Annotated in this window: 38 protein-coding genes (1 of these 38 running past the window's edge); 23 read left to right on the top strand and 15 right to left on the bottom strand. The window is 71.0% G+C overall.

The features are described 5' to 3' along the window. On the top strand, positions 1-920 hold a 920-nt coding region (locus FL311_RS44895), incomplete at its 5' end, for a hypothetical protein (protein WP_228556639.1). Between the two features lie 10 nt (positions 921-930). Here the strand turns inward: FL311_RS44895 and FL311_RS03060 are convergent. Next, positions 931-2,808 (bottom strand): serine protease, encoded by a 1,878-nt coding sequence (locus tag FL311_RS03060; RefSeq protein WP_194869030.1) that lies wholly within the window; start codon positions 2,806-2,808, stop codon positions 931-933. A 349-nt stretch (positions 2,809-3,157) separates the two neighbouring features. On the opposite strand from FL311_RS03060, the gene FL311_RS03065 reads away from it, so the two are divergent. Both FL311_RS03065 and FL311_RS03070 read left to right on the top strand, forming a co-directional pair. Further along, complete coding sequence (locus FL311_RS03065) at positions 3,158-7,501, top strand: DEAD/DEAH box helicase (protein ID WP_194869031.1); 4,344 nt, start codon at positions 3,158-3,160, stop codon at positions 7,499-7,501. A 69-nt stretch (positions 7,502-7,570) separates the two neighbouring features. Next, positions 7,571-10,153 (top strand): S8 family peptidase, encoded by a 2,583-nt coding sequence (locus FL311_RS03070; protein WP_141323343.1) that lies wholly within the window; start codon positions 7,571-7,573, stop codon positions 10,151-10,153. 26 nt (positions 10,154-10,179) lie between these two features. Here the strand turns inward: FL311_RS03070 and FL311_RS03075 are convergent, their stop codons facing one another. Then, positions 10,180-11,025, bottom strand: coding sequence for a metallophosphoesterase (locus FL311_RS03075; RefSeq protein ID WP_228556640.1), 846 nt, complete (start codon positions 11,023-11,025; stop codon positions 10,180-10,182). Positions 11,026-11,038: 13 nt separating this feature from the next. Here FL311_RS03075 and FL311_RS03080 point away from each other — a divergent pair, with 13 nt between their 5' ends. Next, complete coding sequence (locus FL311_RS03080; RefSeq protein ID WP_228556641.1) at positions 11,039-11,716, top strand: biliverdin-producing heme oxygenase; 678 nt, start codon at positions 11,039-11,041, stop codon at positions 11,714-11,716. Positions 11,717-11,723: 7 nt separating this feature from the next. Here FL311_RS03080 and FL311_RS03085 read toward each other — a convergent pair whose 3' ends face one another. Continuing rightward, positions 11,724-12,287 (bottom strand): DUF420 domain-containing protein, encoded by a 564-nt coding sequence (locus tag FL311_RS03085; protein WP_141323345.1) that lies wholly within the window; start codon positions 12,285-12,287, stop codon positions 11,724-11,726. A gap of 171 nt (positions 12,288-12,458) precedes the next feature. Here FL311_RS03085 and FL311_RS03090 point away from each other — a divergent pair, with 171 nt between their 5' ends. The 6 genes from FL311_RS03090 (at position 12,459) to FL311_RS03115 (ending at position 22,393) form a co-directional block, all read left to right on the top strand. Beyond that, on the top strand, positions 12,459-14,498 hold the full coding sequence (locus FL311_RS03090) for a DUF1585 domain-containing protein (RefSeq protein ID WP_141323347.1): 2,040 nt from the start codon (positions 12,459-12,461) through the stop codon (positions 14,496-14,498). Beyond that, complete coding sequence (locus FL311_RS03095; RefSeq protein WP_141323349.1) at positions 14,498-15,175, top strand: hypothetical protein; 678 nt, start codon at positions 14,498-14,500, stop codon at positions 15,173-15,175. The genes FL311_RS03090 and FL311_RS03095 overlap by 1 nt, the downstream gene beginning before the upstream one ends. Positions 15,176-15,192: 17 nt before the next feature. Beyond that, positions 15,193-16,590, top strand: coding sequence for a DUF1501 domain-containing protein (locus FL311_RS03100; protein ID WP_141323350.1), 1,398 nt, complete (start codon positions 15,193-15,195; stop codon positions 16,588-16,590). A 7-nt stretch (positions 16,591-16,597) separates the two neighbouring features. Then, entirely contained in the window at positions 16,598-18,163 is a 1,566-nt protein-coding gene (locus FL311_RS03105; protein WP_141323352.1) for a hypothetical protein, read from the top strand. A gap of 30 nt (positions 18,164-18,193) precedes the next feature. Then, on the top strand, positions 18,194-21,913 hold the full coding sequence (locus tag FL311_RS03110; RefSeq protein WP_141323354.1) for a VCBS repeat-containing protein: 3,720 nt from the start codon (positions 18,194-18,196) through the stop codon (positions 21,911-21,913). A 66-nt stretch (positions 21,914-21,979) separates the two neighbouring features. After that, entirely contained in the window at positions 21,980-22,393 is a 414-nt protein-coding gene (locus FL311_RS03115) for a hypothetical protein (protein ID WP_046711169.1), read from the top strand. A 10-nt stretch (positions 22,394-22,403) separates the two neighbouring features. Here FL311_RS03115 and FL311_RS03120 read toward each other — a convergent pair whose 3' ends face one another. Together FL311_RS03120 and ligD are read right to left on the bottom strand one after the other, a co-directional pair. Next, positions 22,404-23,348 (bottom strand): DMT family transporter, encoded by a 945-nt coding sequence (locus FL311_RS03120; protein ID WP_141323355.1) that lies wholly within the window; start codon positions 23,346-23,348, stop codon positions 22,404-22,406. 78 nt (positions 23,349-23,426) lie between these two features. After that, positions 23,427-26,090, bottom strand: a complete 2,664-nt coding sequence (ligD, locus tag FL311_RS03125) for a DNA ligase D (protein WP_141323357.1) — start codon at positions 26,088-26,090, stop codon at positions 23,427-23,429. A 202-nt stretch (positions 26,091-26,292) separates the two neighbouring features. Between ligD and FL311_RS03130 the strand changes: the two genes are divergently transcribed. From FL311_RS03130 to FL311_RS03165, 8 genes are all read left to right on the top strand, one after another. Further along, positions 26,293-26,610 (top strand): PQ-loop domain-containing transporter, encoded by a 318-nt coding sequence (locus FL311_RS03130; RefSeq protein ID WP_141323359.1) that lies wholly within the window; start codon positions 26,293-26,295, stop codon positions 26,608-26,610. Between the two features lie 122 nt (positions 26,611-26,732). Next, entirely contained in the window at positions 26,733-27,218 is a 486-nt protein-coding gene (locus tag FL311_RS03135; protein ID WP_141323361.1) for a ferritin-like domain-containing protein, read from the top strand. Between the two features lie 95 nt (positions 27,219-27,313). Then, entirely contained in the window at positions 27,314-28,786 is a 1,473-nt protein-coding gene (locus tag FL311_RS03140) for an erythromycin esterase family protein (RefSeq protein WP_141323363.1), read from the top strand. 66 nt (positions 28,787-28,852) lie between these two features. After that, the gene (locus tag FL311_RS03145) at positions 28,853-30,361 is read left to right on the top strand and encodes an erythromycin esterase family protein (protein ID WP_141323366.1); all 1,509 of its coding nucleotides are present in this window, start codon (positions 28,853-28,855) and stop codon (positions 30,359-30,361) included. A 66-nt stretch (positions 30,362-30,427) separates the two neighbouring features. Then, positions 30,428-31,810 (top strand): formimidoylglutamate deiminase, encoded by a 1,383-nt coding sequence (gene hutF, locus FL311_RS03150; RefSeq protein ID WP_141323368.1) that lies wholly within the window; start codon positions 30,428-30,430, stop codon positions 31,808-31,810. Positions 31,811-31,867: 57 nt separating this feature from the next. Next, positions 31,868-33,001: an acetylornithine deacetylase gene (gene argE / locus FL311_RS03155; RefSeq protein WP_141323370.1), complete on the top strand. Its 1,134-nt coding sequence runs from the start codon at positions 31,868-31,870 to the stop codon at positions 32,999-33,001. Positions 33,002-33,255: 254 nt separating this feature from the next. Further along, on the top strand, positions 33,256-33,843 hold the full coding sequence (locus tag FL311_RS03160) for a flavodoxin family protein (protein WP_141323372.1): 588 nt from the start codon (positions 33,256-33,258) through the stop codon (positions 33,841-33,843). Positions 33,844-34,024: 181 nt separating this feature from the next. After that, the gene (locus tag FL311_RS03165; RefSeq protein WP_141323374.1) at positions 34,025-34,933 is read left to right on the top strand and encodes a DUF2167 domain-containing protein; all 909 of its coding nucleotides are present in this window, start codon (positions 34,025-34,027) and stop codon (positions 34,931-34,933) included. A gap of 58 nt (positions 34,934-34,991) precedes the next feature. On the opposite strand, the gene mfd is transcribed toward FL311_RS03165, so the two are convergent. Then, positions 34,992-38,585 carry a transcription-repair coupling factor gene (gene mfd / locus FL311_RS03170; RefSeq protein ID WP_141323376.1) on the bottom strand — a complete coding sequence of 1,198 codons (3,594 nt, stop codon included), beginning with the start codon at positions 38,583-38,585 and terminating at the stop codon, positions 34,992-34,994. A 235-nt stretch (positions 38,586-38,820) separates the two neighbouring features. On the opposite strand from mfd, the gene FL311_RS03175 reads away from it, so the two are divergent. Next, positions 38,821-40,293, top strand: a complete 1,473-nt coding sequence (locus FL311_RS03175) for a PAS domain-containing sensor histidine kinase (protein ID WP_228556642.1) — start codon at positions 38,821-38,823, stop codon at positions 40,291-40,293. A 38-nt stretch (positions 40,294-40,331) separates the two neighbouring features. Here the strand turns inward: FL311_RS03175 and FL311_RS03180 are convergent, their stop codons facing one another. The 9 genes from FL311_RS03180 to FL311_RS03220 form a co-directional block, all read right to left on the bottom strand. Beyond that, complete coding sequence (locus FL311_RS03180) at positions 40,332-40,643, bottom strand: hypothetical protein (protein WP_141323377.1); 312 nt, start codon at positions 40,641-40,643, stop codon at positions 40,332-40,334. 67 nt (positions 40,644-40,710) lie between these two features. Further along, on the bottom strand, positions 40,711-41,034 hold the full coding sequence (locus FL311_RS03185; RefSeq protein ID WP_141323378.1) for a c-type cytochrome: 324 nt from the start codon (positions 41,032-41,034) through the stop codon (positions 40,711-40,713). A gap of 48 nt (positions 41,035-41,082) precedes the next feature. Beyond that, complete coding sequence (locus FL311_RS03190; protein ID WP_141323379.1) at positions 41,083-41,721, bottom strand: type II secretion system protein; 639 nt, start codon at positions 41,719-41,721, stop codon at positions 41,083-41,085. A gap of 7 nt (positions 41,722-41,728) precedes the next feature. Next, complete coding sequence (locus FL311_RS03195) at positions 41,729-42,940, bottom strand: PilW family protein (protein ID WP_141323380.1); 1,212 nt, start codon at positions 42,938-42,940, stop codon at positions 41,729-41,731. Next, entirely contained in the window at positions 42,937-43,452 is a 516-nt protein-coding gene (locus FL311_RS03200) for a hypothetical protein (RefSeq protein WP_228556643.1), read from the bottom strand. The genes FL311_RS03195 and FL311_RS03200 overlap by 4 nt, the downstream gene beginning before the upstream one ends. Further along, on the bottom strand, positions 43,449-47,861 hold the full coding sequence (locus FL311_RS03205; RefSeq protein WP_141323381.1) for a pilus assembly protein PilY: 4,413 nt from the start codon (positions 47,859-47,861) through the stop codon (positions 43,449-43,451). Before FL311_RS03205 ends, FL311_RS03200 begins: the two co-directional genes overlap by 4 nt. A 41-nt stretch (positions 47,862-47,902) precedes the next feature. Beyond that, on the bottom strand, positions 47,903-48,637 hold the full coding sequence (locus tag FL311_RS03210; protein WP_194869034.1) for a hypothetical protein: 735 nt from the start codon (positions 48,635-48,637) through the stop codon (positions 47,903-47,905). A gap of 247 nt (positions 48,638-48,884) precedes the next feature. Then, positions 48,885-50,531 carry a hypothetical protein gene (locus FL311_RS03215; RefSeq protein ID WP_228556645.1) on the bottom strand — a complete coding sequence of 549 codons (1,647 nt, stop codon included), beginning with the start codon at positions 50,529-50,531 and terminating at the stop codon, positions 48,885-48,887. A 121-nt stretch (positions 50,532-50,652) separates the two neighbouring features. Further along, positions 50,653-52,002, bottom strand: a complete 1,350-nt coding sequence (locus FL311_RS03220) for a bifunctional glycosyltransferase/class I SAM-dependent methyltransferase (protein WP_141323383.1) — start codon at positions 52,000-52,002, stop codon at positions 50,653-50,655. 217 nt (positions 52,003-52,219) lie between these two features. On the opposite strand from FL311_RS03220, the gene FL311_RS03225 reads away from it, so the two are divergent. The 4 genes in view from FL311_RS03225 to FL311_RS03240 are tightly spaced (at most 9 nt apart) and all read left to right on the top strand, a layout consistent with a single transcriptional unit that may run on beyond the window. Beyond that, positions 52,220-54,412 carry a polysaccharide biosynthesis tyrosine autokinase gene (locus tag FL311_RS03225; RefSeq protein ID WP_141323384.1) on the top strand — a complete coding sequence of 731 codons (2,193 nt, stop codon included), beginning with the start codon at positions 52,220-52,222 and terminating at the stop codon, positions 54,410-54,412. Then, a complete protein-coding gene (locus tag FL311_RS03230; RefSeq protein WP_228556644.1) occupies positions 54,409-55,668 on the top strand; it encodes a glycosyltransferase in 1,260 nt (419 codons plus the stop codon). The genes FL311_RS03225 and FL311_RS03230 overlap by 4 nt, the downstream gene beginning before the upstream one ends. 9 nt (positions 55,669-55,677) lie before the next feature. Next, positions 55,678-56,802 (top strand): glycosyltransferase, encoded by a 1,125-nt coding sequence (locus FL311_RS03235; RefSeq protein ID WP_141323385.1) that lies wholly within the window; start codon positions 55,678-55,680, stop codon positions 56,800-56,802. Beyond that, positions 56,799-57,671 carry the 5' portion of an O-antigen ligase gene (locus FL311_RS03240; protein WP_141323386.1) on the top strand. It continues 609 nt past the right edge of the window, so only the first 873 of its 1,482 coding nucleotides appear in the window; the start codon lies at positions 56,799-56,801; its stop codon lies off the right edge, out of view. Before FL311_RS03235 ends, FL311_RS03240 begins: the two co-directional genes overlap by 4 nt.

Consider the following 57,671-nt stretch of genomic DNA (forward strand, 5'->3'; position numbering starts at 1 on the left):
GGCAGAGGTCGGTGGCGTCCGCCGAGGCGCGTTCGCTGACGGAGGGGGATGGGGTCCCGCTCGGAGTTCCGCGAGGCGACGAGGCGGCGCGTACGCGTCCAGCCACCCAACTGGACTGCTCGAGCAAGGGAGGGACGTTCCAATGCGGTGAGTGCGCGACGGACGGTGACTGTCCCGAGCGCGAGGGCTGCGTCATCAACTACGACACGCGGCGCTTCGAGTGTGCCCCCAGTGAGTGCGAGGAGGACGCGCACTGCTTTCCCGGCTCCGTCTGTCGGGTCGCGGCGGGGGAGCTGCCGGGGCCGGTCGTGCGGCGCTGCCTGCGGTCGGGGACACGTCAGGCGGGGCAGTCCTGCAGCCGGCTCCCCACGTCACCCGACGAAGCGTGCTCGGAGGGACTGCTCTGCATCAATCATCACTGCGGCGCGCCGTGTGAGCCAGGGGTGGAGGGCAGCTGCCCGGAGGGGACCGCGTGCGAGCAGAGTTCGATGGGCGCCGCGTGCCTGCCCGACTGTCGCCAGACGGGATGCACCGAGGGGCGGACGTGCGCGGCGCTCAACGGTGGCTCCTTCCTGTGTCTCGAGCTCGTGGTGGACGCGTGCTCGGACGAGCGTCCTTGCGATGCGGGGGAGCACTGCATGGTTCGTGGAGGACGTGGCGGGCGCGCGGGGCGCTTCTGCTCTTCGGTGTGCGAGTCCTGGAAGAGCGAGGGCTGCGGTGAGGGGCGTGTCTGCGGTATCGGTGGCCCGACGGGGAGCACGTGCTACCAGCGGTGCGACCCGGACCGGTTGGACAGCTGCCCGAATCAATGGATCTGCTCCACGGTGACGGAGGACCTCCAATCCTGGGGCTGTGTGCCCGACCTCCAGATGGGCGCGAGCGCGTTGGCGCGACAGCGGGACACCTCCCCGGGTCGTTGATGCGCGGGGGCTATGGGGTCGGTGAGCCCTGGACGACCCCGGTGGGTGGGCTGTCCTGGATGGTCCCGGGCTTGATGGCCTGGATGGCGAACTCCGGCAGCGAGCCGAGCAGGTCCGCCATGGCGTGGGCGTGAGCGAACTTGCCCTGACCCTCCTCCCACTTCCCGGCGAAGTGCAGGCCCACCACCTTGCCGCCGCGCAGGTCGACGAGCGGGGCTCCGGCCACACCTGTCGTGGTGCTGACGTCGCTGACCAGGGACCGGACCACGTGGGTGGCGGGGGGCTGGGGCGGGGTGAAGGACACGACCCGGCCGGGCATCAGCCGCTTGGTGTCGAGCTCGTCGCCCAGCAGGGCGTTCAGGAAGCGGCGGGGCAGGTTCCCTCCGAACGAGGGATAGCCGATGACGTAGACGTACTGCCCGACCTGGGCGCCCACCAGGTCGCGGTTCCACTCGAGGGCGAGCGGGGGATGGGTCTTCGTGTCGTGTCCCTCGATTTCGAGCAGGGCCACGGAGGGGGAGCCGTCGGTCTTGTCGTCGCGAGCGTAGATGACGCTCCGGATGGTGTACGTCTGCCGTCCCCCGAGCCGCGCGTCGTCGTCGAAGCTGAACTCCCACGTCTCCGTCGTGAGCGGTTGAGGGCGGTCCTTCGCGAGCAGCTCCTGCGGCACATTGTGGCCCACGGTCATGAGGACGCCGGGCGCCACGGCGAACGCCGTCAGCCGGGTCTCGCTCTGGTCCGCGCGGCGGATGAGGATGGAGCCCGTGGAGTGACTCGCGGGGAAGGTGGTCGTCCTGCTCGACGCCAGGACCTGCTGCCAGCTCTCCGGGAGAGGGTCGGCCAGGGTGCCTCCCCGGAGGCGGAGCGCGGGGCGCACCTGGGCCATGACCTCGAACGCGTCCTGGGTGGACTTGCGCGCGGCGAGGGACACGCCCTGCTGCTCAGCGGGAGGTGGGGCGTGGCGCGCCATCAGGATGGCGTACTTCAAGCGGTCGGTCTGCGCCTGGGCCAGGTCCGTCTGGTTCTTCTGGTCCGAGGGCAGCAGGTCCAGGAGGTCGGCCCGCAGACGGTAGACCTCCGCGTGGGGCGTGGAGCCGGCGACCTGTCGGTCGAGGAACGCCCGGGTCTTCTTCACGCTCTCCAGGCTCTCGGGGCTCAGCCCCGTCAAGGTCGCGCTGCGCTCGCGCAAGTCGACGTAGTGCTTCCAGGCCTCGGCCCAGGCACAGAACTCGGCGCGAGGCACCTTGGACAGTGCCTCGTCGCCTCCTGCGAGCTGGGCCCAGATGAGGCCACAGGCGACGTGGAACGCGGCTTTCTCCACGTCGGGATGGCCAGCGGTGTCCAGGGATTGTCCGTCGACATGCTGGCCGGTGAGGCGCAGGGGACCCCGAGGCCAGTTCACCAGGACGTTGACCCCATGGGGGTGCTTCTCCACGGTCCCCGTGAGCTCATTGGGCGTGCTCACCCTGTCTCGAAGCCAGGAGAGCAGCTCCTTGACGTTGATGCCCTGGACCGTGAGCTCGACGGTGGAGAGCGCGCTCGTGGTGGAGAGCAGGGAGTCGAACTTCCTGTTCCAGAACGTGGAGTCGGGCATGGGCGCGCCGCCTCCGGATGGAGCGCCGGAGGGGACCTCGCTCTTTCGTTGCTGGTTCTCCTGCTCGAGCATCCGCTGGAGCGTCCGGTGATGGTAGGCAATCAAGCGCGCGAAGGTCTTGCCGTCCGTGGCCTTGGCCTCGCCCGTGTCGAAGAATTCGAACCGGCCGATGTACAGGCGCTTGTCGCACCAGACCCGCTGTATCTCGGCGACGAGCAGCGTGCCGAGACCCACACAGGCCACCGACAGCGCCACGGTGTAGAGGGCCTTCGTCACGAAATCCGAAAATGCCATGCCTGAAACCTCTGTCGACCGCGCGGCCTGGCGGCTGAAACCCATCCCGAGGAGCCTGAAATGCTAGCGAAGGCGAGGAATCGCTGACAAGGCAGCGCTCCGAGGGAACAGGGCTCCTGTGTCTGTCTTTCCTCGGGAGCTCGGGCCGGATGAGAGTCATTGGGTTGGATGAGGGTTGCAGGACGTATTGGGTCGTCCGGTGCATGAGGCCTGACACGTCGGCGCGGGCAGCCTGTCCGCCCTCCTGGCGACTACCCGGGCGGAGGGTGTGGGCGTGGGTCCTCCCACGCGGCGCGCGCGTTGACGCCCGCCTGTACCTGTGTTCAGGCTGCCACCTGGAGAGGTGTGCATGGCCCCGCAAATCAGCCTCGACTTCGCCGCCGAGTGCGCGGCCCATCCGGCCCTCGCGAGCTTCCACCCCGTGGTGCGTCGTTGGTTCGCCGAGCGACTGGGCGAGCCCACGCGTCCCCAAATCGAGGGCTGGCCCCTCATCCAGGCCGGGCACGACGTGCTCATCGCCGCGCCCACCGGCTCCGGCAAGACGCTCACCGCGTTCCTCGCCGCGCTCGACTCGCTGTTCCGGCTGGCGCTGGAGGGAGGCCTGGAGGACCGCACCCAGGTGCTCTACGTGTCGCCGCTCAAGGCCCTGGGCAACGACGTGCAGAAGAACCTCCTCCAACCCCTGGAGGAGCTGCTCTCGCGCGCCCGCGGCGAGGGCTACACCCCGCGCGAGCTGCGCGTGCAGGTGCGCAGCGGCGACACGCCCGCGTCCGAGCGCGCGCAGATGGTGCGCCGTCCTCCGCACATCCTCATCACCACGCCGGAGTCGCTCTACCTCTACCTCACCGCCGAGCGCGCCCGCGCCACGCTCAAGGGCGTGCGCACCGTCATCGTGGACGAAATCCACGCGCTCGCCCGCGACAAGCGCGGCAGCCACTTCACGCTGTCCATGGAGCGGCTCAAGGCGCTCACCGAGGTGCGCCCGCAGCTCATCGGCCTGTCCGCCACCCAGAAGCCGCTGGACGCCATCGCCGGCTTCCTCACCGGCGCGAGCCACCGCCCGTGCCGCAAGGTCGAGGTGGGCCACCTGCGCCCGTGGGACTTGACGCTCGAGATTCCGGACGCCGAGCTGTCCTCGCTGGCGACCCACGAGATGTGGGGCCAGGTCTATGACCGGCTCATCGAGCTCACCGGCTCGCACCGCACGACGCTCATCTTCGTCAACACGCGCAAGATGGCCGAGCGCGTGGCGCATGATTTGGGCGAGCGGCTGGGTGAAGGGCTCGTCGCGGCCCACCACGGCAGCATGTCGCGCGAAATCCGGCTGGCCGCCGAGGAGAAGCTCAAGGACGGCCGCCTGCGGGTGATGGTGGCCACCGCGTCGCTGGAGCTCGGTATCGACGTGGGCAACGTGGACCTGGTCGTGCAACTGGGCACCACGAAGGCCATCTCCGTGCTGCTCCAGCGCGTGGGCCGCGCGGGCCACCACAAGGCCGCCATCTCCAAGGGCATCCTGTTCGCGATGACGCGCGACGAGCTGGTGGAGTGCGCCGCGCTGCTCAACGCCGTGCGCGAGGGCGACCTGGACCGGGTCATCATGCCGGAGAAGCCGCTCGACGTACTGGCCCAGCAGGTGGTGGCCGCGTGCGCGTGCGAGGAGTGGGACGAGCGCGCCCTCTTCAGCCTCTTCCAGCGCGCGTACCCGTACCGCGACCTCACCTGGGAGGAGTATCAGGGCGTGCTCGAGGTGCTGTCGGAGGGCATCAGCGACCGCCGCGGCCGCGCGGGCATCCACCTGCACCGCGACCGGGTGAACCAGCGCCTCAAGGGCCGCCGGGGCGTGCGCATCACCGCGCTCACCAACGGCGGCGCCATCCCGGACACCTTCACCTTCAGCGTCACCGCCCAGCCCGAGGGCAAGGTGGTGGGCACGCTGGACGAGGACTTCGCGGTGGAGTCCTCGCCCGGGGACGTGTTCCTGCTGGGCAGCACCGCGTGGCGCATCCAGCGCGTGATGGGCAGCACGGTGATGGTGGAGGACGCGCGAGGCGCCGCGCCCAACGTGCCCTTCTGGCGCGGCGAGGCGCCGGGGCGCACCGACGAGCTGTCGCTCCAGGTGGGGCGGCTGCGCGAGGACCTGCTCGCGCGCGAGGACGCGCAGGCCTTCCTGGAGAAGGAGCTGCGCATGTCCCCGCCCGCGGTGGACGCGCTGCTCGGCTACCTGAGGCTGGGGCGCAAGATGCTGGACGCGCTGCCCAGCCACAACCTCATCGTCGCCGAGCGCTTCTTCGACGAGGCGGGCGGCATGCAGCTCATCATCCACGCGCCCTTCGGCAGCCGCATCAACCGGGCCTGGGGCCTGGCGCTGCGCAAGCGCTTCTGCCGCTCGTTCGACTTCGAGCTCCAGGCGGCGGCGACGGAGGACGGCATCCTCCTGTCGCTGGGCGAGCAGCACTCGTTCCCGCTGTCGGACATCTTCGACTTCCTCCACCCCGAGCACGTGGAGGAGGTGCTGGTGCAGGCGGTGCTCCAGTCGCCGCTGTTCGGCACGCGCTTCCGCTGGGTGGCCACGCGGGCGCTCGCGCTCCACCGGATGATGGGCGGCAAGCGCGTGGCGCCCAACCTCCAGCGCGCGCGCAGCGAGGACCTGCTCGCCGCCGTGTTCCCCGCGCAGGTGGGCTGCCAGGACAACCACGGCGGCGCGGACGTCGAGCTGCCGAACCACCCGCTGGTGAAGCAGACGATGGATGACTGTCTGCACGAGGCCATGGACGTGGAGGGGCTGCGTGAGGTGCTCCGGCGCATGCGCGACGGTCGCATCCGCCTGGAGGCCCGCGACGTGCCGGAGCCGAGCGTCTTCGCGCACGCGATGATTCACAGCCAGCCCTACACCTTCCTGGACGACGCCCCGGCGGAGGAGCGCCGCGTGCGCAACGTGGCCCTGCGCCGCGCCATGCCAGCCGAGGACGCGGCCGCCTTCGGCGCGCTGGACGCCACCGCCATCGCCACGGTGGTGGAGGACGCCGCGCCGCCCATGCGCGACGAGGACGAGCTGCACGACCTGCTCCTCCAGTGGGTGCTGGTGCGGGACACGGAGGTGCCCCGGGGGCTCGCCGAGCCGCTCTTCCAGCAGGGGCGCGTGTCGTGGCTGACGCTCCCCGGCGGGCGCTTCCTGGTCGCGGCCGAGCGGGGCAGCGCGGTGCGAGCGCTTTTCCCGGACGCCATGACCCAGCCGCCGCTCCCGGTGCTGGACCACGACCGTCCGGTGGAGCGCGAGGCCGCGGTGCTCCAGGTGGTGCGCGGGCGGATGGAGAACGTGGGCCCCGTCACGGTGGCGGAGCTGTCGCGCCTGTGCGAGCTGAGCGAGGACGAGGTCAACGCGGCCATGCATCAGCTGGAGATGCAGGGCACCGTGCTGCGAGGCCGCTTCCGTCCGCTGGAGCAGCCGCTGGCGCCGGGCGAGACGCCGCCGTTGGAGTGGTGCGACCGGCGCCTGCTCCAGCGCATCCACCGGATGACGGTGGGCCGGCTGCGCCGCGAAATCGAGCCGCTGAGCGCGCGCGACTTCATGCGCTTCCTCTTCCGGTGGCACCACCTCGAGGATGTGGACTCGCTGCGCGGCTCCACGGGCCTGCTCAAGGCGGTGCGGCTGCTCCAGGGCTACGAGGCGCCGGCCTCCGCGTGGGAGCGCTTCCTGTTGCCCGCGCGCATGCGCGGCTACACGCCCGACCTGCTGGAGCGCGCGTGCTACGGCGGCGAGGTGGCGTGGGGCCGGCTGACGATGAAGGAGCCCAAGCCCGTGGCGGGGCCGCGTCGCGGCGCGCCCGTGACGCCGGAGCCGGAGCCCGCCCCCACGCGCTCCAGGGCCTCGCCCACGCGCAACGCGCCGCTCACCTTCGCCCTGCGCGAGGACTTGGAGTGGATGCTCGTCGCGGCCCGGCCGCACGCGGTGCTCGCGGACGGGGACGTGTGGACGCCGCCGGACCTCAGCGTCGCCGCGAAGGACGTGGTGTCGGTGCTGGAGCGCCGGGGCGCGTGCTTCTTCCAGGACCTGGTGTCGCGCGCGCGCCGGCTGCCGGCGGAAATCGAGGACGCGCTGTGGGAGCTGGTGGCGCGCGGCCTGGTGACGGCGGACGCGGTGCAGAACCTGCGCGTGCTCCAGAGCCCCGCGCACCGCAAACGCCAGAAGCTGCTCCAGCGCGGAGGCCCGGGACGCTGGAGCCTCCTGGCGCCCGCGGAGCCGAAGACGTCGGACGAGGTGCTGGACTCGCTGGCGCGCCTGTTCCTCCAGCGCTACGGCATCGTCTGGAGGGATTTGGTGATGCGCGAGGCGCTGGCGCCCACGTGGCGCGAGCTGCTCTTCGTGTACCGGCGCATGGAAGCGCGGGGCGAGGTGCGGGGCGGCCGCTTCGTGGCGGGCTTCGTCGGTGAACAGTTCGCGCTGCCAGAGGCGGTGGACACGGCGCGCGCGGTGCGCCGTCAGCCGCCGTCCGGGGTGCGAATCCAGATTTCGGGAGTGGACCCCCTGAACCTGACGGGTGTGGTGACGCCGGGGCCTCGCGTGCCCGCGCTGCCGGGGAACGTCGTGACGTACATCGACGGTGTCCCCGGAGATGTGAACGCCCTGGCGGATGAGGCCGATGCGAACGTTCGGGAGGACACGGACGACGACGAGGTGGCGCAGGCGAGCTGAGAATGCACGTCCGCGCGAAGGCGCGATGTTAGGGTGCCCCCTTCTGTCCGCGGTGAGGGGGCATCCTGAATGCGTCGTGCATGGCTCGTGGGGTTGTGGCTGCTGCTGTCCGTCAGTGGGTGTGACGAGAGCAAGGGGGGCGGAGGTGCCGACGGTGGCACGGACCCCAACAAGGGCGCCGTCACGGGGACGTTGACGCCCTTTCGCAGCAACGAGCAGTCCACGGAGGGCGGCGTCTCGCGCGAGCTGAAGCTGCCCTTCGGCAGGTCGGTGGCGAACCGGCTGGCGGAGCAGATTCAGAGCGCCCGGGCCCAGTCCTCGCGCCGCGCGGCGCTGGAGCAGACGGACCCGGAGCTGCCCATCATCCCCGCGCCGCTGGGGCCGCCGCCGCTCTCGCGCGTTCCGGACGAGGACCCGACCATTCCTGGTGACGTCGTCGTGCGCTTCGAGGAGTCCTCCGTCTCCCCCGAGCGCGTGCTCGCCGCCGCGAAGGTCCCCGGCTATCGCGCCGTGCACAAGGGGCACGCCAGCGAGCACCTGCACCTGGTGGGCTTCGAGGCCGAGGATGGCCACGGGGTGACGGCGGACGAGACGCGGGAGCTGGTGTCGCGGCTCGCGGCGCTGCCCGGGGTGCGCTTCACGGACCGCAACCTGCGGATGCACAAGCTCGCGGTGCCGAACGACAAGGGCTACAGCCTCCAGTGGCACTACGCCGCGCTCAACCTGCCGGCGGCGTGGGACGTGGAGTCGGACGCCACGGGCGTGGTGGTGGCGGTCATCGACACCGGCATCGTCGCGCACCCCGACCTCGACGGCCACGTGGTGCCCGGCTACGACATGATTTCGGACCCGGCCAACGCGGGGGATGGCAACGGGCGTGACGCCAATCCCCAGGACGAGGGCGGCGACATGCCGTCCGGGGGCTCGTCGTGGCACGGCTCGCACGTGGCGGGCACGGTGGCCGCGCTGACGAACAACGGCTTCGGCGTGGCGGGCGTGGCCTGGAACGCGCGCATCCTCCCGGTGCGCGTGCTGGGCCGGCAGGGTGGCAGCAGCTTCGACATCGCGGCGGCCATCACCTGGGCCACGGGCGGCTCGGTGCCGGGCGTCTCCCAGTCGCCCGCGGTGGCCGCGAAGGTGGTGAACCTGAGCCTGGGTGGCACCGCGCCGCCGCAGCGGCTCTACCAGGACGCCATCGACGCCGCCGTCGCGCGGGGCGCCACCATCGTCGTGGCCGCGGGCAACGAGAACATGGCCGCCGCCGACAGCACGCCCTGCAACCAGCAGCAGGTCATCTGCGTGGGCGCCACGGGCCTGTCCGGCCGTCGCAGCAGCTACTCCAACTACGGCTCGGGCGTGGACGTGGTGGCCGCGGGCGGAGAGATGGTCGAGGACCTCAATGGCGACGGCTACGCGGACGGCGTGCTCTCCACCGTGCTGGATGACAACCGTCAGCCCGCGTACTCCTTCTCGCAGGGCACCAGCATGGCGTCGCCGCACGTGGCGGGCATCGTGGCGCTGATGCACGCGCACTCGGGCGGGACGCTCTCGCCCGGACAGGCGGAGAGCATCCTGAAGAGCACCGCCACGCCCGTCGCCGGCTCGCAGTGTCCGGGAGGTTGCGGCGCGGGCCTGGTCAACGCGCAGGCGGCGCTCCGACAGGTCGCCAACACGGACCCGGGCACCGTGCCTCCGAAGCTGAGCGTGTCCACCTCCACGCTGTTCTTCCAGGGGACGGAGACGCAGCACCTCACCCTGAGCAACATCGGCGGGCGTCAGGGCGGCGAGCTGGTGGTGACGGCCTCCGTGGACGGCGCGGCCCGCGCGACGGTGTCGTTCCCCGGAGGCACCACGAAGACGGTGCCGGCGTTCGGCTCGACGTCGTTCGACGTGGCGGTGAACACGGCGGGGCTGGCGGATGGGGACTACCTGGCCACGCTGAACCTGGTGGGCTCTGGCGCGGCGGGCTCGGCCACGGTGGCGCTGAAAATCGCGGTGGGCGCCGCCGCGGGCCGCGACGCCATCATCGCGTTCCTCTGGCAGGACGACCTGACCGGCGAGTGGGAGACGGACCGCGACTCGCTCACCGGCGTCTCGGCCGCGCGGGGCTACGCGTACTCCATCTCGCTGGTGCCCCGGACGTACTACACGCTGGCGACCATCGACGAGGACGACGACGGCAACCTCTTCGAGGACGGGGAGCTCACCGGCTTCTGGCGCAACGTCGACTCGTTGGAGCCCATCGACGTGACGGCCCGCTCGACGACGCGCGACATCGACTTCGCGCTGCTCCCGCTGGCGCCCATCGACGATGACCCCTCGCTCCAGGTGGGCGCGCCGTGCTCGCTCGACTCGGAGTGCGGCGAGGGCCTCTGCAACACGAACTTCCCCGGCGGCTACTGCACGCTCCAGTGCAACTCGACGGCGTGCCCCGCGGGCTCGAAGTGCTACGTCGTGAACTCGGTGACGGGCCTGAAGAGCTGCCTGGACAGCTGCTCGCGGGAGATTGGCACGGGGCAGGGGGACTGCCGCTCGCAGTACCGCTGCTACAGCGACGGCACCGGCATCGGCGCGTGTCAGCCGAGCTGCCTCGGGACGGGGCTCAGCTGCGCGGCTCCGGCGACCTGCCGCTCCGACGGCTTCTGCCGCTAAAGCCGTGAGGCGGCGGTGGAGAGGGCTCAGCTCTTCGCCGCCGCGTGCTCCAGCAGGACCGCCCGGCTGTCCACGTTGAGGACCTGCGTGCCGCTCGGCAGCGTGGCGAGCGGCTCGTCCCAGTGGGCGTGGCCACAGATGACCAGCGAGCCCGGGGCCCTCTCCACGGCCTCGCGGATGACGGGGCTGCCGCGCAGTCGCGTGCCCTCGATGTCCGGCCCCTGATGCAGCACCAGGACGTCCGGCCCGGTGCGCAGCACGTCGACGAGATGGCCCAGGAACTGGGACTCCTCGCGGCGGCCCGGCTTGCCCGCGTGGCCGATGATGCCGCCCACGCCGCCCACCTTCAGTCCGTCGAGCTCCACCACCTCCCCGTCGAGCAGGTTGACGCCGGGGCGCTGCTGGAAGCGCGTCTGCTCCCTCGCGCCGCCGAAGGTGTCGTGGTTGCCGGCCACGCCCACCACCCAGCGGAAGTGGGACGCGAAGGCGAGCCACACCGAGCGCACGTCGCCGGAGGCTCCGCGCACGTTCGCGCCCGGCTCGGAGAAGAGGTCACCGGCCAGCACCACGCCGATGGTGCTCGGAGGCGGCAGCTCGCCCAGCTCCCCCAGGAGCGCCAGCTCGTCGGCGAGCACCTCGCCGAGCAGCGCCACCGCGCCGTCGCGCAGCGCATGGGGCGCGACGCCCTGGAGGTCGGAGAGCACGAGCAGCGCCGAGACGTCCTCGGGCAGCACGTCCACGGTGCCCCGCAGCAGCGGGAAGAACACCGTCTCGGAGCCTCCCCGGGGCGCGGCGGATTGATAAGGCCAGCTTTGACACGGCGTCGGCTGAAGCGTCTGGATTCGCATGGCGCCCAGGTCGCCCGTCTCCACGTGTTCCTGACAGGTGCCCCCGGCCGCTGCCCGTGCGGGCGGGCCCGCGCCGTGGATTTCGTCGTTCCTTCGGCGCGCCCGTGACGGCATCTTCCCCGCCGTGTCCCTGCCGCAGCGACTGAAGACGGAGACCCGCCCCCACCACGAGCGCGCCGAGTCCGCGGTGCGCCTCCTGGAGCCGGGGCTGACGCTCGACGGCTACCGCCGTCACCTGGAGGCGCTGTACGGCTTCCACCAGCCAGTGGAGGCGCGCCTTCACGAGGTGCTCGCGGAAGAGCTGCCCGCGCTGCACCTGCGCGAGCGCCTGAAGCTGCCATGGCTGGAGGCGGACCTGCGTGCGCTCGGCCATGACGCGGCGTCGCTCACGCGGCTGCCCCGGTGTCCCGAGCCGCCGTCGCTCCGCTCGCTGCCCGAGGCGCTCGGGGGCTGCTACGTGCTGGAGGGGGCCACGCTCGGCGGCCAGCTCATCCTGCGCCACCTGCGGCGCCACTTCGAGGGGACCCCGGCGGGCGACTTCGTCTTCTTCCGGGCCTACGGCGACGACGTGGGCCCGAAGTGGCGCGGCTTCGCGGAGGTGCTCACGCGCGCGGCCGAGGACACGTCGGAGCCGTACTTCGGGGACCGCGTGGTGAGGGGCGCCCAGGACACCTTCGACGCCTTCGAGCGCTGGCTCCGGCGTGCCCTGGGCTGACCGTGCCTCAGGGCATGGACGGCACGCTGCCGCGCAGCATGAAGAACACCACCACGCCCGTCACCGACACGTACACCCAGATGGGCGCCAGCCACCGCGTCACCTTGCGGTGCCGCGTGAAGTCCTTGCGCCACACGAAGTAGAAGGCCGCGAGCGCCATCGGCACCACGCCCATGGACAGGAGCACGTGGCTGGCCAGGATGCTCAGGTACAGCCCGCGGAAGTCGCCCACGTAGCGCGTGTCGCCGTGCACGTAGTGGTACGCGAGGTAGCACACCAGGAACAGCGCGGACGCCGCGAAGGCCGACACCATGAGGTACTGGTGCACCCGCCGCGCGCCCTGCTTGATGGCCACCCACCCGGCGATGAGCAGCGCCGCCGCCGTCGCGTTGAGGCTCGCGTTGACCGCCGGCAGGAAGCGCAGGTCCACGCCCTCCACCGTGGCGCCGCGTCGGCCCATCAGAATCCAGCCGATGAACGCCAGGGCCGCCACGGACACGACACCGGTGAAGACATAGAAGGCCCGGTCACTCACCCGGGGCGGAAGCGGAGCGGAGCTGACGTTCGACATGCGCCCTATGTCTCGCGCCCCGTCGAGAGATTCAACCGCCACCCGCGTGTGTCACAGGTTTGTGCCACCTTGTGGGATGAAGGAATCTGCTAGGTCGACTGGATCTCTTATCTGTAATTCTTGCATACTAGGAGACAGTCGCCCCCGACTCCCCCTCCACGGAGGTTCCCCGTGCTCCGCGAGCGTTGCCTTGCCATCCTGGCCGGCGCCGCCTTGTTCCTGGCCCTGCCAGCCTCCGCCGATGAGGCCGCTGTCTGCGCGCCCGTCGCGAAGGTGCGCCCCGAAAGACACCTGCGGCAACTGACGCTCGACCTGCTTGGCCGCCCTCCCACCTGGGACGAATACAAGGCCGTGCAGGAGAAGGGCGCCGTCACGCAGGAGGACATCCGGAAGATGATGGACAGCGAGGGCTTCTACACTCGCATCCGCAACTTCCACCGCGCGTTGATCCGCTCGAACATCAGCGGCAGCGTCAACAACAACGGCAACTCGCGCCTGGGCGGCAACGGCACCACCACCGCCTTCGGCTTCGCGAACAACCCGTCCACGGCGCTGCGCGGTGCGAACGGGCAGTCGTGCAACTCCGACATCGAGCAGAGCGCGTGTCTGACCCAGACGCAGGACCCGCACGCCGCCCCACTGACGGCCGCGACGCGCACCTCCTGCAATGACGCCATGGGCGTGCCCATGCCGGTCAGCTTCGACTACGACACCAACTTCTACCGCTGCACGGACCTGGCGACGGCGACCGCCAACGCGGTGACGGACTGCTCGCAGCTGACGGCCGCGCCCTCCAGCAACACCTGGGCGAAGTACCGCTACTTCTGTGACAACCGCGGCTCCGGCACGGGCATCAAGCCGTTCCTGTGCCTGCCGGACCCGGCCAAGAACACCACCTCCGCGCTGACGGTGGAGACGACGGACGCCAACGGCTACGTCATCTCCTTCGACCACCCGAACCCCGACTCCAGGCCCAGCCTGACGACGCTCAAGCGCTGCACGCTGGACCTGAACCTCAACAACAACATCAAGGGCGCGTACGCCCCCGTGCGCGGCTGCATCCAGCGCGAGGGCTTCGTGAACCGGCCCGCCGGCTACTGGGCCCCGGAGGGCGCGCCCGCGACGGTGAAGGTGTGCGCCATCGAGGCGCAGGAGCGCGTGGAGAACCCCTGGACGCGCGAGTCCTGCGAGGCGGCCCGCTTCGCCAATGACCGCAGCTGCGGGTGCGGCGTGGGCATGCGCCGCTGCGAGGTGCCGGCCATCGGCGCCACGACGGACCCCCTGTACGTGCGCAACGTCTACGACTCGCGCGTGGCCGCCTTCAACGAGGAGCCGCTGCGCATCGCCGACTCGGTCATCCGCAACGACGAGCCCTACTACAACATCCTCACCACCCGCCGCTCGTTCGTGAACGGCCCCATGTCGGAGCTGTACCGCCAGCGCCAGGGCGTGGGCGTGTTCAACGTCACCGCGCCCGCGCCGCTGGAGGCCATCCCCGCCGTCGCCTACACGGACTCGGCCACGTGGCAGCCCTACACGCGCGATGCGTCGCACTCCGGCATCCTGACGACGCCCGCGTTCCTGTACCGCTTCCCCACGCACCGCGCCCGCGTGTCGGAGTTCTACGAGGCCTTCCTCTGCAAGACCTTCGTGCCCGCCTCGGACGGCAACCTGCCGGCGCCCGAGGACGCGTGCAACCGCGAGAACAACCTGGCCAAGCGCTGCGGCTGCAACTACTGCCACGCCACCATCGAGCCCACCGGCGCCCACTGGGGGCGCTACGGCGAGCGCACCGCGCAGTTCCTCTCCCCGGACCAGTTCCCGCGGCTCGACCCGAAGTGCCGCGACTGCGCCATCGCCGGTGACACCAACTGCGGCGGCGAGTGCTCGCAGTACGTGATGCAGGCCTACGACGGCGACGGCGCCAGCAGCCTGGGCATGCTCAAGACGTACCTGTACCGCACCGCGGACGAGGAGCAGAACATCGAGGCGGGCCCGCGCCTGCTGGTGGAGCGGATGTTCCAGTCGGGTGAGCTGGAGCGCTGCACGGTGAAGCGCGTGTGGAACGAGTTCCTGGGCCGGCCGATGTCGGCGGAGGAGCAGCGGATGTACCTGGCGCCGCTGGCCAGCGAGTTCGCGAAGAATGGCCACCGCTTCAAGGCGCTCATCGAGCGCGTGGTGACGACCGACGCCTACCGGAGGATCGACTGATGCGCCGCTGGCTCCTGACCGCCGCGCTGCTCGCGCTGAGCGCGGGCTGCACCAAGTCCCCCGACGAGAAGTCCGGTCCCACCGAGGACGGGACGCTCGAGCCCATCGCCAACCCCCACCAGCCCGGGGACTTCGACCCGCTGCCGGACCCGGAGGCCCAGGGCGGCAGCGTGGGCCGCGCCCCGCGCCGGCTCACCGTCGCCCAGTTGGACGCCGCCATCCTGGAGGCCGTGGGCCGCCGCTGGGTGAACGGCGGAGACGGCATCGACGCGCGCGCCTCGTCGCTGGGCCGCGCCGACTACGCGCTCGTCAACAGCGAGAACACCGAGCCCAACCTGGTGTTCGCCAAGTTCCTGGAGGACGGCGCGCGCTTCGTGTGCATCGGCCAGGCGAACGACGAGCTGAAGCTGGCGGACGCCTCCAAGCGCACGCTGTCGCGCACGCTGCCCGACGTCTGGGGGGATTTGCGCAAGCTGACGGACGCCCAGGTGCGTGAGTTCCTCGTCTACAACTCCCTGCGCTTCTGGGGCGCGCCCCTGGAGGGCGAGGAGCTGGACAAGTGGGCCACGTTCTTCACCCAGGCCGCGGCCCGGGCGGAGACGGCCAAGCGGCGCTCGGACGTGCTGGCGGTGATGTGCATCGCCATGCTGACCGACACGCGGTTCATCACCTACTGAAGCGCGGAGTGACTTCGATGAAGAAGAATCGCCTCGACGAGAACCACCGTCCCGAGCGCCGCACCTTCCTCAAGGCCGCCGCCGGCTTCATGGGCTCCACCCTGCTGGGCGGACTGCCCTTCCGCTCCTTCGCCCAGGCCGCCGCGCTGGCCCCGGCGGACCGCTGCTTCGTCTTCGTGTACTTCAACGGCGGCTGGGACCAGTTGCTCGCCTTCGACCCGAAGGACCCGGAGGAGTTCACCGCGGACCGCGCCGCGGAGACGCGCATCCTCCCCGGCTACAACCTCATCAACGACTCGCGCTTCTCCTCCATCCCCCTGCGGCCGGACATCGCCGGCAAGGGCCGCTCGAACATCGACTTCGGGCCGGCGGTGGGGCGGCTGGCGGACCACTACGATTTGATGACGGTGGTGCGCGGCATCAACATGAACACGCTGGGCCACGAGGTGGGCTACCGCTACTTCCTCACCGGGAAGATGCCCATCGGCAGCGCGGCGCGCGGCTCCTCCACCGCGACGGAAATCGTGGGGCAGATGAAGCCCCGCGTGCCCATCTCCAACATCGCGTTCAACGTGGAGTCGTACAACGACCGCTACCCCGGCTACGCCAACGCGCTGCGCGTCAGCCGCAAGGACGACCTGCTGCTCACGCTCAAGCCCAGCTCGCAGCTGCTGGACAGCGAAATCGAGAAGCAGCTGGTGGACTTCCGGGGCCAGCCCATCAACTGCGAGCAGGCCGCCTACGGCGCGCGCGGCGTGGGCACCACGTACCAGAACAGCCGCGACCAGATGCAGCAGGTGATGACGCAGCAGCTGGAGTCGTCGTTCCGCTTCGAGCTGAACAACGACGACATGGCCGCGGTGCGCCAGCGCTACGGCCTGGACCAGAGCGGCCGCTACGACAACGAGGCGGGCCGCGCCGCCATGGTGGGCACCGCGCTCAAGAAGGGCATCGCCCAGTGCGTCACCATCAACCTGACCGGCGGCCTGGACACGCACTTCGGCACCCAGCTCACCCACGCGAACAACCAGCGCCGCGGCTTCGACGCGCTGGCCAGCCTGGTGGATGACCTGCGCGCGTCCCAGCACCCCTCGGGCGGGACGTTCATGGACCACACCACCATCATGGTGTTCTCCGAGTTCTCCCGCACGCCGCTCATCAACAGCTCCGGCGGCCGCGACCACCACATCTCGAACTCGTGCATGGTCATGGGCGCCGGCGTGAAGCACAACTACGTCTTCGGCAAGAGCGGCGACATCGGCATGGCCCCGGGCACGTTCGACTTGCGCACTGGCGCCGCCAACCCCAACGGCGAGAACATCCTGCCCGAGCACGTCATCGCCACGGTGCTGGCCTCGGCGGGCCTGGACTACAGCATCACCCGTGTGGAGCCCCTCCGTCCCATCCTCGCCTGAAAGCCGCATGCGCACCCATCCCCGAGCCCCCCGGGACCTGGCCCAGGGGCGGTCCTCCGCCCCCGGCCTCCTTCGCCTCCTCCCCCTCTGCGCCGCCGTCCTCGTCACCGCGTGCGGCGAGGACTCACTCCCGCTGGACAGGCCCCGGCCCGTCTCGTTCCGGCCCACCGAGGTCCGGGCGAAGACGGCGTTGGCGTCCGCCCCGGGCTTCGCGGACCAGTCCGGTGGCGGCATCTTCGCCAACACCAGCGGCAAGGTGGTGCGCCTGCGGCTGGACGGCTCGCTCGGCGCGCTGGAGCCCCACCCGGGCAACAGCGCCCAGCCGGGCACGGTGAACGCCGTGTTCCGGATGGGGCCGCACAGCGCGCTCGTCGAGGCGCAGAACGGCCTGTTCCTCGCCGAGTCGGGCTGGCTCATCTCCCCGCCGTGGCGTGACGCGCTGGGGCTGGGCATCAGCGCGACGACGCAGGCCGCCGACGGCGCGGTGTGGCTGGCGCATCCCACCGGCCTGTTCCAACTGCGCGACGGCACGCTGTCCGCCCTGAAGGTGAAGGGCGAGGCGCTCACCGGCATCACCGCGCTGGCGGCGGCGCCGACGGCCGAGGGCTCCGCGGGCGTGTGGTTCCTGCGCGGCGGCAAGCTGTACGTCGCCGTGGCCACCAGCCTGGTGCACTTCGACGTGCGCGAGGAGGGCGCGCCGCTGGCGGAGGGTGAAGAGGTGCAGTCGCTCGCCGGCCTGGGGCCGGGGCTGGGCACGGCCGGTGAGCTGTGGCTGCTCACCAACCAGGGCCTCCTGCGCCGCCCGAAGGAGGGCTGGCGTCGGGTGACGCTGCCGCAGCGGCCCGCGCAGCTGCTCGCGTCGGGGCGCTTCCTGTGGGTCAAGTCGAGCGACGCGCTGCTGCTGTACGACGCGGACGCGAACGAGTGGGGCCTGGCGCAGGGCATCGACACGCGCGAGTTCCGCTTCCTGTCCGCGGACGAGAGCGGCTGCGCGTGGGTGCAACTGGGCGGCGAGACGGTGGCGGTGAGCAGGTCTCCGGCGCCGCGCGTGACGGGGCTGCACCAGGGCATGCAGGTGGTGGAGGACGGCCTGGTGGTGCGCGCGGTGATGCCCGCGGGCGTGGACCCGGAGGAGATTGTCTTCCAGCTCGGCGGCACCGAGTTCCGCGCCCAGGGCGAGGGCCCGGTGTACAGCCTGGGCGGCACCGAGGACGACGGCACGCCCAAGGCGTACTCGTTCGCGGGCCTGCCCGCGGGCCGTCTGGCCTTGGGCGTGGTGGCGCGCTTCCTGGATGGCACGGAGGCGAAGCGGCTGGTGCCCTTCGACTACCAGCCGGTGAGCACCGCGGTGCTGAGCTGGGCGACGGACATCCAGCCCATCCACGTGTCGCGCTGCGAGAAGTGCCACATCACCGGCCCCGGCCGGGCGCTCAACACGTACGAGCTGTGGAAGGAGAACGCGGCGCTGATTACGGCCGCGGTGAGAGACCAGCGCATGCCCGCCGACGGGCCGCTGGACCCGCAGCTCATCTCCCTCATCCAGCGCTGGGCCGCGTCCGGCGCGAAGCCCTAGTCGTCCCGCCTTACCCCCCGAGGCACCCCCATGATTCGATTCCCTCGCGCGGCCCCCCTGCTCGCGCTCCTCGTGACGGCCTGCTCCGACGACCTGGACCCCGCGCGTGAGACCGAGCCGCCTCCGGAGGTGGACACGTGCACGGGGCTGTCGCCCGTGAGCCTGCGCGCCGAGCCCGCGCGGGTGCGCGTGGGGGCCCCCGTGTCGCTGGTGGCCACCGGCGGCAGCGGCCAGTACCGCTACACGCTGCAGGACGGAGGCTCGTCGGGTGAGCTGCGCGGCAACCGCTTCATCGCGGGGCACACGCCGGGCAGCGACACGCTGGTGGTGGAGGACGCGCGCTGCCCCGGCGACGCGCGCGCCACGGTGGACGTCATCGCCGCGTTCGACATCGCGCCCGGGCGCGCGGACGTGCGGCCGGGCGTGTCCTTCCAGGTGGCGACGCAGGGCCTGCTGGGCACGGCCACCTACAGCCTGAAGCAGAACCGCTCTGGCGCCACGCTGACGCCGGAGGGCCGCTACACCGCGGGCGCGAACGAGGGTCTGGACCTGGTCTCCGTGCGCGACTCGCAGACGGGCGACGAGGTGGAGCTGCAGTACACCGTGAGCAGGACGGCGCGGCTGGCCGGCGCGCCCGCGTACCTGGCGGTGCCCTCGGGCTCGTCCGTGCCGCTGTTCACGCGGGGCGGCAGTGACAGGGTGGTGTGGAGCAAGGTGTCCGGGCCGGGGACGCTCGCGGCCGGGCGCATCGGCTTCCTCTCGGGCGACACGGGCGCGGCGCTGCTGGAGGCCTCCGACCCGTTCACCGGTGACAAGGCGTCCGTCACGGTGGTGGTGCTGGACGAGCTGACGCGGCCGGGCCTGGCGCACGGACGGCTCACCGACGCGGCCACGATGGTGACCGCGGACTTCGACGGCGACGGCGTGCTGGACCTCGCCGTGGGCCGGCGTGAGAGTGATTTGGGCCGGCCCACCGGCGGCGCCGTCTTCATCTACAAGGGCGGCAACGGCGGGCTGGAGGCGCAGCCCTTGTGGGTGCTGACGGGCGACACGGACACGGCGCAGTTCGGTGACGCGCTGGCCGCGGGTGATTTGGACGGCGACGGACGCGCGGAGCTGGTGGTGTCCTCGCCGGGCGCGGACGTGGCGGTGAGCAACGCGGGCGCGGTGTACCTCTACACCTTCAAGGGCGGAGCCCCGGCGCCGCTGCGCCTGCAACTGGCGGGGCTGCTGCGCGACGCGGCCTTCGGCGCGGGCATGGCCGTGGCGGACATGGATGGGGACGGCAAGGTGGACCTGGTGGTGGGCTCGCCCGTCGGAGACCTGGCGCCCACCAGCGCCATCCGCGCGCGTGGCACCGTGGACATCTACCTCTCCTCGGCGAGCGCCCCGGTGCCGGACCTGCCCTCGATTCGCCTGGGGGGCTCGGACCTGACGAGGGACGGAGCGCCCATGGCGCGCACGGGCTCGGACCTGGGCCGCGCGCTGGTGACGGCGGACTTCAACAAGGACGGGCGGCTGGACCTCGCCGCGCTGAGCAAGGTGTCTCGCTACAACGCGGAGGGCGCGGTCTCCGGCACGCAGGTGGCCATCTCCGTGTTCTTCGCGCGCTCGGAGGGCATCCGCTTCCGGGCGACCCCGGACGTGTACGTGCTGCCCGCCAACCTCGCGGACTCGAACGAGGGCACGTGGCGGCTGGGCGCCATCCCCGGTGATGACACGCGCCCGCCGCTGCTGATGGCGGTGGCGGACCGCGCGGACTCGCCGGACCTGAGCGCCAGTGGCGGCAACCGCGCGGCCAGCGACGCGGGCGGCGCGCTGCTGTTCGACCTGAGCACCCACGCGCCCACCGGAGACCCCGCGGCCACGCCGCCGCAGGTGAAGCGCGAGGAGGCCTTCGCGCGCATCTACGGCGAGTCGGGCGGCATCGTCGCGGGGCGCAGCTTCGCGGTGCTCGACGTGGACGGCGTGCCGGGGCCGGAGCTGCTCCTGGGCGCCCCCTACGCACAGCCCGGCACGGGCGCCACCGCGCTGCGCTTCGGCGGCAAGGTGCTGGCGTACCCGCTGGCCACGCTGACGAAGGGCGCGGTCATCAACAAGCCGCTGCTGTCGCTCAACGGCACGGCCCGGTCCGACACGCTGGGCGCGGGCCTGGCGGTGTGGAAGCTGCCAGAGGGGGACTCGCTGGCGGCCTTCGCCGGACGCGCGTCGTCGGAGGCGGGCGCGTACACCGGCCGCGTGGAGCTGTTCCGCCGGGGCGGCGCGTCGCTGACGGAGTGGGCGCGCACACATTCCTATGTCCCCGCGCGGCCCAGCGTGGAGCGCGTGGGTGAGCAGGTGGCGGTGACGACGGGCGCCTCGGGCGCGCTGGCGCTCCTGGGCGCGCCGGGGTGGTCCGGCGCGGGCGCCAATGGAGATGGTGACGCGCTCTCCATCGGCCGCGCGTATGTGCGGCCGGTGGCGCGTACGGGGGATGCGACGGTGGCCGCGGAGGGCGCGCCGTCCCCGCATACGGCGGGCCGCTCGGTGGGCGCGGACGTGGCCTTCACCGACTTCAACAAGGATGGCCGCCCGGACCTGGTGGTGGGCGCCACGGGCCTCATCGTCCCGGCGAGCACCAGCGCGGAGCACGCGGCGCAGTACCACACGACGCGCGCCGAGTGCCTCACCACGGGCAGCCAGTCCGTGGGCGGCGTGCTGGTGTCGCTCGGGCAGGCGGATGGCAGCTACAAGCCCGCGTACCGCATGTGGGCGCCGCTGCAGATTGCCGGCTGCACGCCGGAGACGGACGCGAAGTGCAAGCGCTCGGCGCTGGGGCGTGGGCTGGTGGGCGGCTTCGACTTCAACAACGACGGGTTCGAGGACGTGGGCGTGCTGCGCGACCGCGGCATGGAGGTGTTCCTGGGCCGCGCGCCGGACGACACCGGGCTGAGCAAGCTCACCATGGTCTGCGACCCCGTCTACACCTGGCCCTCCATGGCGCTGCAGACCAGCGCGCTCACGTCGCTGGGCGACATCGACGGCGACACGTGTGACGACCTGGCGTGGCGCTACGCGGAGGGCACCCGCTCGGGCGTGGCCATCCTCCTGGGCTACGGCGCGAAGTGCTCGCGCACCACGGCCACGGTGTGGCGCATCGCCGCGGACAGCGAGGTGCAGCTCAACAACCAGGGCCTGGGGCTCGCCATCGCTCGCGCGGGCAAGGTCCTGGGCAACGCGGGCGGTGGTGGAGACGCGCGCGACTTCCTGGCCATCAGCGCCACGTCCGTGCCCTTCAACGGCACCACCCAGCCGGTGGTGCTGCTCGTCGACATCGCCACGCTCCGGGCGGAGATGGCCAAGCCCGCGCGGGTGACTTCGGGTGTGGTGGGCCTCTTCGGCGACGGGCTCAGCCCCATCGTCCTGGTGCACAAGTCGCGCGCGGTGGGCTTCGGCACGTCGCTGGCGGGCAACGTGGACCTGTCGGGCGACAAGGTGCCGGACCTCGTCGTGGGCGCGCCGGGCGCCTCCGAGGCCTCGGATGGCGGTGGCGCCGTGTTCATCTACGCGGGCGGCCCCGGCCTGCAGGGCCCGCTGTCGCCCTTCCTGCTCGTCGCCGGGGATGGCTCCGAGCGAAGCCAGATTGGCCAGGATGTCGCGCTGACGCCGGGCAACCAGACTACGCCGCCTACGCTGGTCATCGGCGCGCCGCGCAGCTTCCGGACGGGCACGCAGAACGGGACGGCGTTCTCGCTGCCGCTGCGCTTCTAGCGGCGGGCCAGTGGGAAGCGGAGGCCGTCGGTCCTATCCTGGGCCCGGCCTCTTCGCGGGAGTCGCATGGCAAGGGATTGGGAGCAGGAGTGGAGCCACGGCGCGCAGCGTGCGTGGTTGGAAGCGCCGGACATCCTGTGGGCGCGCTTCCGGGGCGCCATCACCGAGGACACGTCGCGCTGGTCCTGTGGCCTGTACCAGTCGCTGTCCGCCGAGGGGCGCTTCTACCTGGCGGCGGACATCGCCGACTCGCAGCTGAGCCCGGAGTCGCGCCGCTACCTGGTGGAGCACGCGAAGGCGGACTGGTTCCTGGGCATCGTCTACGTGGGCGCGGCGCTGGAGCAGAAGGCCACCACCAAGAGCCTGATGGTGGGCTCCATGCTCACCGGTGGTCGTCCGCTGGACGTGCGCTACGTGGACACGCTCGACGAGGCGCGCGCGTGGATTCAGGAGCACCGCGCGCTGAACGCGTCGCGGTGAGCGAGTGGCTTCAGCCCCGGGCCTGTTCGTCGGGCCGGGGCGGGGACTGCTGGGGCAGCGCGTTGGCCAGGGCCGCGCTCCCGAGGATGAGCGCGCCGCCCACGACCAGGGACAGCGTGAGCGGCTCGCCGAGGAACGCGACGCCCAGCACCACCGCCATCAGCGTGTCGAGCAGCGCCATGATGCCCAGCGCGGTGAGGGAGATGCGCGGCAGGAGCCAGTAGAGGCACAGGTAGGTGAACGCGGTGCCGAAGATGGCCAGGTAGAGCACCGCTCCCACGGCGCGCGGTGTCCACGTCACGGCGGCGTTCGACTCCAGCAGGAACGAGAGCGCGAGCAGGGGCGCGGCGCTGCTGAGCGCCTGTCCGAAGACGAGCACGCGCGGAGGCACGTGCGCCATGTGGCGACGCACGAGCACGTTGGCCACGGCGATGAGGACCACGGAGAAGAGCGTCATCCCCACGCCCAGCAGCATCTTGCCGGACAGCGCCATCCCCTGGATGTCGGAGGACTGGAGCAGCACCACGCCCGCCACGCCCAGGCCCGCGGCCAGGAGCTTGCCGGGGGTGAGGGGTTGGTCCGGCAGGAGGACGCGGCCGACGAACAGCAGCCACACCGGGAAGGTGGAGAACAGCAGCGCGGCCCAGCTGGACGGAATCCACTGCTGCGCGAAGAAGAGCAGGGTGAAGGGCGCCGCGAGCTGGAGCATGCCCAGCGCGGCGATGCGTCCTCCGGTGCGCGCGTCCACCTGTCCCGCGGCGCGGGCGAAGGGCAGCAGGACGAGCCCCGCCACCAGCATGCGCGTGCCGAGGAAGCGCAGGGGCGGCAGGTCCTCCAGGCCCACCTTCACCACGGACCAGGTGGAGCCCCAGAGGAGGAAGCAGGTGCAGTAGGCGAGGGCGACCTTCAGACGGCTCGCGGGCTTCACGGGGCCGGAGGCGACAGCGGAGTCCATGGTGGCGTCGCCCCATAACACCCGCCCCGACGTCATGCACGGTGTGTCGCGAGGGGAAGCGGCGAGCCGCCAGGCGTGTCAGTCCGGCAGCCGCTGCGGATGCTTCAACGCGGGAGCGAACAGGTCTCCCACCTGGTCCAGGCGCTTCTCGAGCGTGCGGAGGTTGAAGCGCGCGGGGTCGAGGCGCCGGGTGACCTCGCTCCACTTCAGGGGCGCGGAGAAGGGCGCGCCCTCCTTGGCCCGGAGGGAGTAGGGCGCGACGACCGTCTTGCCGCGCGCGTTCTGTCCCGCGTCCAGGTAGAGCCGGCCCTTGCGCGCGCGGATGCCGCGCACCGTGGTGGCCAGCTCACCCAGCCGCGCTTCCAGTGCATGGGCCAGCGCGTCCGCGTGCGCCTGGACCTTCGCGTACGTGTGTCCGGGGGCCAGGGGAATCATGACGTGCAGGCCGCGCTTGCCGGAGGTCTTGGGGTAGCTGTCGAGGCCCTGCTCCTCGAGCAGTCCGCGCAGCGCGAGCGCCACCGTCACCACGTCGGACCAGCCGCCCTTGCCCGGGTCCAGGTCCATGGCCAGGAAGTCGGGCTGCGAGAGCCTGGGCGCGCGGCTCAGCCACATGTGGAGCGTGAGCGCGGATTGGTTGGCGAGCCACAGCAGGGGCTCCTCGCCGTTCACGTTCACGTGGCGCAGCGTCTTGTCCAGGTGGCGCACGCGCTGGGTGGGCACCCACGCGGGGATGCCCGACAGCTCGTGTCGGAAGAAGCCCGGCGCCTGGATTCCCGCGGGCCACTGCTGCACGGAGATGGGGCGGTCCTCGAGGACGGGGACCATCAAGGGCGCGACCTCTCGGTAGTACTCGAAGACATCCGCCTTCGTCAGGCCGGCCTCCGGGAAGAGCACGCGGTCCCCGTGCGTCAGCGTGGCGTGCCCGTCGCGCGACGAGGGAGGAGAGGTGCGCGCGGCCTGGGCGCGCGGTGCTCTGAGCGAGCCCGTCGAGTGACGTTGTCGTGAGCCGCCAGCGGAGGCCGTGCGCCGCGAAACGCCACGCACGGGCGCGGTGGCGCGGCGCTGTCTTGTGCCAGCCGCCGTGGAGGTCTCATCCGAGGTCTTCCGTGCCCCTCGCGAGGCAGGCGCGGGACGCTCACGGACCACCTCCGTCGGAGCCTTGTCGATGCGCAGCCCCTGGTACACGGGTTGGCGCAGCCGTCCGTCCTCGGTCCACTCGCTGAAGTTCACCTGCGCCACGTGCCGGGGCTTCACCCACACCGCGCCCTTGCGCGGCTTCGCGTCCACGGCCGCGGGCTTGCGCGCCACGTCCTCGTCGAGCAGCCGCCGCAGCTCGCGCCGGTCCTTCGACGTGAAGCCCGTGCCGACCTTGCCCACGTCGTGGAAGCCGTCCTCTCGATGCACCCCGACGAGCAGCGCGCCGAGCTCCGTCCTGGAGCGCTCGTTCTGGATGGGCAGGTACCCGAGGATGACCACCTCCTGTCCCGCCACCACCTTGAGCTTGAGCCAGTCGCCCGAGCGCGTGTCCACGTACGTGGAGCCTCGCCGCTTCGCGATGAGCCCCTCCCAGCCCTTCCTGCGCGCCTGGTCCAGCGCGCGCTTCATCGGCAGCTCGATGCGCTCCGAGAGCTGAAGCGGGAGCTTCACGTGCTTCATCACCCGCTCCAGCCGCGCCCGTCGCTCCTCCAGCGGCAGGCCGCGCAGGTCCTCACCGTCGAGCCACGGGATGTCGAACACCACGAAGCGCTGCTCCACGCCCTCCAAGCCCTGCTGGAGCAACTGGAAGCGCGAGCGGCCCTTCGCATCCAGCGCGACGATTTCGCCGTCCAGCACCACGTCCTTCACGCGCAGCCCGCGCAGGGCCTCGGCGAGCGCGGGGAAGCGCTTCGACAGGTCATTGCCCCGCCGGCTCCGCAGCGCGAGCTTGCCGCCCACGAGCGCCGCCAGCGCCCGGAAGCCGTCGTACTTCACCTCGTAGACGTGCGTCGCGTCGGTGACCTCCTCCGGCACCGACAGGCGCGCCAGCATGGGCGCGCCCAATCGCTCCAGCAGCTTCGCCGGCGTGCGAGGTGTCGCCAGCGCACGAGGCTTGCGCTGCTTCGTGGACGTGGTCGTGACCTCCCGCGCGCGCGACGCGGGCCGCTTCCTCGCGCCCCGCTTCACCGGGCCCCGCGTCTGGACCTGTCCGCTCTTCACCGACTCGGGCCGCTCCGTGGTGATGTCGAGCGAGGGGTCCGCCGTCTCGTCCTTCGCCTTGAAGAGCAGCCACTGCGGCTTCTTCGCGCTCCCCCGGAGCCGGGTGCGGATGAGGTGCCAGCGCCCCCGCAGCTTCTCGCCCTGCAACTCGACGTGGAGCCGCCCGTGCTCGCGCTGCGCGTGGGCCTGTCCCGGAGGGACCGTGTCGAACGTGCCCCGGTCCCAGAGCAGGGAGTCCCCCCCGCCGTAGGCATCGTCGGGGATGTGTCCCTCGAAGTCGGCGTACGCGAGGGGATGGTCCTCGGTCTCCACCGCGAGCCGCTTGTCACCCGGGTCGTAGCTGGGCCCCTTGGGCACGGCCCAGCTCGCCAGCGCGCCATCGACCTGCAGGCGCAAGTCGTAGTGGAGGCTGGTGGCATCGTGCTTGTGCACCACGAAGACAGGCGCGCCGTCCGAGGAGGCCGGCGCCTCCGGAGCGGGCTCCGGGGTGCGGCGGAAGTCCCGCTTGCGGCGGTAGGTCTGGAGTCGTGTGCGTGCGCGGTTCACGACTCAACGGTCGGCATCCAGGAAGCCCATCGCAATGTCGACCGCGCCGTCCCGCGCCGAGCGCCCGCGTCACCTGCATCCGAGCGGACGACCCGACAAGCCCCGGCCATGTCGCCTGGACAGCGGGGTCTCCGTGAGCCTCTGAGGAATGCGCAGCTGTCGCCGCGCCCGCACATGCGCATCTGTACGCGGGAGGCGCTGCATGGGCATCGAGGCGGTGGGGTGGTTCAGTTCCTTCATCTTGTTGCTGACGTTGGGGACGCAGATCCACAAGCAGTGGAAGACCGGCTCCAGTGAGGGCGTCTCGCAGTGGCTCTTCCTGGGGCAGATCACCGCCTCCGTGGGCTTCACCACCTACAGCGTGCTGGTGGGCAACTGGGTCTTCGTGGTGACCAACGCGCTGATTCTGCTGAGCGCCCTGGTCGGCGAGCTCATCGTCCTCAAGCACCGCCGCGCCGAGCGTCGGGGCGCCCGCGGCGAGGGCTCGCTGCCGCTGCGCCCCGCGCATCCCCGCTCCTGAACCCACCTCCAGGCCGCCTGCCCGGTGTCAGAGCGGCCGGGCCGAGGCACCGGGGGACGGGTTGGCTCGTGGGAAGAGGCTTCTCACATTGCCTGCGGTCCCTAGGCTTGGAGGATGTCGACATGGCCGAGAAGTCCGAGGTGGCACGCCTGCGCAGCCTTGCGCAGCTCGACGCGGACGCGGTGGGCGCCTATGACGCGGCGCTCGCGCGCATCCCGGAGCCGCTGGTGCGTGAGCGGCTCGCCGAGTTCCGTGCCGACCACGTGCGACATGTCCGGGAGCTCAACGGCTTCATCCACCACTTCGGGGGCGCGCCGTTAGACTTGAGGCCCGACTTGAAGGGCGCGGCGATGAAGGGCCTGACGGCCATGTCCAGCCTGATGGGCACCGAGGCCGCGCTGGTGGCGATGCTCGGCAATGAGGAGTACTCGAACCGCTCCTACGACGTCGCCCTGCGCTTCGACTGGAGCCCCGATGTGCGCCTGCTCATCGAGCGACACCGCGAGGACGAGCGCCGTCACATCCTGTGGATCCGCGAGGCCGTCCGGACCCGCCCCTGGGAGAAGGAGCGCGCTCCGCTGCACGAGGGCTCCGAGGTCCAGGCCTGACCCGGGGCCCGCACAGGGGGCGGACTTCCCCCGGGCGATATGCCAGACGTGTGCCGCCGTTCTAGGCTCCCGGACAAGGACTCCCAGGAGGCGGCATGGTGCGCTCCGCAGTCGTCGCGGTGTTGGCAGGTCTGTTCGTCATGGGCTGCGCGGCCCATCGCAGTGATTTGGACTATCCGGACCGGGAGGCCATCTACGACCGGCCGCTCGAGGAGATGTGGCCGGAGGTCCAGGGCTTCTTCACCCGCAACCAGCTGCCCTTCCGCGAGGACAAGGGCAGCCGGGTGCTGGAGACGGAGTGGCGCCAGGAGTTCGGAGGCTCGAAGATCTCCGGCTTCTTCCACCGCTACCTGGTGGTGGGCCGGCGCGAGACGCCCACGACGAGCAAGCTTCAAATCTTCCGTATCACCAAGAGCCGGAACAAGACGCTGCAGAACCCGGCCGTGCAGATCGACTGGGGGGTCAACCGCAACCTGAACGGCGGGGCCGACTCGGAGACGCCCGGCCTGAGCGCGGAGGACTTCGAGGACCGGCTGGCGGAGCCTCGGGGTGAGAACGCCTTCTTCGCGGAGTCCGCGCAGGGCCAGCGCGACATGGTGATGGAGTGGCGGGTGTTCCGCGAGGTGGCGCCGCTCTTGTCGAAGGAGGAGAACGCGCCCAAGCAGGTGCAGGTGGCCAAGGCGCCCAAGGCCAAGGAAGCGCCGTCGCAGATGGCCATCGAGTGCGGCCTGCCCATCATCGGCCTGGGCAAGAAGGCGAAGCCGGGCACGGTGATGCTGCTGGGCGAGATGCACGGCACGCAGGAGGTGCCGCGCTTCGTGGCGCAGATGGCGTGTCAGGCGGTGGTCGCGGGGCTGCCGGTGACGGTGGGACTGGAGCTGCCGCTGGAGAACCAGGGACGGGTGGACACGTTCCTGGACAGCCCGGGCGGCGAGGACGACTGGCTCAAGCTGATGGAGGCGCCGTTCTGGCGCAGCCCGTATCCGGATGGGCGCGGCAGCGCGGCCGTGGCGAACATGCTGGAGCACCTGCGTCAGCTGCGCTCGCAGGGCCTGGACGTGGATGTCTTCGTGTTCGACCACCCGAAGGCGAACGGGCAGCAGCGTGAGGACGCGATGGCGGCCACGGTGGCGCTCCAGGTGGAGGCGGGGCCGAAGCGCTTCCATGTGGTGCTGTCGGGCAACATCCACTCGCGCACGAAGAAGGGCCTGCCGTGGAACAAGGACCACCGGCCCATGGGCTATCTCTTGAAGGAGAAGCTGGACGACGTGGTGGCGCTGGACATGGCGTACGACAGCGGCACGGCGTGGATCTGCTCGGTGGACAGCAAGGGCGTGCGAGACCGCCTGGACTGCGGCGTGCGCGACGCGAAGGGCAAGAACAACGGCGAGCGCTACTTCGTGCACACGTGGGACTCGGCGAACGCGGAGGGCTACCACGGGGTGTTCTACGTGGGCGCGGTGAATGCCTCCGCGCCGGCCATCCGCGTGGGTGACAGCGGCCCTGGCAAGGAGGGCAGCAAGAACCCCTTCACGCCCGAGGCAGGGAAGGTCGCGTCGTCGAGGTAGTTCCGGGCGATATGTCCGCCCTCCCGCTCGCGTTTCCCGCTCTGGAACGTGATGTCGGGAGGGTGGATGCGCTCGGTTCTTTACGCGGTGTTGTTGTTGTCGACGTGGGTGGGGCTGGGGTGCGCGGCCCACCGCAGTGACCTGGAGATTCCGGACCGGGAGGCCATCTACGACCGTCCACTGGACGAGATGTGGCCGGAGGTCCGGGAGTTCTTCACCCGCAACGAGCTGCCCTTCCGCGAGGACAAGGGCAGCCGGGTGCTGGAGACGGAGTGGCGGCAGGAATTCGGAGGCTCGAAGGTCGCGGGCTTCTTCCACCGCTACCTGGTCGTGGGTCGGCGCGAGACGCCCACGACGAGCAAGCTTCAAATCTTCCGCATCACCAAGAGCCGGAACAAGGCGCTGCAGAACCCGGCGGTGCAGCTCGACTGGGGCGTCGGGCGTGGCGTGGGGCTCAAGGGCGGGGACGGTGACATGGGGGCCACGGACGGAGAGAGCTCGGTGCTGACCAGCACCGAGGACTGGGAGGAGGTCATCGCGGAGCCGCGTGGTGAGAACGCCTTCTTCGCCGAGTCAGGGCAGGCGCAGCGCGACCTGGTGATGGAGTGGCGGGTGTTCCGGGAGGTGGCGCCGAAGCTGGCGAAGGAAGAGAACGCGCCCAAGCCGGTGCAGGTGGCCAAGGCACCCAAGGCCAAGGAAGCGCCGTCGCAGATGGCCATCGAGTGCGGCCTGCCCATCATCGGCCTGGGCAAGCAGGCCAGGCCCGGCACGGTGATGATGCTGGGGGAGCTGCACGGCACACAGGAGGTGCCGCGCTTCGTGGCCCAGACGTCCTGCCAGGTGACGGTGGCGGGGACGCCGGTGACGGTGGGATTGGAGCTGCCGCTGGAGAACCAGGGGCGCGTGGATGCGTTCCTCGACAGCCCGGGCGAGGAGGGTGACTGGCTCAAGCTGATGGAGGCGCCGTTCTGGCGCAGCCCGTATCCGGACGGGCGCGGCAGTGAGGCGATGGCGAACATGCTGGAGCAGCTGCGTCAGCTGCGCTCGCAGGGGCTGGACGTGGACGTCGTCGTGTTCGACCACCCGAAGGCGAACGGGCAGCAGCGCGAGGACGCGATGGCGGCCACGCTCATCCACCAGGTGGAGTCGGCGCCCAAGCGCTTCTATGTGGTGCTGTCGGGCAACATCCACTCGCGCACGAAGAAGGGCCTGCCGTGGAACAAGGACCACCGGCCCATGGGCTATCTCCTGAAGGAGAAGCTGGACGACGTGGTGGCGCTGGACATGGCGTACGACAGCGGCACGGCGTGGATCTGCTCGGTGGACAGCCAGGGCAAGCGGGACCGGTTGGACTGCGGCGTGCGTGAGACGAAGGGCAAGAACAACGGTGAGCGCTACTTCGTGCACACGTGGGACTCGGTGAACGCGGAGGGCTACCATGGCGTGTTCTACGTGGGCTCGGTGAACGCCTCCGCGCCCGCCGTGCACCGGGGGCTGGGGCGCCCGGGCGCGGATGACAACTCGAATCATCCGGCTCCCGACGAAGGCTGGAAGCTGGCGGAGTTCGGGCGCTGACAGCGACGCGGGCGGACCGCGTCACGGCTGCTGCGTGGCCCGGTCCGCTGACGTACGCTCGGCGGGGTGAGCGACATCACTGTCTACCAGCCGGACTTCCTGTACGTGGGAGGCCGGCTCATCGAAGGGGGCGCCCTGGCCGTGGGCGCCGATGGCCGCATCCTCGATTCGACCGCCGTGCCCGCCGGGGCGAGCGTCGTGCGGCTGCGAGGCCGCGCGTTGTTGCCGGGGCTCGTCAATGGCCACTCCCACGCGTTCCAGCGGCTCATCCGCGGGCGCACCGAGTATGTGGTCGCCGGTCACGAGGCGGATGACTTCTGGAGCTGGCGCGAGGCCATGTATCGCGCCGCCGAGTCCCTGGGGCCCGACGACGTCTACGTGGCCTCCCGACAGGTCTTCGTGGAGATGGCGCTCGCCGGCATCACCACCGTGGGCGAGTTCCACTACATCCACCACCAGCAGGATGGCACCCCGTACGCGGACCGGAACGTGCTGGCCAAGGCCGTCATCCGCGCCGCGCGGGACGCGGGCCTGCGCATCTGCCTGCTGCGCGTGGGCTATGCGCGCGCGGGCTTCCAGGTGGCGCCCAATCCCCGGCAGCGGCGCTTCATCGACCCGGACGTGGACACGTTCCTCGCGTCGGCGGAGTCGCTCGCGAGCGAGGTGAAGGGTGACGCGGCGGTGAGCGTGGGGCTCGCGCCCCACAGCGTGCGCGCGGTGCCGAAGGGCTGGCTGGCCGCCGTCGCCAAGGCGCGAGGCTTCCCCGTGCACATGCACGTCGCCGAGCAGCCCAAGGAGATTGAAGCGAGCCTCGCGGAGTACGGCCGCCGGCCCGTGGAGCTGCTGTCGGACCTGGGGCTGTTGGGGGCGGGCTTCACCGCCGTGCACGGCGTGCACCTGACGGACGAAGAGGTGTCCATGCTGGGCGCCGCTCGCGCGACGGTGTGCGCGTGTCCCTCCACGGAGCGCAACCTGGGGGACGGCATCGTCCCCGCGGACGCGCTGGTGAAGGCGGGAGCGCACATCAGCCTGGGCTCGGACAGCCAGGCGCACGTGGACCTGCTGGACGAGGCTCGTCAGCTCGAGGGGCACCTGCGACTCTCCCGGCTGCGGCGCTCGGTCCTGGACCCGGGAGGTGGAGAGGTCTCCGGCCTGGGCGCGCGGCTGCTGGACATGGCCACCGTGGACGGCGCGCGCTGCCTGGGGCTGTCCACGGGGGCGCTGACGCCGGGTGCGCTGGCGGACTTCTTCACGGTGGACCTGGGTCATCCGTCGCTCGTGGGCGCGGGGCCGGAGTCGCTGCTCGTCTCCATCGTCCTGGGCGCGGAGAAGGCGGCGGTGCGCGACGTGGCGGTGGCCGGACGGCTGGTGGTCCGGGACGGCGTGCATCCGCTGGCGGAGGAGAGTGGACGCGCCTTCCAGACGCTCGCGCATTCGCTGTATCGCTGACGGGGGCTGGCGCCTGATGCCGGGCGATGGCATGACGCTTCGACGGAGGAAGTCTTCATGAGCGACACGCTGCCCGCGCTGCGGGCCACCCTGGCGGAGCTGGTGGCGATGGACACCACGTCCGCTCGCCCCAACGCCCCGCTCATCGACTACGCGCAGGCGCGGCTGGAGAAGGCCGGGTTCAGCGCCGAGCGTCAGCGCTACACGGATGACGCGGGCGTGGAGAAGGTGAACCTGGTCGCGGTGAAGGGCGGCACGGGCCGTGCGGCGCTCGCGTTGGTGGGGCACTCCGACTGCGTGCCGTATGACGCGGCGTGGACGGACGCGCTGAAGCTGACGGAGAAGGACGGCAAGCTCTACGCGCGTGGCGCCTGTGACACGAAGGGCTTCATCGCGTGCGCGCTGCACGCCGCCGAGCGGGCCGAGAAGCCCTCCGCGCCGCTGATGGTGGTGCTCACCGCGGACGAGGAGATTGGCCTCATCGGCGCGAAGAAGCTGGTGGCCGCGGGGCTGGGCCGCGCGCGACACGCCATCGTCGGAGAGCCCACGAAGCTCACGCCGGTGCGCGCGAACAAGGGCTACTGCCTGGCGGAGGTGGAGGTGCTCGGCAAGGAGGGGCACAGCGCGTATCCGGACACGGGCGCGTCGGCCATCTTCCGCGCGGGTCGTTTCCTGAACCGGCTGGAGCAGTTGGCCACCACGGTGTTGCGCGAGGAACTCGACGAGGGCTTCCAGCCGCCCTTCACCACGGTGAACGTGGGCGTCATCCAGGGCGGCAAGGCGAAGAACATCCTGCCGGGCTCGTGCCGCTTCACGGTGGAGTGGCGGCCGATTCCAGGGCAGCCCACCGAGCGCGTGTCCGAGCTGCTGGAGTCCATCCGCCAGGAGCTGGTGCGCGACGAGCCCGCGTACGAGGCGCGCATCCGCGTGCTGCGCACGGACCGGGGTGTGAACACGCGAGCGGACGCGGAGGTGGTGCGCTTCCTGGCCGAGGCCAGCGGCAACGCGTCCACCACGGTGCCCTTCGGCACGGAGGCACCGCAGATGACAGAGCTGGGCGCGGAGGCCGTGGTGTTCGGCCCCGGCGACATCCGGGTGGCCCACCAGACGGGCGAGCATGTGCCCGTCGACGACCTGATTCGCTGCGAGGCCGTGCTGGCCCGCGCCGTCGCGCACTTCTGCGGCAAGTGAGTCGGCGGGCCGGCCCTGGTGGAGACGCGCGGTGCGCGAGCCCTCATGCCTGGGCCGGGTGAGTCCGAACGCCGACGGCGAAGCCCTATCGGCCGGACCCTCGTGGAGGCGCGAGGTGCGCGAGCCCTCGGGTCCTGCTCCTTGTCGTGCCTTTGCCGTCCGAAGGGGGCGCCTGGAGGCGCGGGCTCGACTCGTGCGCGACGCGACCGCCTTCGTTATGAAGGCCCGGTCGCTCCTTCTCCCGGACCTCCGTCATGCACTCCCGTCGACTCCTCTTCCTGCTCTCCAGTGCCCGTGAGAACGGCAACGCGGAGCAGCTCGCCCGCAAGGCCGCGGAGTCCCTGCCGACCGGCACGGTGGCGGAGTGGGTGAACCTGGAGCGTTACCGGAGCGAAATCTTCAAGGACCTGCGTCACTCCCCCGGCGGCTACACGCAGCCCCTGAGCCCCGAGCTGTGGGACCTCGCTCAGCGCACGGTGTCCGCCGACGAGCTCGTGTTCGTCGCGCCCGTCTACTGGTACGGCCTGCCCGCCAACGCGGTGTCCTACCTGGAGCACTGGTCCCACTGGCTGAGAATCACCGAGCTGCGCTTCCGCGAGCGCATGCGCGGCAAGGTGCTCTCGCTGGTGACCTCGCACTCCTCCGAGGAGGACGACGCCGTCGCCCAGCCCTTGTTGAAGAGCCTCCAGCTCAGCGCGGACTACATGGAGATGCACTGGCGCGGCGCGCTCATCGGTCACGGCAACATGCCCGGTCAGGTGCTCCAGGACCCACGCGCCGTCACGACCGCGCGCGACTTTCTCGTGCGTCCCGTGGTTGTCCCGAAAACCGAAGCTGCCTGAGTCCGTCCCCACACCAGCGCTGATTTGACGCGTGCTCCGACGCGTCGCTAGGGTGCCGCGCCTTTCGGCCCCGGGGGGCCCGCCGCGCATGTGCGTCGAGCCGCGCGCGGCATCGTCAGCCTCGCTGACGCTTCACGTCCCTCCGGCCGATTGTGTCTGGAATCCCTGGAGGGGGAGCTCAATGCAGTGTCGACGTGGGTGGTTCGCGGTGTTGTTGCTGGTGGGAGTGAGCGCGTGGGCCCAGGCGCCCGAGCAGCAGGAGGCCGCCGAGGCGGCGGAGGTGGCGGCCCCGGCATTGCCCGAGCTGCACCTGCGCACCGGCGTGGTGGTGCTGGGCAACGGCCTGGCGAAGATGAACGTCCCCGCCAACTTCGGCTACCTGTCGCCCGAGGACGCGGAGAAGGTGCTCGTGGAGGTGTGGGGCAATCCTCCGGGCACGAAGACGCTGGGCATGCTGGTCCCCTCGGACGTGAGCGTGGACGCGCCGGAGGGCTGGGGCGTCGTCATCCAGTACGACGATGACGGCCACGTGGAGGACAAGGACGCGGCCAGCATCGACTACGCTGAGCTGCTCGAGGAGATGCAGGAGGGCACGCGCGAGGAGAACAAGGAGCGCACCCGCGCGGGCTTCGAGGCCGTGGACCTGGTCGGCTGGGCCGCTACCCCGCACTACGACGCCAGCACGCGCAAGCTGTACTGGGCGCAGGAGCTGGCCTTCGGTGGCTCCAAGGAGCACACGCTGAACTACGCCGTCCGCGTGCTGGGCAAGGAGGGCGTGCTGGTCCTCAACGCCGTCTCCAGCATGGGGGCGCTGCCCCAGGTGGAGAAGGACATGCAGCAGGTGCTCGCCTTCACCGAGTTCCAGGAGGGCAACCGCTACGAGGACTTCGACCCCAGCACGGGCCGCGTCGCCGCGTATGGTGTCGCGGGCCTGGTGGCGGGCAAGGTCGCCGCCAAGGCGGGGCTCTTCAAGGGCCTGCTCGCGGTGCTGCTGGCCGGCAAGAAGGTCGTCATCGCCGGTGTGGTGATGCTGTTCGTCGCGCTGGGCAAGCTGTTCAAGCGCGGCGGCAACAGCGACGGCACGCCGTAGTCAGCTCCGCGTGTGAATCCAGGAGGCTCGGGACTTCGTGTCCCGAGCCTCTTCGCGTTCAGTTCCTCGGCAGCGAGCAGTGGTCCAGGTCTCGGAGCACCTTGCGCGCCTCGGCGATGAGGTCGTGCCCCTGGGTGCCCTGCGCCACGCGGGCGATGAGCTTCATGTCCGGCGTGAGGCGGTAGTAGCCCTTCGAGCGCTGCACCAGCCCCGCGACCTTCGGTCCGTCGAGCAGCGCGTCCGCGCCCAGCGTCACCACCAGCCGCTGCGGCCCCACCTCCAGGCCGCGCAGCCGGAGGTCGCGCATGTCGATCTTCAGCAGCGTCAGCTCGGACAGGTGGTCCACCTCGTCCGGGGCCTCGCCGTAGCGGTCCACCAGCTCCGCGCGCAGGTCCGTCACCTCGTCCGGGTGGCTGGCCTGGCTGAAGCGCTTGTAGAAGACGAGCCGCTGGTGCACGTCCGCCACGTAGTCGTCCGGGATGAGCGCGGGCATGGGCAGCGTGACGTCCGGTTCAATCTGCACCTTGGGCGGCTGGCCCTGCAGCTCCGCGACGGCCTCCTCCAGGAGCTGCGCGTACATGTCGAAGCCAATCTCGGCGATGGCGCCGGACTGCTTCTCGCCCAGCAGGTTGCCCGCGCCGCGAATCTCCAAATCATGACTGGCGATGGAGAAGCCCGCGCCCAGCTCGGTGAAGTTCTGGAGCACCTCCAGCCGGCGCTGCGCGTCGCGCGTCACCGCCCGGCGCGTGGGCACCAGCAGGTACGCGTACGCGCGCTCCTTGGAGCGGCCCACGCGGCCTCGCAGCTGGTAGAGCTGCGCCAGGCCGAACTGGTCCGCCCGATTGACAATCATCGTGTTGGCGCTGGAGATGTCGATGCCGCTCTCGATGATGGCCGTGCACAGCAGCACCTGGTGCTTGCGCTCGGTGAACTCCAGCATGACCTTCTCGAGCTGCCCCTCGCCCATCTGTCCGTGCGCCACGCCGATGGACAGCTGCGGCACCAGCTCGCGCAGCTGCTGCTCCATGGAGGGCAGCGACTCGACGCGGTTGTGCACGAAGAACACCTGCCCGCCGCGGGCAATCTCGCGTTCAATCGCCTCCTTCACCACCATCGGGTCGTACTTCATCACGAAGGTGCGGATGGCGCGCCGGTCCTGCGGCGGCGTGGCGATGATGCTCATGTCGCGCACGCCCGACATGCTCATGTGCAGCGTGCGGGGGATGGGCGTCGCCGTCAGCGTCAGCACGTCGATCTGGGAGCGCCACTTCTTCAGCGACTCCTTCTGCTTCACGCCGAAGCGCTGCTCCTCGTCGACGATCATCAGCCCCAAATCCTTGAAGGCCACCTCGCCGCCCAACAGCTTGTGCGTGCCGATGAGGATGTCGACCTTGCCCTCCTTGGCGCGCTTGAGGATTTCGCGCACCTCCGGCGGCTTCTTCAGGCCGGAGATGACCTCCACCGTGACGGGGTAGTCCTTGAAGCGCTTCTTGAAGGAGAGGAAGTGCTGCTGCGCCAGCACGGTGGTGGGCACCAGCACCGCCACCTGCTTGCGGTCCAGCGTCGCCTTGAAGGCCGCGCGCATGGCGACCTCCGTCTTGCCGTAGCCCACGTCGCCGCAGACCAGCCGGTCCATGGGCTCCGGCTTCTGCATGTCGGAGAGCACGTCCTCAATCGCCTTGGCCTGGTCCGGCGTCTCCTCGAACTCGAAGTCCGCCTCGAACTGGGCGAAGTAGCGGTCCGGCGCGCTGAAGGCGTGTCCCGGGTGCGCGCGGCGCGAGGCGGCGATTTGCAGGAGCTCCGCCGCCATCTTGAGCAGCTGCTCCTTGACGCGCTTCTTCGTCTTCTCCCAGCTCGTCGTGCCCAGCTTGTCGAGCTGGACCGTCTCCGGGTTGCCGCCGGTGAACTTCTGGATGAGCCGCATGCGGCCCACCGGCAGATAGATTTTGTCCCGGCCCGCGTACTCCAGGACGAGGAAGTCCCCGGGCACGCCGTTCACCTGCATCTTCGTAAGGCCCGAGTAGCGGCCGATGCCGAAGTCGGTGTGGACGATGAGGTCGCCTTCCTTCAGGTCCTTGAAGCCCGCGGCGAACGCGTCCAGCTTCTTGCCGCGCTTGACGCGCCGACGCGCGCGGACGCCGAAGATCTCCTCGTCTGACAGGAGCGCCAGCCCGCCCCCGCCGTCCACGAAGCCCTGGCTCACCTCGCCGGTGAAGAGGTGCGCCCAGACGGACGGCTCGTACAGCGCCGACGCGTCCTTCATGGGCTCGGTGTGCACCTTCACCATGACGTTGCGGTCGAGCAAGAGCCGCTTGAGCCGGTCCGCCTGGCTCAGCGTGCCGCACGCCACCGCGCACGCCACGCGCGAGTCGCGCCAGCGCTGCAGCCGCTCGACCAGGGGTTGCAGCGCGCCCTCCTCGCCATGGTGCGCGAGGATGGCCTCCCGCAGGTCCTGCGTGCCGCCGAACTGGAACAACACCGGCGGCTTCTCCGACTGCGTCAGCGACAGCCCACCGCCCTCGACGACGCGATAGGCGGACAGCTGCTGTTCCACCGCGTCGCGCGACAGGAAGTGCTCGGCTGGCGGGCACACCAGGTCCTTGCGCTCCTCGGCCTGGGCGAAGGTGCGCTCCAGCTCCTCCCACAGCGCGTCCGCCGCGCGCGACAGCTCCAGCGGGTCGTCCAGGTAGAAGACGGGCCCCTCGGGGCTCCACGCGCGCAGGAAGTCGAACACCGTGGCCAGCCCGCCCTCGAACAGCCCGGGGAGCAGCCCCTCCAGCCCGAAGCCGGGCAGGCCCTCGCGCAGCGCGTCCAGCCGCTCGCGCAGCTGGATGGTGGGCAGGTTGATGCGGTCGGCGACGGCGCGCGCGGCGGCCTCCGCGCGGGGACGGGTGTCCTCGGTGAGCAGGAGCTCCCGCGCGGGCACCAGGTCCACTTCCTTCAGCGCGTCCACCGTGCGCTGCGACTCCGGGTCGAAGGCGCGGATGGAGTCGATGGTGTCACCGAAGAACTCCAGGCGCACCGGCTTGTCGTAGAGCGGGCTGAAGACGTCGAGCAGCCCTCCGCGCACGGAGAACGTCCCCACGTCCTCCACCATGGGGCTGTTCTGGTAGCCCATGCGCGAGAGCTTCCGCGCCAGCGCGTCGCGGTCGTACTCCTGGCCCACCGTGACCCGGTCCGTGAGCCGGGCCATGACGTCCGGGCGCAGCATGCGGCGGTACAGCGCGCGCAGCGACAGCACCAGCACCGGGAAGCGCGTGCCCCGGGCCAGGTGGTACAGCGCGCCGATGCGCTCGGTGACCACGGCCGCGTCCGGGGACAGCTCGTCGTAGGGGAGCACCTCGTCCGCGGGCAGCCGCAGCACCCCCGGCTCTCGCAGCGTGCCCGTCCCGCCCAGGAAGAAGGCCAGGTCGGAGGCCAGGCTGTCGGCCGCCTCCTCGTCCGCCGCCACGCACACCAGCGGCGCCTTCGCCTCGCGATGCAGCCGGGCGAGCACGTGGCCCCGGGCCGCGCCCTTCAGGCCCTGGGTGCGTGTGCGCTGGCCTGCGCGCAGCTCCCCGAGCAGCCGGGAGAAGGTGTCCGCCGCCACGAGAGGCACGCCACCGTCCCGCGCCGCCTCGCCATCCAACCTCTGTGTGTAAGGACTGTCCATGAGTGGACCCCTGAGGGCCCCGGGGTAATTAGGGGCGCGCCCCTGACAGGTCAACGACAGAGCGCGTCGCCTGTCGTGTGTCGGAGCCGACGCGGCCCGGAGTGCTGTGTCCGCCACGAATCAGCCGTACCGGGGCTGGGTTGGCCGCATGCCTGGGGCAGGGCCTACTCTTCCTCAAGGCATCGCTGGGGGGTGCCACACGCCAGCCATGCAATCCGGCCGTTGGAACAGGGTGATGAGCGGGGCGGGCGCGCCCCCCTCCGAAGCCGTGGTGGTGCTGCGCAGCGTCCGTTCCGCTGAGCAGGGCATCCTGGACTTCGAATGCGTCTCCGCGAACGTGCACGCGGAGCGCTGGTTGGGGCGCGAGGAGCGCTCCCTGGTGCGCCAGCGCCTGCTCGAGGAGGCCGCGTGGGTGGGCGAATGTGGCCTGTTCGCCGCGTGTGTCCGGGTGGCCGTGCGACGCGAGCCCGAAATCATCCGCGTCTCGCGTCAGTCCTCCGTGGGGCCGGTGTGGCTGCTCGCCCGCGTGTCCCCGTGGGAGGACGGCGTCGTCGTCTTCCTGGAGGATTTGACGGAGCGGATGGCCGCCGAGGAGACGCTGAGACGCGACCATGACCTGCTGCACGCGGTCATCGAGAGCGCCACCGACGCCATCTACGTGAAGGACGTGGACGCGCGCTACGTGCTCATCAACCCGGCCACGGCGCGCGCCTTCAACCGGGCGCCGCAGGACATCCTGGGGCGCACGGACCTGGAGCTCCTGGGCCAGGACATCGCCGGGCCCACGCTGGCGCACGACCGCGCGGTGATGGAGTCGGGCGTCACCGCCACGTACGAGGACTCCGAGGGCGGCCCGGGCAGCGACCGCATCTGGCAGACGACCAAGGGCGTGCTGCGCCGGGGCGACGGCACCGTCTACGGCCTGTTCGGCATCAGCCGGGACGTCACCGCGCGGCGCCGCCAGGAGCTGGAGCGGGACGAGGAGGCGCGCTTCCAGGAGCGCTTCATCGGCGTGCTGGGGCACGATTTGGGCAACCCGCTGGCGGCGGTGCGCCTGTCCGCGGCGGCGCTGCTCGCCCAGCCGACGCTGACGCCGGACGTGCGGCGGGTGGCGACGCGCATCGACGGGAGCGCCGAGCGCATGGCGCGACTGGTGAAACAACTGCTCGACTTCACCCGCGCGCGCATGGCGGGTGGCATCCCCTTGCGTCCGCGCGAGGTGTGCATGGAGTCGGTGTGCCGGCGCATCATCTCCGAGCTGGAGCCGGCCCATCCGGACCAGCGCGTGGACCTGGAGGTGGTGGGGGACTCGCGCGGCGTCTGGGACGAGGAGCGGCTGGGGCAGGTGCTCTCCAACCTGGTGGGCAACGCCCTGCAGCACAGCCCCGCGGGCACGTCCGTGCGCGTGCGGCTGGCGGCGAGCGAGCCGCTCTTCCAGCGGGTGGAGGTGCACAACGTGGGGCCGCCGATTCCGGAGTCGCTGCGCCCGCGCCTGTTCGCGCCCTTCCACCGCGGCACGCCCGAGCCGGGCATGCCCAGGCCGCATCGCCACGGGCTGGGGCTGGGGCTCTACATCGTGTCGCAAATCGTCACCGCCCACGGTGGGTGGGTGGACGTCGCGTCCTCGCAGGAGGCGGGCACGTGCTTCGCGGTGACGCTGCCCCGGGTGGCCCAGTCGCAGGACGAGGCCCAGACGCGCTGGGCCTGAGGGGCCGAGGCCCAGACGCGCTGGGCCTGAGGGGGCACTCAGTACCGGGCGTAGCGGGCCGCGGCGCGCAGGCGCAGCATGTCGTTGAGCGCGCCCGGGTCCACCAGCTCCAGCGCCGCCGCTCCGCGGAGGCCGCGGTAGCGGTAGTCCTCCTCGTCCTCTTCGCCCTTGTCCTTGTCCTTGTCCTTCCCGTCGCCCTTGTCCTTGCCGTCATCGGGGCGCAGGGACAGAGGCTCGGGTCGGGAGAGTCCCGGCTCGATGCGCGGGGTGCTCAGCGCGTGGGCCTGCACGGAGGTGAAGACGCCCGCGAGAGCCAGGCAGAAAACGAGGAGGGTCGAGAGGGTCTTCATGAGGGGCTCCGTTTCTCTTCCCGGCAAGACGCGAGCCCGAAACGGTTATTCAGCCCCGAGGCCCGTCCTACCTGGCCTTCATGGTGCGGATGTATCCCACCAGCGCGTCGATCTGCGCGGCGGTGAGCTTGTCCTTGAAGGCCTTCATCTTCGTGTTGCGCGGCGAGCCGTCGGCGATGGCCACGCGGATGTCCGCGTCGGACTGGGCCGCCTGCCAGGCAGGCTGGCTCATGTCGGTGATGGACTCCTTCTTGCCCATCTTCGTGTCCGCCTTGCCGGTGTCGCCGTGACAGGACTTGCACTTGGCCTTCCACACCTCGACGACGTCGTCGGCCGCGTGGGCGGCGGGGGCCAGACACAGGCTCATCATCAGGGCGAACCGCTTCATCATCGTCACTGCCTCCTTGGGAGGCCCTGACTGTGACATGGAACGCTGGCTTCAGGGAGTGCACCCGGCGGCGGTGGGCTGAAGCTCGCAGTCCATCAAGGTCGGGTTCCCGGTGAGTGCGTCCACCTGGAGCACGCGGTCCGGCACGGCCGGGTCCTGAGGCCCGCGCTTGCGGAGGATGCGCAGCGAGCCCGTCACCGGCGCCGTCCCCTCCGGGTCGCACATGGTGGCGCCCCGCGCGGCGACGGGGCGCGCGGTCTCTCCGAGCCAGCACAGGCCGTGCAGGCTGGAGACGTCCAGCTCGGGGGACACCGCGAACGCGTCCCCCACCTGCGCGCAGGTGCAGCCGGACGTGCCGCACGCGGCGGTGAGGCACTCGGTCCGGGGGCACTGGGAGCCCCAGGTGTCCCCGGGCGCGCAGTCGGGCTTCTCCCAGCGCAGGGCGGGCTGGCTGACGCCGTTCTCCACCGTGGTGGTGCGCATGAGCCGCACCGCCTGCCGGGTGCTCCGGGCCTGCTGCCGGGCCTCCTGCGCGGCCAGGAGGATGGAGCGCGAGGCGGCGCCGGCGCGCTGGTTGCGCGTGAGCGCCTGGTAGCCCGTGGTGGCCAGGGCCGTGAGCAAGCCGAGGATACCGAGCGCGACCATCAGCTCGATCAACGTCATGCCGTGTCGTCGTCGTGTGACTTGCATGGTGGTGTCAGCCCCCGGCGTAGCCGAAGTTGCGCGGCGTCACGCGGATGAGGAAGTGGCGTCGCTTGTAGCCGTCGTCGGGGTTGCCCTCGTCGTCGTCGGGGAGCGTCCCCGCGTCGGAAACGCCGCGCGCGGCCTCCCGGTCCGGCCGCGCGGAGCGCGCGGTGATGAGCAGCTCCACCACGCGCACGCGTCGCATCAGCTCGTCGCGGGCACTGCCGGGGCCGTAGTCCTGCGCGCCCATGGTGCCCGCGTCGCCGGGGATGAGGCCCCAGCACTGGGCGTTGGTGCACTGGTCGATGGGCGGACGCGAGGTGTCCGGGTCCGGGAAGTAGCGCAGCGGGTCGCTCGGGTTCTCCAGCGTGGCGACCCCCAGGCGGACACGCAGCTGCTCAATCTCCTCCGACAGCACCCGGAACTCCTCGGGGCCCAGCGAGCCGTCCGGGTCCAGCTCCAGGGCGGGCCGCCCCTGGCGCCAGTTGACGCGGTAGATGCGCGAGGCCACCGGCATGAGCAGCGGGTCCTCGTCCTGTCCCTGGACCTCCCACAGCGCGGAGGCCGTCGGGTTCGTGCAGAAGCTGGTGGCGTTGAACGCCGAGGCCCCCGGCGCACCCACGGTCCAGGCGATGTTCCTGGAGTCGGTTTCGCCCGCGACGGGGACGTTGCGCGCGGCCTGGGCCACGCCCACGCACGCGCCCCGGACGGACGGGTCCGCGGCGACGAGCACGCTGCCGGTGGGCAGGCCCGCGTCGGTGCCCGGTGGCGCGAGCGTTCTCAGGCACAGCGGCGAGGTGCCCGTGAAGCGCGCGTCGTAGGTGGTGGGGCACGCGCGCATCCGCAGCGCTCTCGCGCTGTCCGCCTCGAAGATCTCCAGCACGTCCGAGCGGAGGTCCGTGTAGGCGCCGCCGGGCGGCACGTAGCCCGCGGAGGCCCCCGCCTGGCTGGTGACGTGGATGGCATAGCGCAGCTCCCCGGGGGCGCCCCCCAGGTAGAGCGGTGAGCTGCCGAAGCCCTCTCCCGCGCGCTGGAGCACGGGGGTGAACAAGTCCCGCGCCGCGCGCGCGGCGTTCTGCGTCTCCATGGTGCGCTCCTCCAGGAAGCTGCGCCGCTGGAGCCAGGTGCCCGCGGAGATGGCGCCGGCGATGACCACCAGCGCGATGGTGGTGGCCATCATCAGCTCGATGAGGCTGAAGCCTCGGGGGGCGGGCGTGCGGGTCATGGCGTCATCCGGGTCTGCAGGGCCACCGCGCGCAGGACCTTGTCCTGGTCCGTCCAGCTCACGGTGACGCGCACGTTGACGACGTTGGCCAGCCTCAGGCCGGGCAGGACGTCCCGGGCCAGCGACGGTGTCCCCGCCTCCTCGCCTTCCATGGGCGGGTCCACGTCCACCGCGACGTCGTACTTCATCCGGACGGGCTCCCCCGCGCCGGGGGCCAGGTAGCGCGGCGTGCCATTGGCGCTCCACCACACCTCGTGCCGGTCTCGGTCCAGCGCCTCGATGTTCTCGCAGGGACGGCCGGGCGCGGGGGTGGCGCACCGCATCGCGGTGATGCGCTCCATCTCCTGCTCCGCGATGAGGCCCGCCTGGGCCTGGATGAGGTTGCGGCGGTTCTGCTTCGCGGAGGCGAGCACCGCGAGCGCGATGCCGAGGATGCCGAACACCACCACCACCATGGTGGCCATGGCCTCCAGCAGCGTGGCGCCGCGACGCGAGTGACGAAGCGGCTTCACGGGACCACCCCCTGGATGTTGCCCGTGGTCTTCACGTCCCAGATGAGCGTGCGCGCGGTGCTGCCCTGGCCGGTGCCCGTCTCGTTGTTGAAGACGCCCGAGCCGTTGTTCACGATGTCGAAGCCGCCGTTCTTCTGGATGATGACCTTCTTGTCGAAGATGAGCGGCTGGGTGAGGCTGTGTCCCTCCAGGCTGGTGCCGCTGCCCGGTTGCGGGTCTCCGGTGGCGCCGTTGAAGGCGTAGCGCAGGCCGCTCTCGTCGGCGTCGAGGCTGCACTGGCTGGCGGAGGTGCCCACGGCGGTGGCCGTGTGCACGACGCCGTCCTCGTCCACCGAGATTCCGCCCCACACCACCTGCCGGGGCCCGAGCTTCTGCACCCAGGCGACGCTCCTCTGCGTGCACCCGGCCGTTAGCGGCTTGGGGTCGACGAAGGCCATCACGTGGTAGCGGGGACGCGGGTCCCGGTCCACGTCCTCGCCGTCGAGGTCCGGGTTGTTGCCGGTGCCCAGGTAGATGCGCACGGAGGTGCTCGAGCCCGTGCGCTCCTGTCTCACGGCGATCTGCGAATACAGGCCCTGCCTCGCGGCGTCGTCGACCACCCGGTTGGTGGCGGGGTCCTTGTCGTTGCGCGCGTCGGCGATGACACACGCGGGGATGGCCGAGCCCAGCGGGCGGCTCACGTCGATGTCGCGCAGGTTGATGCGGAACACGCGCGCCCTCGTCGTGGGGACGTAGATGACGTCGTAGTTGCTGTCGTCGTCCACGTCCATGGCCACGGGGGCGCCGCCGACGCCCTCGCCCTCGTCACCCAGCACCACCACGCCCGCCAGCTTCCGCTTGAGCGCGGTCTGCCCCGCCTGGGCCACCTGGATGGGCAGCCCCGTCTTCACGTCGATGAGGTACAGCGCGGCGCGGCCCGCCGAGTTGCGGGGGGAGTAGTCGGACGCGAACGCCGCCACCCACTTCTTGCCGCCGCGCGCGCCGAAGTCCATGCGCACCAGCAGCGGGTTGTGCCGCGAGCCACTGGTGTCGGGGCGCTGGGGGAAGTGATCCTCCAGCAGCTTGCAGGTGCTGCTGGTGCCCGTGCACGGGTCTCCCGAGGTGTTGAAGCGGTCTCTTTGCACGTCCAATTCCCAGAGGACGCCGGGGTAGCCGGCCGCCGTCTCCGTGGGGCGGGTGACGTCCAGCGCGAAGAAGACGCTCTGCTGGGGGCCGGTGGGGCTGACGAGGACGGTCTTCGCGCCCGTGCGCTCACCGGGCTGGGTGCTCAAGCGCCACGGCGTCCCCTCGGCGGGCTTGTGGCCCGTGTCCGGCAGGTACTCGGTGCCCGAGCGCAGGTCCACCACCGTCACCGCCGGAGACGCGTCCACGGTGGCGCGCTTCGTCTTGTCGGGGTTGCGCACGTAGTTGTCCGCGAAGAAGCGCAGGAGCTTGCCGGGCACGTACGAGTACAGCTCGCTGCCCGTGCCGTACTCGCGGCTGGCGGAGCAGCCGGAGGCGTGGGCGAAGTACCCGCGGAAGTCCCGGAACGCCGTGCAGGAGTCATCCCCCGAGCGCAGCTCGCCGAGCGACAGGGCATGCATGAAGCCCGTGGTGCTGCCGATGAAGGCCGCCGCGCCGCGGGTCTTCATCACGTTGGCGCCCATGAAGGTGTTGCCGCGGAATGCCTCCTGCTCGCCGAGCGTCGCGCGCTTCACCCAGGTGGGCTCGCTGGCGGGGCCGACGATGGCCGCCGTGGACAGGTTGATGCCGCCCATGGGCCAGGTGCGCCGGGTGACGGGCTGGCCTCCGGGCACGGTGGAGTAGCTGTTGTCCTCCCACCCGTACAGCCAGTTGCGCAGGACGTTGCGGTCCTGCTTGTCGCACAGGCCATCCTGGTTCAGGTCATATCGACGGGCCAGGGTGGTGGCGCAGAAGTTCCGGGCCTCGTCGTTGGTGTTGGGGACGGAGGGGAACAGGGGGCTGGTGTTGTCGTCCTGCCCCGCCAGCGCCGCCACCGTGGTGCGCGAGGCGGTGGTCGCGGTGGGCGAGCTGGTGAAGAGCTGGCGGTCATTGGGCGAGGCCGTCCGCATCAGGAGGTTGAGCCGCTGGCCTCCATCCCACTGGTTCCAGTCGTCCGCCTCCGTGTTGGCGCGGTTGGGCCGGTCCGGCTCATACAGCCGTCGCAGGTAGACGTGGCCCCGCTCGGCCACGTCCAGGCGCTGGTCGTAGACGCGCTTGGAGGGGTAGAGCGGGTTGCCGGAGGACTGCTCGTACCAGGGCTCGGGCGTGTACCAGGTGCGGCCTGGTGTTTCCGACACGCCGAGGATGACGGTGTTGGCCACGCCCAGGCTGGCGGCGCGGCCGTACTGGCCCGCCTTCTGCGCCTTGTAGGAGATGTTCACGTTGGCGATGGTGGGCTGGCAGGACTCGCCGGGGCTCTCGAAGATGGCGCGCCAGCACAGCTGCGAGCCGGTGTAGCCCTGCTCCAGGAAGTCGTTCACCGTCCGGGTGATGTTCACCCGCGTGCCCGGATTGGAGGTGGCGTCCGGGAAGGGCATCGTCAGCCAGTGGGCGGCGGGGTTGAGCTGGAAGTCCGGGTTGGTCGTCTCGCACCGGTCCACGCACACCTTGCAGTCCAGCGACACCTGGTAGGTGATTTGAGGCTTGGGCTGCACGTAGCCCTCGGGCACCGGGTTGGGCGCGGGCGGCAGGCAATCGCTGGTCTGGTTGTTGAGCCGGTAGTAGGGCTGGTCCTCGATGGTCATCTCGACCGAGGTGATGGTGTAGTCCTGGGCCACGTCGAGCGGGATGCTGGAGACGACGTCCGACTTGAAGATGCCGTTGTTCTGTTTGTTGATGAGGACGACGGTGTCGTTGTACGTGCGGTCACCGCCCGAGTTCTGGTCCTCCCAGCCGAGAATCCAGACGCGCGGGTTGTCCACGGGCGCGCCCACCAGCGTGTGCGCGGCGCGCTGGAAGTAGGAGTTCACCGTCTGCGTCTGGGGCGCGTTGAACCGGACCTGGCCGTAGGTGGGCGTCCCCAGGCGGTCATAGGCGACACTGTTGAGCCAGCCCGCGCGGAGCTCCTTCTGGGTGACGACGTTGCCCGTGGATTGATGCAGGTCGAGGTTGAGCAGCGTCTTGGTGAAGACGACGTTGATGTCGCCGTGCCCCCACAGGTCACACTGCAGCCGCTGGACCCCATTCCGGGTCACCGTCTTGGTGATGAAGCAGGTGTCCGTCGCGTCGCCGTAGATCTGCTCCACGTAGGTGACGAGGAAGAAGACGATCTCCCTGCCGCCCTGGATGCGCCCCATCTTCTTGCGGCGGTCCTCCTCGCTGGGGGCCTCCAGGGGATTTCGCCCGGGGATGAGCACGCCCCGGTCATCGAAGGCGCTCGCCTTGTAGTCGGGCAGGCCGTCCTGTTCGTCGCCGAGGTTGCTGTCCCAGATGGGCCCCACCTGGGACCTCACCCCGTTGACCTCGCGCCAGGCCCAGCGGGGCTGGAAGCACTCGGAAGTGTCGGAGTTGCCGTTGAGCCCGTTGATGGGGCAGTGGTTGCCGTCGTCGTCGGTGGACAGGAAGACGAGGTGCCCGATGCCCTGGCCGCCGTTCTCCACGGAGGGCGGCTCGAGCAGGTTGGGGATATGCGGGAAGGCCCCCCGGTCGCTGAAGTAGCTGTCGAGGTTGGTGGGGTTGCTGTGCATGGAGCCGTCGCTGTTCAGCACGCCCGCGCGGTGGTCCAGGACGCGTGCGCCCACCACGCTGGTGTCCATGGGGCGTGCGCCGTAGCCGTTGTCGCTGTCGTCGGGCCAGCGGCGGGGGCCCTGGTTGGCCCTGTAGGTGCTGGCCGCGCTGCAGGGGCCGGTCAGCAGGTCCGGCTCACGCAGCCGCACCGTGGTGCCGTCGACGCGCGTGTGCAGGAACGTCTTCGCCTGCGCGCCGCACCGCGGCCCCTCGCCGATGTATTTGTCGGGGTTGAGGTTGTAGAGGTCCTCGTGGAAGTCCGGCACCCCGTTGTTGTTCCTGTCGAGCAGGACGTCGTCGTTGGGGTCATCCTTGTTCTTCTCGTCGATGTACTGCGCGGTGACGAGGTCGTCGTAATAGAACCAGCCCAGCGTGTTGGACGCGCCGTTGCCAGCCTTGTCGTGCACGAGGAGCGCCTCGAGCTCCTGGTCGAACGGCAGGATGATGCGCTCGGGGTCCAGGATGCTGCGGTTGGTATTGAGCCGCAGCTTCTTGTCGGGCGTCAGGATGATGGCCGAGGGCGTGGTGCCGGCATCCAGGGTGAACTCCGGCTGTTTGTCCTTGCCGGTCTCGTCGATGCAGGGGTTGTAGGAGACGGTGGTGCCGCCGTCCTGGGCGAGCGCCGGGAACGCGGCGAGGAGCGCCAGCGCGGCGAGGAAGGGGAGTCGTGGGGACGACATGGGAAGTCCTGGGGTGGGGTGCGGGAAAGAGCAGACAGGGGTCAGCACTCGCCGTTGTTGGCGGCGCCGTTGGTGTCTTCGGGACTGCAGGAGCCGCCGGCGGCCGCTCCACTGGTGATGAGGGCACGGATGATGACGCGCTGGGGTTGGGTGCCGTCGCGGCCCCGGACCTCACCCACGGAGACCAGCCAGACGCGGCTGTTGTCGTCCTGGTCACGTCGGTCGTCCCCGTCGTTGTCGTCGACGAGGAAGACCCGGTAGAGCACCCGCTCCTGGGAGGGGAAGTCGAGGATGCGTCGGCCGTCCGCGCCGTTCATCTCCTGGAAGGCCGTGGTGATGTCCGAGTCGACGGCCGTCCCGGAGGACGCCGCCGCGAGGGTGTAGGGCGTCCAGGGGATGGCCTCGTACCAGGGGAACACGTTCCCATTGGGCATCCCGCTGGGCAGGCCCGGCTCACCCTGGACGTAACCCGCGGTACCCTGTCCGTTGTACTGATTGCCCAGGCTCTTCATGACCTCCGTGAAGGAGCGCTGTCCTCCCAGCAGCATCCGCGAGAGCTCGCGCGCCTCCGCCAGCCCCGCCTCCGCGGCGAAGTGGGCCTCGCGCTTCCTGCGCTCCTGCGCCTGCAGCGCGCTCTCCGCGGCCACCTTGCGCAGGGACACGACGACGGCCGCGGCGATGAACGCGATGATGCCGATGGCCATCAACAGCGCCATGCCCCGCGGGGCATGTGAGCGGATTCCAGACGGACGACGGGTGCATGAGGGACGCGACACCAGCGGCTCCTTGCCGATGAACGGAGGAACGAGAGCGGCGAGCTGAATGAGCAATCCCCAGGCCCGCTGCTGCGGGCTTCCGGACTTCAATGCTTCCAGGGCCTTGAGTCGCACCCTGGGTGAAGTCCGACACTGACAAGCTTTTGCGAGCCTCGCAAAACTTGCGAGGTGTCACAGGTGTCAGGCGTGTCTTGGAATGTGTTTGTGATTCATCGGATTCGCGATGAATCCGAAAATGTATGAAGTCTCAGCGACCCGGGAGGGGCCAGAAGGACACGCGACTTTGGGGAGGTGCGAGCCACACTGACTCCAGGAAGCGCGTGGCGTTCTGGTCCGCGGTGTCGTGCTCTGTGGAGGCGTGGTGCAGGGTGGCCAGCACGAGCAGCGTGGCCACCCCGGCGCCGCAGGCCCCCACGCCGGGCGCGCGGCGTCCTGGCGGCGTGGCCAGGGACAGGAAGACCCAGCACGTCACGGCGACGAGCACGGCGAGCAACACCCCGCCAGCCGCGGGCTGGGGGAGCCCCAGGAAGGAGAGCACCGAGGGCGGGAAGTAGCCGTCGGACAACAGTGGGAGCGTCAGCCCTCCCAGCACGTTGGAGACATCGTCTGGGATGTAATTGACGAAGGTGGCCAGCCCCGTGGTGAGGATGGCCGCTCCACACAGCATCGCGGCGAGCCCCAGGCCCACCGGGCGGGGCGCCGCGCGCAATCGCTCCAGCCAGAGCCCCGCGGGCAGCAGCAGGAAGGGCACCAGCCCGGTCAGGTGGCGAGGGCCCGTCGTCCATCCCCACGAGTCATAGGAGAACGACGACGTGAAGTAGAGGTAGCCGGCGACGAGCGCGGCCGTCATCCACGCGGTGGCGCGGGCCTCGGCGCTCGCGCCGCGTCGGAACGTCAGCCGGGTGACGCCAGGGATGGCCAGGAGCAGGAAGGGCGCCAGGGTGAACAACCCCCGCAGCGGCGAGACGAGCGAAAGGGTGAAGGCGCGCGGGTCCGGCGTGCGGATGCCCAAAAAGCCCCCCAGGTGCCACGGCTGATAGCCCGCGTCGTTGAGGTGCTTGTAGCCGCTCGTCAGCGGGTGGCCGAAGGCGGCCTGGTGGTACAGCATCAGCGCCACCACGAAGGGCAGCGCGCCCAGCGTGGCGAGCCCCGCGGCGCGCCCCAGGCCCTTCCAGCGCTCGTGCGCGGGGGCCTCCTGGAGCAGGAAGGTGAGCACGCCGTACAGCACCAGCCCCAGCACGCCGAGCGCGCCGGTGTACTCCGCCGCCACGGTGGCGCCCGCGCACACCCCCGCGAGCACGTAGCCCCGCTCCCGCCAGTCGCCGCGAGCGCAGCGCCACAGCGCATAGAAGCCCGCGAAGAGGAGCACCGCCACCGTCTGGTGGCTCATGAACAGCAACGAATAGCTGAACGCCAGCGAGCCCAGGCCATACGTCACCGTGAGCGCGTCCGAGACGCGCGGTGACAGGTGCACGCGCAGATACCGTCGCACCAGCCACAGCATCCACAGCGTGGGCAGCACCGTGAGGAACAGGCGCGAGAAGAAGACCAGCGGGACTTCCGGCACGGGCCCCGGGCGGGCCACCGCGCGCAGCGCCGCGTAGAGGGGCGTGGCGGCGAACGACAGCAGCGGGGCCTTGCTGGGGTAGTACTTCCCGTCCTTCACGGACAGGTCACCCACGTAGCCGCGCTCGCGCAGCACCTCGTTGATGACGAGTGTGCCGTGGTCCACCAGCGAGATGGTCTGCCACAGCCGGCACAGCTCGTTGGGTGAGCGCAGCTTCGGGTGGTAGGGGAACAGCAGGAGGTACAGCGCCGCGAGGCTGGCCCAGACCCAGCGCGGAGCACCCCGCGAGGCCGCGATGGGGGCGAGGGGCGCCGCGGTCGCTGACACCTCGGCGCCGGGGCTCGTCGCCGTCGCGCCAGAGACCGTCTCGTCGCGCTGCGCTCCCGCGGTGCCGGGGTCGGCCGGGCTCACGGCGTCGGGTCCTCCGGGCGCGGACGGCACGGCCCGCTCACGCCTCGCCACCGGTGACGCGGGCCACGGCGAAGAGGCTCATGCCCACCGGCAGCTTCACGTGGGCCTCGGCGCGGGCGAACAGCGGGGCCAGCGTGTCGTAGAGCTTGAGCTGGAGCTTGGGCACCGAGCGGCGGCGGAACAGGCGGCTGTTGACGAACCAGCCGGGCATGCCCACCAGGTTCATCCACTCCAGCTTCTCCACCTCGAACCCGTTCTCTTCCAGCACCGCGCGCAGCGTGGCGGGCGTGTAGCGACGGTAGTGCCCCACCGCCTCGTCGATGCTGCCGAAGAGCTGCTCCAGCGCCGGCACCAGGATGAGCACGCGGCCGCCGGGCGCGAGAATCTGCCGGAAGCGGCGCACCGCCGAGCCGTCATCCGGGATGTGCTCGAGCACGTTGGACAGCACGATGGTGTCCAGCTGCTCCTTCTTCAGCGACTCCCAATCCGCCAGCGCCACGTCCGACAGGTACGGGCGCACGTGCGGACGGCCGCGGAAGAGGTTCTTGAGCCGGTCCACGTAGAAGCGGTCCACCTCCAGCGCGATGAGCAGCTCCGCGCCGGACTCCAGCTCGCGCGTAATCGTGCCGATGCCCGCGCCGATCTCCAGCACGCGGCGGCCCAGGTGCTCGCGGAAGCGGCGGCCCAGCCACTGGTTGTAGTGCGTGGCCCCGTCCATGCGCTCCAGCGTGGTGTAGCCCTCGTGCTGGTTGTCCGCGTCGTCGCGCACGGTGGCGTAGCGCATCAGGGTGCGCAGCTGGGACAGGCGTGCGGCGCGCGGACGGCGCGGCACCGCCTGCAGCGGAGGCAGGGAGACCTCGGTGAGCCGGTACAGCTGCGCGGCCAGCTTCACCACCAGCTCCGCGTCCACCGCGTCGTCGTCGCTGGTGAGCGTGACGGAGCGCAGCGCCTCCGTGCGGAACGCGCGCACGCCGCTGAGCGGGTCCGTCACCGCCACGTCCGTGACGAAGCGGGTGACCTGCCCCATCGCGCGCTCGGCCCACAGCTCGGGCGACAGGCCCGTCGCGGCGCGGTGGCCGAACACGGCGTCCGCGGTGTCGTCGCGCAGGGGGCCCATCAGGGCCTCGTAGGCGTCCGCGGCGTAGGCGGCGTCCGGGTCCTGGAGCACCGTCACGGGGCTCGTCACATGCGCGAGCGCCGCCCGGATGGCCGCGCCCTTGCCTCCCTGCACGTCCAGCACCCGCAGGCCGGGGCTCGACGCCACGTCGGGCCGTCCGGCGCCGGCCAGGACGACCTCGGCGCGGCCCGACAGCTCGCGGGCGAAGTGGGCGGCGGCATCCGCGGTGGAGGGGGCGAAGGGGATGATGACCGAATGCTGGAAGCTCACGTCGGGCTCACTAGCACAGGCGCCCAGGATGCGCGCGGCCCCGCCTCGAAGAAGGGTGGGATGGGGGGCTTCCAGGCGGCGGCGGAACGATGGACAACCCCGGGCGGACACGGCACGCTCGACGGTGATTTCCATGGGTGTGGGTGAAGGTCGGGGCCGGCGGGTGCCGGGCGCCGCCGCACCGCGCGGCGCCCCAGGGCTCCAGGAGAGACGAGACGTGGATGGAACGGTGTTCGACCCGGCCGGTGGCACCGGCGGCCCGACGTCCGCGGGGTTGATGCTCCGCGCGCGGGCGCTGTGGCGGCGCAAGTGGGTCGTGCTCGGCGTGGCGGTGGTGGTGGCGGCGCTGTCGGCCGTCTACACGCTGCGCCAGCCCAAGGTCTTCTCCGCCAGCACCTCCCTCATCATCGACGTGACGGCGCCGCGCTTCCTCGACGGCGAGGTCAAGGAGGTGATGGGCGAGGAGCGCAGCAACTACTGGTTCAACAAGGAGTACTACGCCACCCAGAGCGAGATCATCACCTCGCGCGCGGTGGCCAGCCGCGTGGTGGACAAGCTGGGCCTGTCCACGGACGCCAGCTACCTGGGCGTCGCGCACATCTCGGATGAGAAGGCCCGCGTGCAGGCGATGCAGGGCGCGGACGCGGTGGGGCTGCTCCAGTCGCGCATCCGGGTGTTGCCCGCCAAGGACTCGCGGGTGATGAACATCGCGGTGGATGACCTGGACGCGGCGCGCGCGGCGCTGCTCGCCAACGAGGTCGCCAACGCGTACATGGCGGAGAACCTGGCGCTCAAGCTGCGCATGACGGACGACGCGCGCAGCTGGCTGGAGAGCCGGCTGGAGGATTTGGAGAACACGTCCAAGGCGAGCGAGCTGGCCGTCTACGACTTCAAGAAGGACGCGGACATGCTGTCCACGTCGCTCGAGTCGCGGATGAGCATCGTCAGCGACCGCATCAACAGCTACAACCTGAACCTCACCCAGGTGAGCACGCGCATCGCCGCGCTGCAGGCGCGCGTGGAGGCCATCCAGAAGCTGCGCAAGGCGTCCCCCGACGACGAGACGTGGGCGGAGGCGCTGCCGGGCGCGAAGGACGGGCCCATCCAGGATTTGCGCAAGAGCTACACCGACGCGCGCGTCGCGTGCGCGGAGCTGGCCGAGCGCTACCTGCCCGAGCACCCCAAGCTCCTGGAGTGCCAGGGCAAGCTCGCGGTGATTCAAGCCGACTTCCTCAAGAGCCTGCGCAACGTGGTGCGCCTGGCGGAGACGGAGCTGTCGGAGGCGGAGGCGCAGCGCAAGAACCTGGTGAAGCTGCTCGACGAGGCCAAGGCCGAGGCCTTCCAGGTGAACAAGAAGTCCATCGAGTACGACCGCCTCAAGCGCGAGTCGGACAACAACCAGCGCCTGTACGAGCTGGTGCTCAAGCGGCTCAAGGACATCGAGCTGTCGGGCCTGCTTCGCACCAGCAACGTGCGCGTGCTGGACCCGGCGCGTCCGCAGTTCGTGCCGGTCAAGCCCCACGTGAAGCGCAACCTGATGGTGGGCGTGGTGCTCGGCCTCTTGACGGGGCTGGGCGTGGCGCTGCTCTTGGACCTCCTGGCGAACACGGTGGCCTCGCAGGAGGACGTGGAGGGGCGGCTGGGGCTGGCCTTCCTGGGCGTGATGCCACGCATCGAGGGCAACCGTCCGCCCAAGGACCGCGACCTCTTCGTGCACCGCGAGCCCAAGTCCTCGGTGGCCGAGTGCTGTCGGGCCATCCGCACCAACCTGCTCTTCATGTCGCCGGACACGCCCTTCAAGACGCTGGTCGTCACGTCCAGCGGGCCGCAGGAGGGCAAGTCCACCACGACCATCAGCCTGGGCGTGGCGATGGCCCAGAGCGGAAACCGGGTGCTGCTGCTGGACACGGACATGCGCAGGCCCCGGCTGCACCGGGCCTTCGGCGTGCCCAACGAGCTGGGCATCTCCTCGCTGGTGGTGGGCGAGGGGACGCTGGAGGCCGCGGTGAAGAGCACCGAGGTCCCCGGGCTCTTCGTGCTTCCGTGTGGCCCCTTGCCGCCGAACCCGGCGGAGTTGCTGCACACGCGCGCGTTCGCGGACCTGCTCAAGCTGGTGGCGGGGAAGTTTGACCGCGTCCTGTTGGACAGCCCGCCGCTCAACGCGGTGGCGGACGCGGCGGTGCTGGCCACGCAGTGTGACGGCGTGGTGCTGGTGCTCAAGGCGGGCAAGACGAACCGGGACTCGGCGCAGCGCGCGCTGCGCTCGCTGGCGGACGTGCAGGCGCGGATGTATGGCGCCGTCCTCAACGACGTGGACCTCAAGGCCCCGGGCTATGGCGGCACGTACATCGCCTACCAGGGCTACGGCCAGTACGCCGAGGACCCCAAGGACCGGGTGGCGCAGTCGTGAGCGGCACGCTGACGGGAGCGGGCCTCCGGGTGCTGCACCTGGGCAAGTTCTATCCGCCGGCGTCCGGCGGCATCGAGAGCCATGTCCAGACGCTGGCGCGCGCGCAGGCGGCGCAGGGCGCGCGGGTGGAGGTGCTGTGCGCCAACCACTCGCGCGACTCGGGGAACACCAGCCACGAGTTCCACGGGAAGAGCCCCACGCTCGAGGAGTGGGACGGGCTGGTGCGGGTGGTGAGGCTGGGGCGGCGCGCGTCGGTGGCGCGCATGGATGTGCTGCCGGAGCTGCCCGGGACGCTGCGGCGGATGCTCGCCCAGGGCGTGGATGTGGTGCACCTGCACGCGCCGAACCCGACGATGCTGCTGGCGCTGGACATGATGCCCCGGCTGCCGGCCGTGTTCGTCACGCATCACAGCGACGTCATCCGGCAGAAGGTCGCGGGCGCGCTGTTCCGGCCGCTGGAGCTCCTGCTCTACACGCGCGCGCTGCGAATCTTCTCGGACAGCGAGGCGTACATCGAGGGCTCCACGCTGCTGAAGCTGTTCCGGAGCAAGGTGCGGGCGTTGCCGCTCGGCATCGACGTGGAGCCGTACCTGCGGCCGTCCGCGGAGGTGCTCGCCGCCGAGGCGCGCTGGCGTCAGGACTTCGCGGGGACGCCGCTGTGGCTGATGGTGGGGCGGCTCGTCTACTACAAGGGACTGTTCACCGCGCTGGAGGCCCTGGCGAAGGCGCCGGGGCGGCTGGTGGTGGTGGGCGTGGGGCCGCTGGAGGCGGAGGGCCGTGCTCGCGCGAAGGCGCTCGGCGTGGAGTCCCGCGTGACGTGGGCGGGCTATCTGCCGCCGGCCTCGCTCATGGGGGCCTATCGCGCCGCCACCGCGCTCTGGTTCCCGAGCAACGCGCGCAGCGAGGCCTATGGCCTGTCGCAAGCGGAGGCGATGGCCAGCGGCCTGCCCGTGCTGAACACGGCGATTCCGCACTCGGGGGTCGCGTGGGTGAGCCGTCACGAGGAGACGGGCCTGACGGTGCCGGTGGGTGACGCGGACGCGCTGGCGCGCGCGGCACGGCGGCTCGTGGAGGAGCCGGGGCTGGCGGAGCGGCTGGGACGTGGGGCCAGGGAGCGCGCGGTGGCGGAGCTGCGGCACGACGTGATGGCGACGCGCAGCCTGAAGCTCTACGCGGAGGCGCTCGGTCGTCCCGTGCCGGAGATGACGGAGGCCCCGAGCGAGGTCCCCGCACTCACGGGTACGGGGAGGGCCTGAGACGCCCGCATGCGCGCGCTGCACGTCTACAGCGGCAACCTCTACGGAGGCATCGAGTCCTTCCTCGTCGCGCTCGCGCGGGCGTCCTCGCGCCACGCGGAGGGCACGGCGCATGAGTACGCGCTGTGCTTCGAGGGGCGGCTGTCGACGGAGCTGCGCGAGGCGGGCGCCGCGGTCCACCTCTTGGGGAGCGTGCGGGTGGCGCGGCCCTGGACGGTGTGGCGCGCACGGCGGGCGCTGGGCGCGTTGCTGAAGACCGGCGGGTACGCGGTGGTCGTCTGCCACGCGGCGTGGCCGCAGGCGGTGTTCGGTCCCGTGGCGCGCGCGGCCGGTGTGCCGTTGGTCTTCTACCAGCACGATGCCTTGACGGGTGCGCACTGGGTGGAGCGCTGGGCCGGTGTCACCTCGCCGGACCTGGTGCTCGCCAACAGCGCGTACTCCGCCCGTTCACTTGGCAGCGTGTATCCCCGGGCTCCGCATCGGGTGCGCCATCCCCTGGTGCAGGCACCAGCGCGGGTTCCGGAGCCCTCGGAGCGCGCGGCGCTGCGAGCCGAACTCGGCGCCAGTGACGATGACGTGGTCATCCTCCAGGCCTGCCGGATGGAGGCGTGGAAGGGACACCGGCTGCTGCTCGAGGCCCTGGGCCGCATGCGCGAGGCGCGGGGCTGGCGACTGTGGGTGGCGGGGGGCGCTCAGCGCGAGGAGGAGTCGCGCTACCTGGAGGGATTGGTCGCGCAGACGCGAGCGCTCGGCTTGGAGGGACGGGTGCGCTTCCTCGGGCAGCGCTCGGACGTGCCCCGGTTGATGCGCGCGGCGGATGTGCACTGTCAGCCCAACACGTCGCCGGAGCCCTTCGGTCTGGCCTTCGTGGAGGCGCTCCAGGCGGGGTTGCCCGTGGTGACGACGGCGCAGGGCGGGCCGCTGGAAATCGTGGACGAGACGTGCGGCCGGCTCGTCGCGCCCGAGGCTGGCGCGTTGTCCTCCGCGCTCCTTCGACTGGTGGTGGACGCGGAGGCGCGGCGCAAGCTGGGCGCGGGTGGGCCCGCTCGCGCGGCTGCGCTCTGCGCGCCGGAGGTCTTCCTGCGCGGCCTGGACGAGGACCTGCGCGTGGCCGTGTCGGGAGTCGAGGCGTGAGCGCGCCTCGTCCGTCCTCCCGGCCTCAGCTCCAGGGGCCTGGCGTGCTCGGGCGCAGGTACGTGCGCCGCGCGCCGGGCGCGCCCCTGGAGGTGGCGACGCCACGGCAAGCACAGGCGCCAACGAAGGAGGCCCCGCCCGCGGCGCCTCGCACGGGCTTCTTGTCCTCGAGCCGGCTGGTGCCGCTGTTCATCGGCGTGCTCGTCGCGTGTCAGCTCGCGCTGCTGGTGGAGGCCATCGCGCCGCTGCGGGTGCTGGTGCGCATCCTGGCGTTCGGGTTGAGCCTGGCGCTGCTGGTGCTCGTCCCCGGACGAGGAGTGAGGCATCCAGCGGTGCCCTTCGTGGTGGGCTCGCTGGCCATCACCACGCTCAACTTCTTCCACCCGGGCACCGTCAGCCCGATGGCCGGCGTGGTGCAACTGGGCATCCAGTTGTCCATCATCGCGCCGCTGTTCTGGGTGACGCGGCTGTCCATCGACTCGCGCGTCTTCCGGCTCACCCTCACGCTGTTGTTCCTCTTCAACACGGCCAGCGCCTCGGTGGGGGTGCTCCAGGTCTACTTCCCGGGCCGCTTCCAGCCGGCGATGTCGGCCGCGGTGCAGGCGCAGGGCGACTCCTATCTGCGCAGCCTGGAGTTCGAGACCGCCAGCGGCGCGCGCGTCTTCCGCCCCATGGGCCTGACGGACATGCCGGGCGGCGCGGCGACGGGAGGCTTCTACGCGGTGCTGCTCGGCAGCGGCTTCCTCTTGTCCTCGCGCAAGGGCCTGTCGCGCGCGCTGAGCGTCGTGGGCATCCTGGTGGGGCTGCTCTGTCTCTACCTGTGCCAGGTGCGCGCGATTGCGCTGACGCTGGGCGTCTGTCTGGCGGCG

This window comes from Myxococcus sp. AB025B (assembly GCF_006518215.1).
GTDB lineage: Bacteria > Myxococcota > Myxococcia > Myxococcales > Myxococcaceae > Myxococcus > Myxococcus fulvus.

What these genes read in the sequence shown, in the direction of transcription:
- FL311_RS03060 (WP_194869030.1), bottom strand. Translation starts at nt 2,808, where the DNA reads ATGGCATTTTCGGATTTCGTGACGAAGGCCCTCTACACCGTGGCGCTG.
- FL311_RS03065 (WP_194869031.1), top strand. Translation starts at nt 3,158, where the DNA reads ATGGCCCCGCAAATCAGCCTCGACTTCGCCGCCGAGTGCGCGGCCCAT.
- FL311_RS03070 (WP_141323343.1), top strand. Translation starts at nt 7,571, where the DNA reads ATGCGTCGTGCATGGCTCGTGGGGTTGTGGCTGCTGCTGTCCGTCAGT.
- FL311_RS03085 (WP_141323345.1), bottom strand. Translation starts at nt 12,287, where the DNA reads ATGTCGAACGTCAGCTCCGCTCCGCTTCCGCCCCGGGTGAGTGACCGG.
- FL311_RS03095 (WP_141323349.1), top strand. Translation starts at nt 14,498, where the DNA reads ATGCGCCGCTGGCTCCTGACCGCCGCGCTGCTCGCGCTGAGCGCGGGC.
- FL311_RS03100 (WP_141323350.1), top strand. Translation starts at nt 15,193, where the DNA reads ATGAAGAAGAATCGCCTCGACGAGAACCACCGTCCCGAGCGCCGCACC.
- FL311_RS03105 (WP_141323352.1), top strand. Translation starts at nt 16,598, where the DNA reads ATGCGCACCCATCCCCGAGCCCCCCGGGACCTGGCCCAGGGGCGGTCC.
- FL311_RS03110 (WP_141323354.1), top strand. Translation starts at nt 18,194, where the DNA reads ATGATTCGATTCCCTCGCGCGGCCCCCCTGCTCGCGCTCCTCGTGACG.
- FL311_RS03115 (WP_046711169.1), top strand. Translation starts at nt 21,980, where the DNA reads ATGGCAAGGGATTGGGAGCAGGAGTGGAGCCACGGCGCGCAGCGTGCG.
- FL311_RS03120 (WP_141323355.1), bottom strand. Translation starts at nt 23,348, where the DNA reads ATGGACTCCGCTGTCGCCTCCGGCCCCGTGAAGCCCGCGAGCCGTCTG.
- FL311_RS03130 (WP_141323359.1), top strand. Translation starts at nt 26,293, where the DNA reads ATGGGCATCGAGGCGGTGGGGTGGTTCAGTTCCTTCATCTTGTTGCTG.
- FL311_RS03135 (WP_141323361.1), top strand. Translation starts at nt 26,733, where the DNA reads ATGGCCGAGAAGTCCGAGGTGGCACGCCTGCGCAGCCTTGCGCAGCTC.
- FL311_RS03140 (WP_141323363.1), top strand. Translation starts at nt 27,314, where the DNA reads ATGGTGCGCTCCGCAGTCGTCGCGGTGTTGGCAGGTCTGTTCGTCATG.
- FL311_RS03145 (WP_141323366.1), top strand. Translation starts at nt 28,853, where the DNA reads ATGCGCTCGGTTCTTTACGCGGTGTTGTTGTTGTCGACGTGGGTGGGG.
- argE (WP_141323370.1), top strand. Translation starts at nt 31,868, where the DNA reads ATGAGCGACACGCTGCCCGCGCTGCGGGCCACCCTGGCGGAGCTGGTG.
- FL311_RS03160 (WP_141323372.1), top strand. Translation starts at nt 33,256, where the DNA reads ATGCACTCCCGTCGACTCCTCTTCCTGCTCTCCAGTGCCCGTGAGAAC.
- FL311_RS03165 (WP_141323374.1), top strand. Translation starts at nt 34,025, where the DNA reads ATGCAGTGTCGACGTGGGTGGTTCGCGGTGTTGTTGCTGGTGGGAGTG.
- mfd (WP_141323376.1), bottom strand. Translation starts at nt 38,585, where the DNA reads ATGGACAGTCCTTACACACAGAGGTTGGATGGCGAGGCGGCGCGGGAC.
- FL311_RS03175 (WP_228556642.1), top strand. Translation starts at nt 38,821, where the DNA reads ATGAGCGGGGCGGGCGCGCCCCCCTCCGAAGCCGTGGTGGTGCTGCGC.
- FL311_RS03180 (WP_141323377.1), bottom strand. Translation starts at nt 40,643, where the DNA reads ATGAAGACCCTCTCGACCCTCCTCGTTTTCTGCCTGGCTCTCGCGGGC.
- FL311_RS03185 (WP_141323378.1), bottom strand. Translation starts at nt 41,034, where the DNA reads ATGATGAAGCGGTTCGCCCTGATGATGAGCCTGTGTCTGGCCCCCGCC.
- FL311_RS03190 (WP_141323379.1), bottom strand. Translation starts at nt 41,721, where the DNA reads ATGCAAGTCACACGACGACGACACGGCATGACGTTGATCGAGCTGATG.
- FL311_RS03195 (WP_141323380.1), bottom strand. Translation starts at nt 42,940, where the DNA reads ATGACCCGCACGCCCGCCCCCCGAGGCTTCAGCCTCATCGAGCTGATG.
- FL311_RS03205 (WP_141323381.1), bottom strand. Translation starts at nt 47,861, where the DNA reads ATGTCGTCCCCACGACTCCCCTTCCTCGCCGCGCTGGCGCTCCTCGCC.
- FL311_RS03235 (WP_141323385.1), top strand. Translation starts at nt 55,678, where the DNA reads ATGCGCGCGCTGCACGTCTACAGCGGCAACCTCTACGGAGGCATCGAG.